Raw genomic sequence first — 56427 nt, forward strand, 5'->3', positions numbered from 1 at the left:
AAGGTCGCCGTCTGGCCGGAGACGAGGTCGCCCGCGGTGCTGCCGTCGCCGGCCTCGACGGCCTTGCGGAGCGCGTCGGTGAAGGTCACGGCCGGCTCCCACGGGTACATGCCCAGGGCGGAGGTGCGGCGGACGAGCAGGAGGATCCGCGGGCCGGTGGCGGCCCAGAGCCGGGACAGGGACGAGCTGGCCGACGCCTCGAGGAAGATGTCGTTCATGCGCACGAGGGCGTCGATGTCTTCTTGCTTGTGCGACGCGAAGGCCTTGCTGCGGTTGGCCAGGATCGTGCCGACCTCTTTCTTCTGTGCAGAGGACAGCGCGGGCACGCCGCGGCGGACCACGAGCGACCAGACGTCGTAACCGGTCTGCAGGGTGTCGACGAACTCGTCGTAGGTGGGCTGGATGACCCGGGTGTAGCGGTTGGCCTCGATGTCGACGAGCGCCTGGTCGGCGAGCTTGGCGATGGCCTCGCGCACGGGGGTGCGGGAGACGCCGAGCCAGTTGACGAGCTCGTCGTCGTTCAGACGCTCGCCCAGTTCGAGGGTGCCGTCGATGATCGCGGCGAACATCTTGTCGTAGACGACGTCGCGGAGGAGGCGGCGGGGCGCGGGGGTCTGCGTTGCGGGTACGGGTACTGGCATCGGGGTGCTCCTGGTCGAATCGGGGTGACGGAGTGTCCTGGCGGCCGCCCTGCGCGGCCGGACGTGTTCAGTCGGGGATGGCGCCCGCGGCATGGACAGCCGCGAGGTGGTTCTCGGTCGCGCTCTGGAAGGCCTCGAACGCGGGGATGATGGCTGCGTAGTCGCGGTGCTCGGCGGCACGGCGGAGTCGGGTGATGTACTCGATCGTCTCGTCCCAGCGGAACTCGTCGAGCGCCGCCTGGATCATGAAGATGACGCGGGCGTTGAGAGTCGCTTCGAGCTGGGGGAGCAGGGGGTTGCCCGTCCGCTCCAGCGTGAACGTGGTCATGGCGCCGATGTCGGCGACCGCTCGGGTGTCGTGCGCTTCGAGGTGCTTCAGAGCGGTTGCGCCCAGCGCGAGGTAGCTCTTCACGTCGGCGTCGGTGAACCGGGGAATGCCCAGCGCGCGCTGAGCTCGTGGAACCCTCCGAGCATCTGGACGGCGTGCTGGTACATCTCGAAGGTGGGCTTGACGATACGCGTGTAGCGGTTCGCCTCCATCTCGACGAGCCCGTAGTCGACCAGCTTGGCGATGGCCTCGCGGATCGGCGTGCGCGAGACCCCCAGCCAGGCGACGAGCTCGTCGTCGTTCAGGCGCTCGCCGGCCTGCAACGTGCCGTCTTGGATGGCGGCGATCATCTTCTCGAAGACCATGTCGCGGAGCAGACGACGCGGCGCGGGATTGTCGGGACCGGTGGGGACGGGCATGCCTAACCTTCAATGCAGGTCAATGTATCGAGTATCTCAGACTCTAGGATATGCCGATCCGGTCTGTCGAGGCGTAGGAGGGGCCGTGTCGGCGGGTGATGATCCGGGTGAGTCAGCGCCGGACGTCGACGACCGTGCGTCCGCGGACCTGCCCACCGAGGATCGGCTCGGCGAGTCCGATGACCTCGGCGAGCCCCACCTCGTCGGTCAGCGAGTCGAGCAGGTCGAGGTCGAGATCGGTCGCCAGGCGGCTCCACGCGGTCTCGCGCAGGGATCGCGGCGCGTCGACGGAGTTGATCCCCCGAAGGGAGACCCCGCGCAGGATGAAGGGGAGCACGGTGGTCGGCAGGTCGCTGCCCTGCGCCAGCCCGCACGCGGTCACGCTGCCGCCCCACTGCGTCTGCGCGAGCACGTTGGCGAGCGTGTGGCTGCCGACCGAATCGATCGCACCCGCCCAGCGCGGCCGCTGCACCGGCTTGCCGGCCTCTCCGAGAGTCGCCCGGTCGATGACCTCGGCAGCGCCCAGGCCGCGCAGGAAGTCGGCCTGCTCCGGTCGTCCCGTGGAGGCGACGACCCGGTAGCCGAGGCGGCTGAGGAGGGCGATCGCGATCGATCCGACACCCCCGGCCGAGCCGGTGACCAGGATGTCTCCCGCATCGGGAGCGACGTCGGCCTCGAGCCGGAGGACGCTCAGCATGGCCGTGAACCCGGCGGTGCCGATGGCGGCTGCGCGTCGAGGCGTGATGGCCTCGGGCAGGATCACGAGGGACCCCGGATCCGCAACGGCCCGCTCGGAGAACCCGCCGTGCCGCGTCTCGCCGATTCCGGCGCCGTTGAGCACCACGCTGTCCCCCACGTCGAAGAGCCCGGCGCCGTCGGACGCCCGGACCGTGCCGACGAGGTCGATGCCCGGGATCAGTGGGCTGACGCGCGCGACGCTGCGGTCGCCGGTCAGCGCCATGCCGTCTTTGTAGTTGAGGCTCGACCACTCGACGTCGATCACGGCATCGCCCGTGCCGGCACCCTGCCGGAGGAAGTCGTCGTCGACCTCTCGAAGGCGGGCGGTCTCATCCTGGGCTACGACGACGGCACGAGTCATGCTGCGACGCTACGCCCGGAGCCTTGATGCTTCGTCGAGACGGGCGGGAGGGATCAGCCGAACAGGATCGCGGCCTCGTCGTAGCGGTTCTGAGGCACCACCTTGAGCGTGCCGAGAGCCTCCTCGAACGAGACGTGCACGATGTCCGTGCCGCGTAGCGCGACCATCCGGCCCCACAGCCCCTCCAGGACGGAGTCGCTGGCCGCCATGCCGAGTCGCGTCGCGAGCACGCGGTCGTACGCCGACGGGGTGCCGCCGCGCTGGATGTGCCCGAGTGTCGTGGCGCGGGTCTCGATGCCGGTGAGCTCTTCGATGAGCGGTGCGAGACGCTCGCCGATGCCGCCCAGGCGCGGCCGGCCGAAGGCGTCCAGCCCTCGTTCGGAGTGGGCGTCGTCCTCTTCGTCGGGCACGAATCCCTCGGCGACCACGACGAGCGGCGCCCGGCCGCGGTCGTACGCCGATCGCACCCACTCGGCGAGCTGCTCGACACTCGTCTTCTGCTCGGGGATCAGGATCGCGTGCGCGCCGGCCGCCATCCCGGAGTGCAGGGCGATCCACCCCACGTGGCGGCCCATCACCTCCGCGACCATGCACCGGCTGTGGGACTCACCCGTCGTGCGGAGCCGGTCCATCGCGTCGACGGCGATCTGGACGGCGGTGTCGAAGCCGAACGTGTAGTCGGTGGCGCCGAGATCGTTGTCGACCGTCTTCGGGACGCCGACGATCTTGAGGCCCGCGTCGGTGAGACGCTTGGCCGCCGCGAGCGTGCCCTCGCCTCCGATGGCGATCATGGCGTCGATGCCGCGGCGCTTGAGGTTCTCGGTGATGCGCTCGACTCCGCCGTTTCCCTCGAAGGGGTTCGTCCGGGAGGTTCCCAGGATCGTGCCGCCCTGCTTGGAGATGCCCTGGATGTCTTTTCGGCCGAGCGGGACGACGTCGTTCTCGACCACGCCTCTCCAGCCGTCGCGGAACCCGACGAACTCCTGGCCGTTGATCTGCACGCCCTTGAGGACGGCACCGCGGATGACCGCGTTGAGGCCGGGGCAGTCGCCGCCCGAGGTGAGGATTCCGATTCGCATCTTTGCACTCCGTCGATCGCTTGCGGTGGCTCGATCCATCAGTCGTCGAGGAGCCGCGGTGGATCCATCATGTCGTACCGACGACCTAGGATCGACTTGATGGCGAGCCCTTCCGACAACGACCCGGCGCTTCAGCGGTTCCGCCGCGGCGCCGGCACCCGCGTGGGTCCTCCCGGGCCGCCACCGGTCCCCGGGGGCTACCGCCCACCCGGCGTTCAGCCGCCGGCCGAGACGCAGTCCGTCGCGCCCCGATCGGGCGAGCCGATCGCGCCGGGTACCGTTCCCGGTTGGCCGGCCACCCCCGATCCTGCTCGAGCAGAGCCGCTCTTCGGTGAACTCCTGGGCCCTCCGCCGGCCGTCGAGCCGGGCGAAGCCGAGCCGCTCTACGACGCCCCGTCGCCGTCGTGGCCTCCCGTCGACGACGACCCCGGTCGAGGTTCGGGCATCGCGTCGATCGTGGTGGGTTTCTTCGTCGGGATCGTCGGCCTGTTCATCGGCGTCTACTCGGTCCACCGCTCTCGCGAGGTCGGCCGAGCGGGTGTGCTCGGGTTCGTCGGAGTCCTGGTATCGCTCCTGAGCATCTTCGTCGTCGGTGCGATCGGGCTCTCCTGGGTGCGCTACGAGGTCGACGTCGCGCAGCAGTGCTCCCTGGTGGGGCCCGGGCACTACCTCACCCAGTCGGGCTCCGAGGTCACCTGCCGCTGACCCCGGCGGCTGCTACAGCGAGATCGTCTCGTTGTCGCCGACGTTCTTCGGGTGCCCGCCCGTGGCCGCGGCCTTGGCGTACTTGAGCAGGGTCACGGCCTTCGGCTCGGTGCTGGTCCACGACTCGACGGTGTGGGCGTCCACCTCGAGGAGCGCGACCTGCGGGTCGTCGCGGCCCTGGTCGAACCAGGCCTCGGCGCCGGTGTTCCAGAGCTGGTCGATCTTCGCGGAATCGGTGGTGAGAACCGCCGTCCCCGAGATGGACAGCCAGCCCTTCGACGTCTCGACGCCCACGTTCACCTGCGGGTTCGCATCGATGTCGTGGACCTTGGGGCTGTCTTTCGCGACGAAGAAGTACACCGAGCCGTCGAAGTCGCGGTCGACCAGGGCCAGGGGCCGGCTGACGAGGTGCCCTTCGGCGTCGAGCGTGGTGAGGAGTCCGATGCGGGCCTTGTCGAGGACATCGGCGACTGTCTTGATCTCTTCTGCTGTAGCGGTCATGCCGCGGACGCTACGCTGCGGCGGCGTGCGCGGCGCACAGGATGCGCTCACCGTCGTGTACCCCCGCCACACGGCAGACGACGAGCTGTTCGCGGCACTGCGGATCCGCGCAGTTCTGCAGGTGCGAGCTCGGAGCCCCGCAGACGACGCAGGATGCCAGGACCGCCGCGTGGTCGCTGAACTCCACTTCGCCGCGCTTGTCGAAGACATACAGCGAGCCCTCCCACAGTCCGTCGTCGCCGAAGCGCTCGCCGTAGCGGACGATGCCGCCGTCGAGCTGATAGACCTCGCGGAACCCTCGGTCGATCATGAGCGACGTGAGCACCTCGCAGCGCACGCCGCCGGTGCAGTAGGTGACGACCGGACGATCCTTGAGGTGGTCGTAGCGGCCCGAGTCGAGCTCCGCCACGAACTCCCGAGTGTTCTGGACGTCGGGCACGACCGCACCCCGAAAGCGCCCGATCCGGGCCTCGAACTCGTTCCGCCCGTCGAAGAACGTGACGTCTTCGCGCGCGGTCAGCTCGTGGAGCTGCTCCGGGTCGAGACGCGTGCCGCCGCCGACGACGCCGTGCTCGTCGACGCGCAGCTCGCCCGGCGCGCCGAAGCTGACGATCTCGTCGCGGACCTTCACGCTCAGCCGGGGAAGTCGTCGCCGCGCCCCTCGCTCCACTTCGCGTCGAGGTCTTTGAACGGGGCGTACTCCCGAGTCTTCCGGAGATAGCGCTTGACGTTCGGGAGGTCGCCGCCGACGGTGCCGTTGAGGCCGTCCTTCGAGATGACGATGCGGCCGACGAGGCCGAGCGACTCGCAGAGGTCGCGCTGCCAGAGCCGGATCGCCTCGGGATCAGCGAGTGGCGTGAACACGTAGTAGAGCAGGATCTTCGGGGTCGCCACACCCGGAAGTCTAACTTCCCGAGAGGAGACCGGGCCCCTATAGTGTATGAAATGTAAATGTCGCACGACGGGCGACGGCTAGGGGGAGGCCCATGATCAGCGTGTGCAGGTCGCGTACCAGCCCGAACGGGAGCGCTCGATGAGCCCCGTGCCTTCTGTCGCAGCGCGCTCGAAATCGCGCGAGTTGCTCAGCGACAGTGTTCGGCGGCGACTCCTCGGGTCCATCCTCGACGGAACCCTCGTCGCCGGCGAACGCCTTCACGACGAGCAGCTCGTGGCCTGGCTCGGTGTCTCACGCACCCCGATCCGCACGGCGCTCGAACGACTGGCCGAGATCGGGCTCATCGAGATGGAGCCCAATCGCTTCACTCGCGTAGCCGTGCCGTCGCTCGCCGGTCTCGTCCAGGCGCTCGAAGTCCACGCGGCACTGACCGTCTCCGCCGTCGAAGGCGTCGTGTCCCGCCTCGACGACGCTGCCGTCGTCGAGTTTCGCCGACGACTGGCGCCCGTCGTCGAGCTGGGCCGGGAGCACGGCCCGGCCTGCTGGCAACCCGACGACCTCGCCTCGGTCGACCGGGTCCTGTGCTTCTTCTCGCAGCGCGCGGGCAACCCTCTCCTCCTCGACCTCCTCCACGAGGTGCGCGTGCGGCTGGCCTTCTGCTTCGTCAACACCCCGGTGCCCGTCGATCGTTCCCTGGTGACCGGCTTCGCGGTCGAGATCCTGCGGGGTGTCGAGCGACGCGACGAGTCCGCCGTGGTCCGAGCCGTCGTCTCCCATCTCGGGGCCGCGGCGGTGGCCGGCGCACCCGGCGGCGCCGGCCTCGTCGATGCGAAGGGTGTCGGTCCCGACGGTTAGCCTGTCCGCATGTCCTCGATGGTCGTCGCCCCAGCCTCCGGTGGTCCGACGGCCGAGTTCCGCACGCGCTACGCCCCGCCCGAGCCCGTGCACCTGCACCAGACGCTCCGCGGGCTGTCGCGCGGGTCCGGTGATCCTGCGTACCGCGTCGTCGGGTCGACGATCTGGCGTGCCGTCCGCACACCCGTTGGGCCGGGCAGCCTCCGGCTCGTGCCGTCGTCGTCCGGCATCGAGGCGACGGCCTGGGGCGACGGCGCCGAGTGGCTCATCGACGGGGTGCCCGAGCTCCTCGGCGACGGCGACGACTGGTCGGGTCTCGACGTCTCCCGCAACGACTTCCTCGCCGACGCGCGTCGTCGGCTGCCCGGGCTGCGGCTCACGCGCACCAATCAGGTCGTGCAGATGCTCGTCCCCGCAGTGCTCGAACAGAAGGTGACGAGCACCGAGGCCTGGCGCGCGTGGCGGCAGCTGGTCCGGGCCCACGGAACACCCGCGCCCGGGCCGGCCCCCGAAGGGCTCGTCGTCCCACCCGACGCCGCCGGCTGGTCACGGATCCCGAGCTGGGAGTGGCACCGTGCCGGCGTCGGCCCCCAGCGCTCGGCGACCGTGATGCGCGTCTGCGCGGTCGCCGCCGGGCTCGAGCGCACGCTGAGCCTCGGGCGCGGAGGCGACGAGATCCAGAAGCGGCTGCGCTCCGTCGTCGGCGTCGGCGTGTGGACGGCGGCCGAGACCAGCCAGCGGGCGCACGGCGACGCCGACTCACCCAGTGTCGGCGACTACCACCTCCCGGCCCTCGTCGGCTGGGCGCTGATCGGCCGCCCCGTCGACGACGACGGCATGCTCGAACTGCTCGAGCCGTGGCGCGGCAACCGGGAGCGCGTGATGCGGCTCATCGGGGCGAGTGGGTTTCGTAAACCCCGCTTCGGGCCACGCCTCACAATCCAAGACCACCGACACCACTAGGCGTGGCAGGGTGCGTGAACTGCTCTGCCAGATGAGGCGTGGCAGATCGCGTGCCCTGCCACGCCTCAGTCGGAAGCGTCGTCTCCTATGGCGTCGAGGACGCGTTGTGAGAAAGCACGCAGCGACTCGCCCTCCTCGCCCAGCACGTCGACGAAGTAGCGCTTGATCGCCTCGTTGTGGCCGCGGCTCGACTCGAGCATCGCGCGGCGGCCGTCGGGAGTGAGCTCGACCCAGGTGCCGCGCGCATCGGAGTCGCACTCGCTGCGGCGCACCAGCCCGCGCTTCTCCATGCGCGTCACCTGGTGGCTGACGCGGCTCTTCTCCCAGCCGATCTGCTCGGCGATGTCCCGAACGCGAAGCCGACGATCGGCGCTCCGGCCGAGGCCGGCGAGGATCTCGTACTCCGGCGCCGACACGCCCGAGCCCTCGTAGAGGCGCACTTCGAGGGCGCGATCGAGGCGACGCCGCATCGCGTAGAAGGTGTCCCAGACGCTCCACTCGTCTTCGGTGAGCTGCTCGGCCATTCGCCCAGTGTAGAGACGGTGGCGCGGCATATCCTCGAAGCATGTCCGACGTGCGCTCCGCTGACCTCGCCACCGAGACCATCGAGACCGTTCGACGCTGGCTCGCTGCTTCCGAAGGGGCGAAGGTCGATCCGTCGGCCGCCCGACTGGCCGGGGTCCTTCGCGATCCTGCCGGCCTCGATTTCACGCTCGGGTTCGTCGACCGGGTCGTGCGGCCCGAAGATCTGCACGTCGCGGGCCGCAGTCTCGAAGAGCTGAGCCACTCCATCCCCTCGTTCCTGCCCTGGTTCCTCCGGGCGGCCATCTCGGCCGGCGGCAGCATGGCATCGGGGGCACCGTGGCCGACCGTTCCGATGGCGCGCCGGGCACTGCGGCGGATGGTCGAGCACCTCATCGTCGACGCCACGCCGTCCCGCCTCGGCGCCAGCCTCGCCAAGCTCCGCGCCGACGGGTCGCGGCTCAACCTCAACCTGCTGGGCGAGGCCGTCCTGGGTGACGACGAGTCCGACCGGCGGCTCCGAGGCACTCGCGATCTGCTGGCGCGCGACGACGTCGACTACGTGTCGATCAAGGTCAGCGCCGTCGCCAGCCAGCTCTCGCTCTGGGCGTTCGAAGAGACCAGCGACCGCCTGGTCGCGCGGCTGCTCCCCTCTTCGAGCTGGCCAGCGCCGCCGAGACGACCAAGTTCATCAACCTCGACATGGAGGAGTACCACGACCTCGATCTCACGATCGACGTCTTCACGCGCATCCTCGACACGCCCTCGATGCTGAAGCTCGAAGCCGGTATCGTCCTCCAGGCCTACCTGCCCGATGCGCTCGGGGCGCTGCAGCTCCTCACCGAGTGGTCGAGGGCGCGCGTCGCCCGCGGCGGGGCGCCGATCAAGGTGCGGGTCGTCAAGGGCGCCAATCTGGCGATGGAACGCGTCGACGCCTCGCTGCACGGCTGGCCGCTGGCCACCTGGTCGAGCAAGGTCGAGACCGACACCAACTACAAGCGCATGCTCAACTGGGCGCTCACCCTCGACAACGCGGCCGTCGTCAAGATCGGCATCGCGGGGCACAACCTCTTCGACGTCGCCTACGCGTGGAACCTCGCCAAGCGCCGCATGGTCACGGGCCGCGTCGACTTCGAGATGCTGCTCGGCATGGCGACCGCCCAGGCGGCTGCCGTCCGTGCCGACGTCGGGCAGCTGCTGCTCTACACGCCGGTCGTCCACCCGCACGAGTTCGACTCCGCCATCAGCTATCTCGTCCGCCGCCTCGAAGAGAACGCCTCGTCCGAGAACTTCCTCTCCGGCGCCTTCGACCTCGCCACCGACCCCGAGGTCTTCGACCGGGAGAAGTCGCGGTTCCTGGCTTCCCTGGCGGCTCTCGACGACCGCGTCCCTCGTCCGAACCGCCGACAGGATCGCTCTCGGCGACTCGACCTGGGAGCGCCGACCGCCGGATTCGTCAACGCGTCCGACACCGATCCCTCGCTCGAGGCGAACCGCACGTGGGGGCGCAAGATCCTGCGGCGCTCCGCCACCTCCGAGCTCGGCATCGAGACGATCGACGAAGCCTGGGTCGACGATCCCGGCCGCCTCGAAGAGGTCGTCGCAGGCGTCGCCGCGGCCGGCGTCGCCTGGGGGCGCGAAGACGGCGCCACCCGGGCCGAGCTCCTCGACCTCGTCGGACAGGGGCTCGCGGCGCACCGCGCCGAGCTCATCGAGGTGATGGCGTCCGAGACGGGCAAGACCATCGCCGAGGGCGATCCTGAGGTCAGCGAGGCGATCGACTTCGCCTTCTACTACGCCGAGCAGGCCCGGGCCCTCGACCGCGTCGAGGGAGCAGTCGCTGTTCCTCCGCGCCTCACGGTGGTCGCCCCGCCGTGGAACTTCCCGGTTTCGATCCCCGTCGGCGGCGTCCTCGCGGCACTCGCGGTCGGGAGCGGCGTGATCCTGAAGCCCGCCCCTCAGGCGCACCGGTCGGCCGCCGTCATCGCCGAGATCCTCTGGAAGTCGGGCGTGCCCAAGTCGCTCCTGGCCCTCGTCGACCTCGACGAGGGGTCGCTCGGCCGCGACCTCATCGCGCACCCGGCCGTCGACCGCGTCATCCTCACCGGCTCCTACGACACCGCGGCGCTCTTCCGCTCGTGGCGGCCCGACCTTCCGCTTCACGCCGAGACGAGTGGAAAGAACGCGATCGTCGTCACACCGTCCGCCGACCTCGACCTGGCGGTGGCCGACATCGTCCAGAGCGCTTTCGGCCACGCCGGCCAGAAGTGCTCGGCTGCGTCCCTCGTGATCCTGGTCGGCTCCGTCGCCGAGAGCGCGCGCTTCCGGCGCCAGCTCGTCGACGCGGTCTCGAGCCTGCGCGTCGGCTATCCCGACGTCCCCACGACCCGCATGGGGCCGCTGATCGATCCTCCGACCGGCAAACTCGAGCGGGGTCTCCGCACCCTGGCCGACGGCGAGTCCTGGCTGCTCAAGCCCGCGGCGCTCGACGACACCGACGTGCTCTGGAGCCCGGGCATTCGCGACGGCGTCACGCCGGGCAGCGAGTTCCACCTCACCGAGTACTTCGGGCCGGTTCTCGGCATCATGCACGCCTCGTCGCTGAGCGAGGCCATCGAGTGGCAGAACGCCGTCGACTACGGGCTCACCGCCGGCCTGCACGCCCTCGACGTCGACGAGATCGCGACCTGGTCGGACGCGGTCCAGGCCGGCAACCTCTACGTCAACCGCACCACGACGGGTGCCATCGTGCAGCGCCAGCCCTTCGGCGGCTGGAAGCGCTCGACGGTGGGCACCGGCGCGAAGGCCGGCGGCCCCAACCAGCTCGTCGGCCTCACGACCTGGCGGCGCAACAATCACGAGCCCACCTCGTCGCTCAGCCTGCACGGCGTGCCCGACGTCGGCGTCCGCGTCATCGAGGCGACCCGCTCGGTGCTCTCCTTCGGCGAGTTCGATTTCGTGCGATCGGGCAGCGCGAGCGATCTGCGCGCCTGGCAGGACGACTACGCAGGATCGCGTGATCCGTCGGCCCTCGAAAGCGAGCGCAACGTGTTCCGCTACCGCCCTCACCCCGTGATCCTGCGCCTCTCGACCGACGGTCGCATGGCCGATCTGGTGCGCCTCGTGGCTGCGGCTGCCGTAGCGGGCGCGCCTCTCTCGATCAGCAGCGCCCTTCCGCTCCCGGCCACCCTGGTGCAGTTGCTCCGCGGGGCGGACTCGCCCGTGCGCGTCGACGAGATCACGATCGAGAACGAGGGGCTCTGGCTGGCGCGCGCGTCGGCGGGCCTCCTGCAGGGGCAGGTCTCGGCTCCGGTCGAAGACGACCTCGCCCTGATCGAGCGAGCCACGCGAGACTCCGGCCTGCTTCAACTCGGTCTGCAGAACACGGTGGCGCTCGACCGCGCCGCCCTGCTGGAGGCCGACCCGACGACTCGTCTCGACGGCCCGGGGCCCGGCGTCTACCGCGGGCTGCGCGTGCGGCTGATCGGCGGCGATCCTGCAGCACTCGCCCGCGCGGTCGCGGGCAGCCCCGACGTCGCGATCTACGCCGACGAGGTCACCGAATCGGGGCGGATCGAACTGCTGCCGTTCCTGCACGAGCAGGCCGTGTCGCTCACCGCGCACCGGTTCGGCAACCCGGTCGCCGAGCTGGCGGCGTTGCGGCTGTAGCCGCCGCGCAGGCGGTCTCCGGCGAGGCGCGGGCGGGTTACGCGGGCTGGCGGTTGATGAGTTTGGAGAGCACGATCGCGCTGCGGGTGTGGTCGACGTTGGGGGCGTTGCGCACCCGCTCGAGGGCGCCCTCCAGGCTCGGGATGTCACGAGAGCGCATGTGGACGATGGCATCCGCGCTCCCGGTGACCGTGCCGGCGTCGACGACCTCGGGGACGGTGCTCAAGATCCGCTGCAACTCGGCGGGCGAAACGGTTCCGCGGCAGAACAGCTCGACGTACGCTTCCGTTGCGAGTCCGTCGACGGCGGGGTCGACCTGCACGGTGAACCCGCGGATCACGCCGTCGGAGACCATCCGGTCGACGCGGCGCTTGACGGCGGAGGCGCTGAGGCCCACCACGGCGCCGATGTCGCCGTAGCCCGCGCGGGCGTTCTGGCGCAGAAGGTCGATGATGCTGAAGTCGAGATTGTCCACGAGCAGACTGTACGGGATTTTGTTGCGCCGTTTTCTCGATTCTGCATGAATACTGCGTTCGACGCTGCCGAAATGCGCGTATTCCGTGTGAAACTGGCTGACGTGAGCATCGCTACCGAACCCCAGTCGACCGCCGTCCCGACCCGTGAGGCCTCCCACCGCACGATCCTGATGTGCCGCCCGGAGCACTTCACGGTCAGCTATCGGATCAATCCGTGGATGCACCCCGAAGACCCCACCGACACGTCGAGGGCCGTCGCCCAGTGGCAGACGCTCTACGACACGTACGTCTCCCTCGGCTTCGACGTGAAGCTCATCGAGCCGATCGACGGCCTGCCCGACATGGTCTACTCGGCCAACGGCGGGTTCGTGCTCGACGGGAAGGCGTACGGCGCCAGCTTCACCTACCCCGAGCGCCAGCCGGAGGGCCCCGCGTACATGGAGTGGTTCGCCGCCAACGGCTACGAGGTCTCGGTGCCCGAGCAGATCAACGAGGGCGAGGGCGACTTCCTCCTCGTCGGCGACGTGATCCTGGCGGGCACGGGCTTCCGCAGCGACTCGACGTCGCACGAAGAGTTGGCCCGCATCTTCGGTCGCGAGGTCATCACGCTCAAGCTGATCAATCCGAGCTTCTACCACCTCGACACCGCGATCGCCGTGCTCGACCCGGTGCCGGTCGACGGCCACAGCAACATCGCGTACCTCGAGAGCGCCTTCGACGAGCCGTCGCTCGCGATCCTGCGCGAACGCTATCCCGACGCCATCCTCGTGAGCGAGGAGGACGCCGCCATCCTCGGCCTCAACTCGTACTCCGACGGCTACAACGTCGTCATCGCCTCCCGCGCCACGGGCTTCGAGAAGCAGCTGCGCGAGCGCGGCTACAACCCCATCGGCGTCGACCTGTCCGAGCTGCTGCTCGGCGGTGGCGGCGTGAAGTGCTGCACCCTCGAGCTGCGGCGATGAGCACCGCCACCGGTTCCCGGTCGGCTTCGGCGATCGAGGTCGAAGACGGGGCGCTCGCGCACAACTACCATCCGCTGCCCGTCGTCGTGGCCACGGCCGAGGGTGCCTGGGTCACCGACGTCGAGGGCAAGCGCTACCTCGACTGCCTGGCCGCCTACTCGGCCGTCAACTTCGGGCACGGAAACCCTCGCCTCATCGACGCGGCCAAGGCGCAGCTCGATCGGGTCACGCTGACCAGTCGCGCCTTCCACAACGACCAGCTCGGCCCGTTCGCGGCGGAGCTCGCAGCACTTCTCCACAAAGAGATGGTGCTTCCGATGAACACGGGCGCGGAGGCCGTCGAGTCGGCGATCAAGGTGGCCCGTGCCTGGGGCTACCGGGTCAAGGGCGTGGCGCAGGATCACGCGAAGATCGTCGTGATGGACGGCAACTTCCACGGACGCACCACCACCATCATCAGCTTCTCGAACGATCCGGAGGCGCGAGCCGACTTCGGCCCGTACACGCCCGGCTTCGTCTCGGTGCCCTACGGCGACATCGACGCCCTCGCTGCCGCGATCGACGACGACACGGTCGCGGTGCTGCTGGAGCCGATCCAGGGAGAAGCGGGGGTCGTCGTCCCGCCGCCGGCATTCCTGCCCGCTGTCCGCTCTCTGGCCTCCGCCCGCAACGTGCTGATGATCGCCGACGAGATCCAGGCCGGGCTCGGTCGCACCGGTGCCACGGTCAGCTGCGACCTCGTCGACGTCGTGCCCGACCTCTATCTGCTGGGGAAGGCCCTGGGCGGCGGCATCGTGCCGGTGAGCGCGGTCGTGGGCGATCGCGATGTGCTCGGAGTGCTGCGGCCCGGCGAACACGGCTCGACGTTCGGCGGAAACCCGCTGGCCGCCGCAGTCGGCCTCGAGGTGGTCAGGATGCTCGGAACGGGAGAATGGCAGGATCGTGCCCGTGAACTGGGTGCCCGGCTCCGGTCCGGCCTCGACGCTCTCGCCGCGTCGGGCGCGGGTGTCGCCGAGGTTCGAGGCGCCGGCCTCTGGGTCGGCATCGACATCGACCCCGCCATCGGCAGCGGACGCGACGTCTGCGAGGGGCTCATGCGGCGCGGCGTCCTGGCGAAGGACACCCACGGCTCCACCATCCGGCTCGCGCCTCCGCTCGTGGTGACGAGCGACGAGCTCGACTGGGCCGTGGCGCAGCTGGCCGACACGCTGGAGGAACTCGGTCGCTAGGGTGTGCCTCAATTCGCCGCGGGTCGTAGGTGCCCTGGATCGCGCGAGCCGCGGCCGCGGGTTCCGTGAAGGCCGCGGGCGGCCTCCTGGGTCACCCGCCGTGCAGCTCACGAGACCGGACCGAACACGACCTCCGGCGAATTGAGAGACGCGCCCTCGTCGCGGCCCCGAGACGGCGCCGTCTGAGCAGACCACCGGATCACGTCCGCTCAGGCGGCGTCCTGCTGTCCCGGCGTGTCTTCGAGGCATGAATCACCAAGGCATATATACCGTATGTAGCGCATAGGATGCGCGGCCCGGCCGCTCTCCGGCCGGGTTTCGCGGGAGGTCGGGTACGGCCGGCCTCCCGCGCCGTCGTCAGGTCGGGTGTGTGGCGACGGGTGTGGCCCGGTGTCCGCGCTCTGCGCCGCCGACACGGGGTGGCCGGCCGAATTCTAAATAGGCACGGAGTCCAGCAACCGTCGTGGGAAGCACGACACGGGGGTGACTGGCCGGATGTCAAACCAGCACCGAGTCCAGCCGATTCCGTGCGAAGCACGGACATGCAAGTGGCTGGCCGGATGTTAAACCAGCACAGAGTCCAGCAACCGTCGTGCGAAGCACGACACGGGGGTGGCTGGCCGGATGTCAAACCAGCACCGAGCCCAGCCGATTCCGTGCGAAGCACGGACATGCAAGTGGCTGGCCGGATGTTAAACCAGCACCGAGTCCAGCAACCGTCGTGCGAAGCACGACACGGGGTGGCTGGACGCGGCATCGATCCGCGGACCTTTCGATTTTCAGTCGAACGCTCTACCAACTGAGCTACCCAGCCATGGCGACCCTGACCGGACTTGAACCGGCGACCTCCGCCGTGACAGGGCGGCGCGCTAACCAACTGCGCTACAGGGCCAAACTTGTGTTGCTGTTGTTCCTTCACTCATCGTACCGTGACCCCAACGGGATTCGAACCCGTGCTGCCGCCGTGAAAGGGCGGTGTCCTAGGCCACTAAACGATGGGGCCGTGAAAAGCGTGAAGGCGTTCCAGCAACCGAGGGACAAGCATACGGATCCCACCCGGAATTGCAAAATCCGCAGGATCCCCGGATTGCCGGGCCTCGAATCGAGCATTCCTCTCCTCCCCAATTGTGGGTACAACGGAGTTATCCACAGATGCGCCACACCGGCGGGGCAGAGGCTCCACATGCCCTGTCAGAGTTAGTTTCAAGCTGTTCTTGAGACTTTCAGACGAAGGTCTCCGGCCGGATGACGCCGACAGCCCAGGGAAAAGACCCCTTGGGCCGCTCGGCCTGCGTTGCTACTGTTGCTCGTGTTAACAGTGTGACGAGCCATCCGGTCACACCGTGACGACGATTCGGGATCCGATGACACTCTTCCTCCGCTCCGGCAAGCAAGCGCCCGCGACGACGGCCTCCGCCGCTCCTTCGGCGCGCTCTCGCCGGGTCCGTCGGCCGCGCGCGGGCACGGCCCTGCTGATGGCCGGTGCCGTCCTGATCTCGGGCGTCGTCCTCGGCACGCCCCTCGAGGCCAACGCCGCCGCGGTCACGTACCCGTCCTGGGCGGATGTCGCCGCGGCGGCCAAGAGCCAGTCGAAGAAGGCCGCCGAGATCGACAACATCAACAAGCTCCTGGTGCGACTCGCCGGCGACGTCAAGGCGAAGCAGGCGGTCGCCGTCCAGAAGGGCAAGGACCTCCAGCAGGCGCAACTGAATTACGACCAGCAGGAGAACACCAAGGCCAAACTGCAGGCGCAGGCCGACCAAGCGGGCAAGGTGGCCAAGGCGAGCGAGACGCGGGCCGGTCAGCTGGCCGCCCAGCTCGGGCGGTCGGGCAACAACAACATCAGCACCGACCTCATCGCCAACCCCGGCAAGGCGGGCAACCTGCTCTACAAGCTCGGCGCGATGAGCAAGCTCACCGAGCAGGCCAACGGCATCTACGCCCAGGCCGTGCAAGACCGCAACACGGCGCAGTCTCTGACCGACCAGGCCGAAGTCGCAGCCAAGGCCCTCGCCGCTCTCGCCGACAAGGCGCAGGCCGCCCTGGTCGACGCGCAGGCCGCCGCTGAGGCGGCCCAGACGGCCGTCGACGCCCAGAAGGCGAATGAGACCCGTCTGCAGGCTCAGCTCACCGCCATCAAGCACCAGCGCGCCCTCACCGAGCACCAGTACAACCTGGGCGTCGTCGCTCGGCAGAAGGCCGCCGCTGCGGCAGCCGCCCGCGCCGCGGCACTCGCCGCCAAGCAGGGCGGCGCCAACGGCATCGCCAACTCCCAGGGCTGGACCCGCCCTGCAGGCGGTTACATCACCAGCAGCTTCGGCATGCGCGTCGATCCCGTGACCGGCTCCTACACGCTGCATGCGGGCACCGACCTCGGCGCCTCCTGCGGTTCGAACATCTACGCGGCCCACTCCGGCACCGTGATCTACGCGGGTCCTTACGGCGGCTACGGCAACTTCGTGCTCCTCGACAACGGCGGCGGCATCGACACCGGCTACGGCCACATCGTCGACGGCGGCATCCACGTGGCCGTCGGCCAGAGCGTCAAAGTCGGACAGGTCATCGCCCAGGTCGGTTCCACCGGCTGGTCGACGGGCTGCCACCTCCATTTCGAGACCCGCCCCGGCGGCGTCGCAACCAATGCCGTGCCCTTCATGGCCGCCCGAGGAGTGACCCTGTAGTGAACATCCGCACACCCGAAACGTTCGTTCTGTGACGCCCCGGCGTCGCACACTGGGTGTGCTCATCGTTCTCTCCGTGTCGGCGGGCCTCGTGGCGACGTCGGCTGTCGGCCTCGTTGCGCCGGCGCAGGCCTCGCCTTACCCGTCCTGGTCCGACGTCCAGGCTGCAAAGGGCGACGAGGCCGCGGCGAAGAAGCAGATCGCGTCGATCGACGACGCCATCACGAGCCTCCAGCAGCGCGCTCAGTCGACCAGCGACTCCGTCTCCGGCGCGGGCGAGCGGTACCAGGTCGCGGTCCTGGCCGAGCAGAAGGCGAAGGCCGAGCTCGACGGCGTCGCCGCCGAGAAGAAGAAGGCGGCCGCGGCCGCGAAGGTGTCGCAAGAGCGCGTCGGTCAGCTCGTCGCAGAGCTCTCGCACGAGGGCGGCGGCCAGCTCACGGTGACGATGCTCACCGAGTCGAGCCACGCCTCCGACCTGCTCTACCAGCTCGGCACGATGACCAACCTCACGTCACGCACCACGAGCCTCCTGCAGCAGGCCCGCCAAGACCAGAACCTCGCCACGGCTCTCAGCGACCAGGCCGCCGCCGCCCAGAAGGCGCTGTCCAAGCGCACGCAGGCCGCCGCCGCCGCTCTCAAGCAGGCCAACTCTCTGGCCGACACGGCCGCGGCAGCGCTCGCGAACCAGCAGAAGAACCAGTCGCAGCTGATCGCGCAGGTCGCGTACCTCCGGGGCACGACGGCCCAGGTCGAGGAGAAGTACTACGCGGGCGTGGCCGCTGGGTCGGCGGGCGACACGACTCCCGTCGTCCCCGGCAAGACCTCCTCCGGTTCCGGTGCGGGCAGCGCGACGAACTCGGGCACGGGCACCGCTCCGAGCAAGGGCGCCTCGCCCAGCAAGGCCGCGAGCCCGCCCAAGGCTCCGGCGCCGAGCCACTCGTCGAACCCGGCACCGTCCAAGCCGAGCGCGCCCGCACCGCCCACACCGACGCCGCCGAAGCCCACGCCGCCGTCCTCCGGTTCCTCCGCGGCGATCAACACGGCGGTGGCGTTCGCCAGGGCTCAGCTCGGCAAGACCTACGTGTTCGGCGGCGCCGGTCCGAACGTCTGGGACTGCTCGGGGCTGATGATGGGCTCCTACTCGGCGGCCGGCGTCTACATCGGCGGTCACTCGGTGCGCTACCAGTACGACTACCTCCAGGGCGAAGGCCGACTCGTGCCGATCTCGAGCATGAGGGTCGGCGACATCATCTTCTATCACAACGCGACCGACGGCATGTACCACGACGCCATGTACGTGGGAGGCGGCAGCATGCTCGAGGCCCCGAACCCCAACGCCAAGGTGCGCATCGTCGCCGTCCGCTACTTCGAGCTCTACGCGGTCGGGCGCCCGGTGGGCTGACGCCCGGTGGGCTGACATCGGCTTGGCCTGACGCCGGCGTGGCCTGCCGTCGGCGTGGCCTGCCGCCCGATGGCCCGCCGCCCGTCCGCGCGGCTCAACGACGAATGCACCCGATCCCTCGGGTGCATTCGCCGTGTCGCAGAGGAAGGGTCAGTGACCGCCTTCCTCCTCCAGCTTCTTGAAACCGGCCTCGACGATGGCCTCGGCCTCAGCCGCGTCGCCCCACCCTTCGGTCTTGACCCACTTGCCGGGCTCGAGGTCTTTGTAGCGCTCGAAGAAGTGCGCGATCTCGGCCTTGGTCTGCTCCGGGACGTCGTCGATGTCCTGGATGTGCTGCCAGCGGGGGTCCTTCGCCGGGACGACGAGCACCTTGGCGTCGGAGCCGGCCTCGTCGGTCATGTTGAAGACGCCGACCGGGCGCACCGAGACGCCGACGCCCGGGAACACCGGGTACTCGAGCAGGACCAGCGCGTCGACGGGGTCGCCGTCGAGGCCCAGGGTGTTCTCGAAGTAGCCGTAGTCGGTCGGGTAGACGAACGAGGTGAAGAGCACGCGGTCGAGGTACACGCGGCCTGTCTCGTGGTCGACCTCGTACTTGTTGCGGGACCCCTTGGGGATTTCGACGACGACGTCGTACGCGGTCATGACTGCTCCTTGGTGCGTGAGAGGTGTGTGAGAAGTGTGAAGGGCGCGTGATGCGCCGCAGGTAACGTTACAAGATGCCCAGCCGCCCTCGCCTGACCCCCGCCATCGCCGACGTGCGCCGAGCCGCGCGCGAGCCGCTGGTCGCGATCGCAGCCGAGAGGGCGCAGGATCCTGCCCTCGCTGCAGAAGCGGACGTCCTGGTCGCGCTCAGCGGAGGCCCCGATTCGCTGGCGCTCGCCGCGGCGGTGGCGTTCGAAGCACCGCGTGCGGGCGTGCGGGCCGGGGCCGTCGTCGTCGACCACGGCCTTCAGGAGGGGTCCGCCGACGTCGCGGCCCGGGCGGCAGAGCAGGCCGCCCTCCTCGGCCTGGCGCCGGTGCTCGTGAAACGGGTGGCCGTGGGGCGCCGAGGCGGCCCGGAGGCCGCGGCCCGCACGGCCAGGTACGCCGCGCTCGAGGAGGCCGCCCGCGAGTCGGGAGCGCTCTCGATCCTGCTCGCCCACACGCTCGACGACCAGGCCGAGACCGTGCTGCTCGGGCTGGCTCGCGGCAGCGGTCCCACCAGCCTGCAGGGCATGGAGCCGCGGTCCGGCCGGTTCGCGCGTCCGCTGCTCGGCGTGCGGCGCGAGACCACGCACGCCTTCTGCGCCGACTCGGGGCTCGAGGCCTGGCAGGATCCCCAGAACCACGACACCGCGTTCCGTCGAGTCCGTCTGCGCGCGACCGTTCTGCCAATGCTCGAGCGCGAGCTCGGCCCGGGCATCGCCGAGGCGCTCGCGCGGACGGCCGACCAGCTGCGCGAAGACTCCGCGGCGCTCGACCACTTCGCCGAGGAGCAGGCGGAGGAGCTCGCGGACCACGCCGAGGCCGGGATCTCGCTCAGCGTCTCGGGGCTGGCGGCGAATCCCGCGGCGCTGCGTCAGCGACTCATCCGGCTGGCCGTCGAGAGCGAGTTCGCCGTCTCGCTGTCGAGGGCCCAGACCCTCGAGGTCGCTCGGCTGGTGACCGACTGGCACGGGCAGGGGCCCGTGTCGCTGCCGGGCGTTACAGTGGTCAGACGCGGCGGGATCCTGCATTTCGAGGCCGTCGCCACGCCCACCGCCGACTGACACCCCACCACGAGAAGCAGGCAATGGAAACCAGCGACATCGAGGGCGACCTCTCTTCGATCCTCTACACCGAGGAGCAGATCCACGCGAAGATCGCCGAGGTCGCGCGCCTCGTCGAGCGCGACTACGCCGGGCGCGATCCCCTGCTCGTCGGTGTGCTGAAGGGCGCCGTCATGGTGATGGCCGACTTCGCTCGCGAGCTGCGCATCCCCGCCACGATGGACTGGATGGCGGTGTCGTCGTACGGCTCCGGCACGAAGTCGTCCGGGGTGGTCCGCATCCTGAAAGACCTCGACTCCGATCTCCACGGTCGCGACGTCATCATCGTCGAAGACATCATCGACTCCGGCCTGACGCTCTCCTGGTTGCTCGGCAACCTGCGCGGCCGCGGTGCCGCGTCGGTCGAGATCTTCGCTCTCCTGCGCAAGCCGGAGGCCGCGACCGTCGAGGTCGACGTGAAGTACGCCGGCTTCGAGATCCCCAACGAGTTCGTCGTCGGCTACGGTCTCGACTTCGACGAGCGGTACCGCAACCTCCGCGCCATCGGCATCCTCGCTCCGCACGTCTACTCCTGAGCGAAGACGGGCGAAAAGACCGGTTCAGGCAAACCCGGTTATTCCTACGGCGAACACCCACTTGCCTGCAAGGCGCGGGGAGGTAACCTTCAACTCACGTTCTTCCTGCAGAAAGGTATCGGGCCGCCGCCCGGATCTCTATGGACTTCAAGCGCTTATTCCGCGGCCCGTACCTCTACGTGCTCATCGCTCTGATCGGCATCGGCATCGGCTGGAGCCTCATCAGCGCCGGCGGCACGACCAAGATCACCACGCAGCAGGGTCTCGAAGACCTCTCCAGTGGCAAGGTCTCGTCGGCCCAGATCTACAGCAACGAGCAGCGCGTCGACCTCAAGCTCGACGACAACACGACCGCGCAGTTCTACTACGCGACGCCGCGCGGTGACGAGGTGGTCAAGGCCGTCAGCGACGCCAAGCTCTCGACCGGCAAGACGGGCGGCTACGACGACGTCGTCACCCAGTCGAACTTCTTCGTGTCGCTGCTCCAGGTGCTCCTGCCCTTCCTGATCATCGGTGCGCTGTTCTGGTTCCTGCTCTCGAGCATGCAGGGCGGCGGCAGCAAGGTCATGCAGTTCGGCAAGTCGCGCGCCAAGCTCAACAACAAGGAGACCCCGCAGGTGTCGTTCCACGACGTCGCGGGCGCTGACGAGGCGATCGAAGAGCTCGAAGAGATCAAAGACTTCCTGAAAGAGCCGGCCAAGTTCCAGGCCGTCGGCGCTCGGATCCCGAAGGGCGTGCTGCTGTACGGCCCTCCCGGCACGGGTAAGACCCTGCTCGCCCGCGCCGTCGCCGGCGAGGCCGGGGTGCCGTTCTTCTCGATCTCCGGTTCGGACTTCGTCGAGATGTTCGTCGGTGTCGGCGCGAGCCGCGTCCGCGACCTCTTCGAACAGGCCAAGCAGAACAGCCCCGCCATCATCTTCATCGACGAGATCGACGCCGTCGGCCGGCACCGCGGTGCGGGCATCGGCGGCGGCAACGACGAGCGCGAGCAGACCCTGAACCAGCTCCTGGTCGAGATGGACGGCTTCGACGTCAAGACGAACGTCATCCTGATCGCCGCGACCAACCGTCCCGACGTCCTCGATCCCGCCCTCCTCCGCCCCGGTCGCTTCGACCGCCAGATCGGTGTCGACGCACCCGGTCTCGAAGGTCGCAAGCAGATCCTCGAGGTCCACGGCAAGGGCAAGCCCCTCTCCGCCAACGTCAACCTCGAGGTCCTGGCCCGCAAGACTCCCGGTTTCACCGGTGCCGATCTGGCCAACGTCCTCAACGAGGCTGCCCTCCTCACGGCGCGCAGCAATGCTCAGCTCATCGACAACCGCGCTCTCGACGAGGCGGTGGACCGCGTCATGGCCGGCCCGCAGCGTCGCAGCCGCGTGATGAAAGACAGCGAGAAGCTGATCACGGCCTACCACGAGGGTGGTCACGCTCTGGCCGCCGCCGCGATGCGCCACACCGACCCGGTCACCAAGATCACGATTTTGCCTCGCGGTCGCGCACTCGGCTACACGATGGTGCTGCCGCTCGAAGACAAGTACTCCGTCACCCGCAACGAGCTCCTCGATCAGTTGAGCTACGCCATGGGAGGCCGCGTCGCGGAAGAGATCGTCTTCCACGACCCGACCACCGGCGCCTCGAACGACATCGAGAAGGCCACCTCCACGGCCCGCAAGATGGTCACCGAGTACGGCATGAGCACCAAGGTCGGCTCCGTGAAGCTCGGGCAGGGTTCCGGCGAGCAGTTCATGGGCCGTGACATGGGCGAGCGCGACTATTCGGAGAAGATCGCCGAAACGGTCGACGCCGAGGTGCGCGTCCTCCTCGAGCAGGCTCACGACGAGGCGTGGCAGGTCATCAACGACAACCGCGACATCCTCGACAGGCTGGCTGCGCTGCTCCTCGAGAAAGAGACCCTCGACCACGACGAGTTGGCCGACATCTTCAAAGACGTCAAGAAGCTTCCCGAGCGTCCCGAGTGGCTGTCCAGCTCGAAGCGCCCGTCGTCGAACCTTCCCGCGATCCAGATCCCGTCTCGCATCCCGGTCGACGCCGGGGCCGTCGACGGCGGCATCGATTCCGAGCCGACCGCCAAGCCTGCCCGCAAGCGTCCTCCGCGCACCACCCCCGGCATCGCTCCCGCCTAGGCCGTGAGCGACCAGACTCGCAGAGAGGCGATTCGCGGGGCGCACCGAGCCCCCGCGGAGCCCGAGCCCGGCCCCGCGTCGGACTCGGGCGCGCCGCGCGTCTCACACGCAGCCACGTCCGTCGACCTCGATCCCGAGGTCGAGAAGACGTGGCTTCGTCCGCGCGGACGCAACCGCTATCCCGGGTCGACCTGGCCGAGCGAGCCGTCGCCACGCGAAGCGTCGCCGTCGCCCGATCCGGCCGACGCGACCGACACCGCCACCCGGGTGGAGCCGGTCGGTCAGCCGCGTCCGGCGGCGTCCGCCGTCTCGCGCTCCGCGACGGCGGGGGCCGAGGTGCCCGGTCTCAGCGAGACGTCCGCCGCGCCAGCCGGCGGCCCGGCACCTGAGCCGGCCTCCCAGCAGCCCCCACCGCACCCGAGCGCCGCACCTCGGGGCGTCGCGCGAGCGCGGCTCTCGACCCTGCCGCCGAGGCCGCTGAGCGTCTCGCGGCCGACCGCGCCGCCGTCGCCGCGCAGGGGCAGGCCATCCGGCGTGCTGCCGAACACCGCCGCGCCGCCGACGCCGTTCGTCTCCGCGAGGCCGACGCCGTGCGCCCGCGCCCGTCCGTCGAGGGTGCCGAGCAGCAGCTCGTCCCCTCGCAGACCGAGGCCCCGGGCCGAAGGCTGATCGCCGGCGGAGTGTTCGACAAGCCGCTCGCCGCGGGCACGTCGGTCGAGACCGCGAGCCGATCCGATCCGACGGTCGCGCGGCACGATCCTGCGCCGCCCGTCGGCGAGCTCGACGACGTCGCCACCCGGGCCATCGCCGTGGTCCGTCAGGCTGGTCCGGGCCCCGAGGGCACCGAGCCCGCGACCCCCTTCGTTCCCGCACGCACCCTCGTGATGGGGATCCTCAACGTCACGCTCGACTCGTTCAGCGACGGCGGTCGGTACGCGCAGTTCGACGACGCGATCGCGCACGCGCGGCTGCTGGCATCCGACGGCGCCGACATCATCGACGTCGGCGGCGAGTCGACTCGCCCCGGGGCCCCGCGAGTCGACGTGCACGAAGAGCAGCGTCGCGTGATCCCGGTCATCCGCGAGCTCGTCGACCTCGGACTCCGGGTCAGCGTCGACACCATGAACGCCGCCACGGCGTACGCGGCGCGCGAGGCCGGAGCCGACGTGATCAACGACGTCTCCGGAGGCCTCGCCGACCACAACATGGCGCAGGTCGTCGCCGACACCGACGCCACCTACATCGCGATGCACTGGCGGGGCCACAGCGACGTCATGACCCAGCGCGCCACCTACGGCGACGCCGTCGCCGAGGTGAAGGCCGAGCTCTTCCGGCGCGTGGCCGAACTCGTGGTCCAGGAGTGCACCCCGACCGCATCGTCATCGATCCGGGACTCGGATTCGCGAAGCTTGCCGACCACAACTGGCAGCTCCTCGGGCACCTCGACGAACTGGCCGAGCTCGGGCTGCCGATTCTCGTCGCCGCCTCGCGCAAGCGCTTCCTGGGCGGACTCCTGCCCGAAGAGGCGGGCGTGCGCGAGCGCGATCCCGCCACCGCCGTCATCTCGGCCCTGAGCGCCCAGGCCGGGGCGTGGGGGTCCGCGTGCACGACGTCGCATCCACCCGCGCCGCCCTCGACGTCTGGGAAGCGTGGCAGAAAGGTTCCCGTGGTTGATCAACTGAAGCTCACCGGAGTGCGGGCGAAGGGGCACCACGGCGTGTTCGACTTCGAGCGCGCTCACGGCCAGGAGTTCGTCGTCGACGTGACCGTCGACATCGACGCCGCCGCTCCGTCACGAGACGACGACCTCGACGCCACCGTGCACTACGGCGTCCTGGCGGAGCAGATCGTGCGCGACATCGAGAACGAACCGGTCGACCTCATCGAGACGCTCGCCGAACGCATCGCGTCGACCGTGCTCTCGTTCCCGGCTGCGCTCCGCACCAGCGTCACGGTGCACAAGCCGGGTGCTCCGATCACGGTGCCGTTCTCCGACGTCTCCATCACGATCGAACGGGGTCGCTCATGAGCGAGGCGGTTCCCGTTCGCGCCGTGATCGCCCTGGGGGCGAACCTCGGCGATCGCGACGCCACCCTCCGCGAGGCGGTGACCGACCTCGGCGCCATCGACGGCGTGACGGTCGTCGGCGCGTCCGTGCCCATCGAGTCGGTGGCCGTGACGCTGCAGGGCCTCGACGCGTCCAAGCCGCCGTACCTCAACGGCGTCGTGGTCGTGTCGACGACGCTCGCTCCAGAACCCCTCCTCGGCGAGCTGAACCGGATCGAGGCGGAGCACGGCCGGGTCCGTCTCGAGCGCTGGGGCGATCGCACGCTCGATCTCGACCTGATCGTGCACGGTGAGACCGTCCACAGCACGGATCGACTGACGCTGCCGCACCCGCGCGCCGCCGAGCGGTCGTTCGTGCTGGAGCCCTGGCTGCAGGTCGACGCCGACGCCGAGCTGCCGGGTGTCGGCCGGGTCGACGTGATCCTGCGCGCCCTCGGCGACCCGGTGGCGCACGTCGTCGGTGCTCCATCGCTCGACGTGCCGCTCGTCGCCCGTGACTCGGGAGGGGTCGCGTGAAGCGCACCCGGATCTCGACCATCATCAGCATCGTGGTCGTCGCCGCGGTGGCCGGTTTCGCCTTCGACGCCGCCCTGGCCGCCACGCTGCACCCGGTGTTCGTGCCGGCGATGACCCTCGGGCTCGTGCTCCTGGCCATCGCCGCGATCGTCATCTCGCTGGCCGTGCCCGTGTTCCGCGTCGCCCGGGGGCGCACCCGCGAGCCGATCGACGCCTACTACGCGACCCGGGTGGTGCTCATCGCGAAGGCGTCCAGCCTGGCCGGAGCGATCTTCGGCGGTCTCGTGGGCGGCATGCTCGTGTACGTGCTGACGCGCGGTGTCTCGGTGGGAGCAGGATCCCTGGTGCCCACCGTCACCTCCGTCGTCGGGGGGATCGTGCTGCTCGTGGCCGGGCTCATCGCCGAGTACATGTGCACCGTGCCGCCCCCGAAGACGACAAACCCGACGACGGGCACCCCCAGCGCATCTAGGGCGGGTCTCCGCGCAGCTCGACAGGGCATCCCACCGCCGAGCGGGGCATACTGCGAGACTGGGGTGCAGAGCCGCACCCGCTACGACCACTGGAGCACCACGTGACCACCCGACTCGATCTCGACGGCGCGACCTGGACCAGGATCAGCCCGAAGTACAAGTGGCCCGAGATGGGCAGCTACGCCCTGTCCGGGCTCGTCGTCGCCGCCCTGTCGGCGTTCACCTGGTTCTCCGGCCAGTGGTGGTCCTACGCCCTCACCGCCGCGATCCTGGTCGTCACGATCCTGGTGGTCGCGTTCGTCCCCCGGCGTGTGCGGGCCATCGGCTACCAGCTCCGCGAAGACGATCTGCTGGTGCGCCACGGCATCCTGTTCCTTCGCTTCGTCGCGGTGCCCTACGGCCGCATGCAGCTGATCGACGTCAACCGCGGGCCGATCGTCCGCGCGCTCGGCCTGAGCGATCTCAAGTTCGTCACGGCTGCGGCGTCGTCGGCCGTGACCATCCCCGGTGTGCCGGCGGCCGAGGCGGAGAAACTCCGTGACCGCCTCGTCGAACTGGCCGAATCGCGGCGGGCCGGCCTGTGAGCGGCTGGCAGCCCGGGCCGGTCCAGCCGCCCGACCCCGCGGGCAGACGACGGCTCGACCAGCAGCCGAGCCCGCGGCGGGCAGCGGCGTCGACGGCGGCCCTCGACCTGACCGACGGCGAGTGGCACCGGCTGCACCCCGCGACCCCGCTGCTCAAGGGCGGCATCGTGTTCGTCGTGATCCTGGGCATCTTCGTCAACAACGCGCGCGAGCAGCTGCTCCAGTTCTTCATCCCCGGGCCGGACGGACATCGCGGGGGCGGGGGAGGAGACGACGGAGACCCGGTCGACTACGTGCTCAACCACGGTCTGATCGGTCTCGTGCTGCTCGGGATCGCGGCGCTGCTCGTCGTCATCATCGGCATCTTCTACCTGTCGTGGCGGATGAACACGTTCCGTGTCACGGCCGAGACCGTCGAGGTGCGCAGCGGCATCGTCTTCCGCACCAACCGGAGGGCGCGTCTCGACCGCATCCAGGGCATCAACATCCAACGTCCGATCCTCGCGCGGGTGTTCGGTGCCGCCAAGCTCGAGATCAACCAGGCGGGTCACGACGCGAACGTGCCACTGGCCTACCTGCGTTCCGCGTCCGCGGACGAGGTGCGGAGCGAGATCCTGCGCCGCGCGAGCGGGACCCGCGAAGCAGCGAACCCGCAGACCGGCTCCGTCGGACAGCCGGGCACCGGAGTGATCGAGCAGCGGCTCAACGAGTTCCTGGCCGAGCCGCTCGGCGAGGACGGCCAGCCTCCGCAGTCGGTCGTGCACATGCACCTCGGGCGCCTGATCGGCTCCGCCGTGCTCAGCGGTTTCACCCTGTTCATGGTCGCGATCGTCGTGGCCGTCGTGGTCAGCATCGTGACCACCGGCCAGTACTTCCTGCTCTTCGTCTTCCTTCCCACGATCCTGGGATCGTTCAGTTACTACTCGCGGCGCATCGTGAAATCCCTCCGCTACTCGATCACGTCGACGCGCGACGGCATCCGGATCGGCTGGGGCCTCCTCTCGACCAGCAACGAGACGCTGCCGCCCGGCCGGATCCACTCGATCCGACTCAGCCAGCCGCTGATGTGGCGGCCGTTCGGCTGGTGGGAGGTCAAGATCAACCGGGCCTCGCACTCCTCCACGAAGGGCGCCGACAACCAGGCCAACACCACGATCCTGCCGGTCGGCAGCAAAGACGACGTGGTGCGCGTGCTGGGGCTGATCCTGCCCGAACTGGTCGGGCTCACCGCTGCCGACGTGCAGATCGAAGACGGTCTGGCGCGCGGCGAGTTCTCCGCACCCGAAGTGGTCGCGGCGCAGCCGCAGCGAGCCGTCGAGGAGTCCACGCGGACGCTCTCGCTGATCGAGGCCGGCATGACGAGCGCAGGATCCGAGGGCGGGTTCACCACGTCCCCGCGCCGCGGTCAGGTCCTTCGCTGGTTCTCCTGGCGGCGGAACGGCTTCCGGACCGCGCCCGGGGCCCTGCTGCTCCGGAAGGGCGCGATCTGGCGTCAGCTGGTCGTCGTGCCCCTGCCTCGCCTGCAGAGCGTCGGCGTGCGGCAGGGCCCCTCCTGCGGAGACTGCGGTTGGCCTCCTCGAGCTGCACACCGTCCAGGGGCCGATCGTCGCCAACATCGGAGCGATCGATCAGCAGGACGCCACAGACTTCTTCGAGACCGCGGCTCACGATGCGGTCGCCGCGGCGCGGGCCGACCGGACGCATCGCTGGCTCGACGGCGCCGTGCGTGGCGGCGGCGACGGTCGTCCGAGCCCGCTGCCGGTGGCGTCTCCGGCCGACGCGCAGGGCACCGGCGCACACTGGTCCTCCCCGTCGATCCCTCCGGCCGACGAGCAGGGCACCGGCGGCGCGCACTGGCCCTCCCCGCGACCGGATGACCGGGTTCGGGAGGAGCCGTCGTGAGCCCCCAGCGCCCCTCCGGCCGCCTCGGCGTCGGCATCGTCGGGGCCGGCCACGTCGGCCCCGTCCTCGGAGCCGCCCTGGCGGCCGCAGGGCACGCGATCGTCGGGATCTCGGCGGTGTCGGAGCGGAGCCGCGACCGGGCCGACGCGATCCTCCCCGGTGCTCCGATCCTGCCCGTCCACGAAATCGTCGAGCGCTCCGAGCTCGTCCTGCTGGCGGTGCCCGACGATCAGCTCGAAGCCCTCGTTTCGGGCCTGGCGGCGACCGGCGCCTGGCAGGCCGGCCAGCTCGTCGTGCACACGTCGCCGGTGCACGGCCTCTCGGTGCTCGACCCGGCCCGCAACGCCGGCGCGATCCCGCTCGCGATCCACCCCGCGCTGCAGTTCACCGGCACCACGATCGACCTGGTGCGTCTTCGCGACTCGTACTGCGCCGTCACGGCACCCGGGCCGGTGCTGCCGATCGGGCAGGCGCTGGTCGTCGAGATGGGAGCCGAACCGGTGATCGTCGACGACGCCGACCGCCCGCGCTACGCCGAGGCGGTCGAAACCGCGACGACGTTCTCCGCCGCGATCGTCTCGCAGTCCGTGGGGATCCTGCGCGATCTCGGCATGCCCGAGCCGGGCCGGGTCATCGCCCCGCTCGTGCGCTCGGCGATGGACCGCGCTCTGGGCGTCGCCGACACCTCGGTCGGCCCCGGTACCATCGAGTTGGCCTCGTTCGACGACGACGGCCCTCTCTAGTTCTGGAGTCACCCCTATGACCGACGCGCCCGCTGACCTTACTGACGAAGAAGTCTTCGAGCAGAAGGCCGTGCGCCTGGCGAAGCGCGAGCGCCTCATCGAGTCGGGCGTGGGCGCCTACCCCGTCGGTGTGCCGATCACGACGACCATCCCCGCGGTCCGCGCGGCGTACGAGTCTCTCGAGACCGACACCGCCTCGGGCGACGTCGTCGGGCTCGCCGGCCGGGTCGTGCACTTCCGCATCGGCGGCAAGCTCTGTTTCGCCGTGCTCCAGTCGGGCGACGGCGCGCGCATCCAGGTCATGGTCTCCCTCGCCGAGGTCGGCGCCGAATCGCTGCAGGAGTGGAAAGAGCTGGTCGACCTGGGCGACCACGTCTTCGTCTCGGGCGAGGTCATCTCGTCGCGCCGAGGCGAGCTCTCCGTGCTGGTGAGGGAGTGGGCGATCGCGGCGAAGGCGATCCTGCCCCTGCCCAACCTGCACTCCGAGCTCAGCGAAGAGACGCGCGTGCGCAGCCGCTACCTCGACCTGATCGTGCGCGAGCAGGCCCGTACCACCGTGCGCGCCCGCGCCGCCGTGATGAAGTCGCTGCGCGCGACCTTCGACTCGCACGACTTCCTCGAGGTCGAGACCCCGATGCTGCAGACGATCCACGGCGGTGCCTCGGCGCGGCCGTTCTCGACGCACTCGAACGCCTTCGACACCGAGCTGTTCCTGCGCATCGCCCCCGAGCTCTACCTCAAGCGCGCGGCCGTGGGCGGTATCGAGCGCGTCTTCGAGATCAACCGCAACTTCCGCAACGAGGGCGCCGACTCGACGCACTCGCCCGAATTCTCGATGATCGAGGCCTACCAGGCCTACGGCGACTACAACCAGATCGCCGACCTGACCCAGCAGCTCGTCCAAGACGCCGCCGTCGCCGTCTCAGGATCCCACGTGGTCACCTGGGCCGACGGAACCGAGTACGACCTCGGCGGGTCCTGGGACCGCATCTCGATGTACGAGTCGCTCTCGGCGGCCGCGTCGATGCGCATCACTCCCGACACCCCGCTCGGTGAGCTCCAGGCGGTCGCTTCCGACGTCGGCATCTCGGTGCCGCAAGAGACGCACGGCAAATTCGTCGAGGAGCTCTGGGAGCACTTCGTCAAGGGATCGCTCGTGCGACCCACGTTCGTGATGGACTTCCCGGTCGACACCTCGCCGCTCGTCCGGGCTCACCGCTCGAAGCCCGGCGTCGTCGAGAAGTGGGACCTCTACATTCGCGGCTTCGAGCTCGCCACCGGCTACTCCGAGCTCGTCGACCCGGTCGTGCAGCGCGAGCGCTTCGTCGAGCAGGCGCGGCTCGCCGCACGCGGCGACGTCGAAGCCATGCGCCTCGACGAAGACTTCCTGCGGGCTCTCGAGCACGGCATGCCGCCGACCGGAGGCATGGGCATGGGTGTCGACCGGTTGCTCATGGCCGTCACCGGCCTCGGTATCCGCGAGACGATCCTGTTCCCGCTGGTGAAGTGATCCTGCCCGGCCTTTGGGCATTCAGGCTGCGCGACGTACCCTTGAGGCGTGCCTCATAACGTCATCGGCGGAATCTTCTACGCCATCGGCCCGACCATTCTGGTCGGCCTGCTCTTCTGGTTCGCCATGCGCGCGATCTTCCGCGCCGACAAGACCGAGCGCGCCGCGTACAACGCCATCGAGCTCGAAGAGCGAGCGCGAGCCGAGGCCGAAGAGAGCACCGTGCGGCCAGCCGCCGAGCTCTGACGCTTCGCCCTTCCAACGCCCCCGATTCTCGTCGGGGGCGTTTCTGCTTTCTGGGCGGGGGTGTGTGCGTCTCTTGCCGGGCGGTCGCCGTTCTTGTCGGGGGCGTCACTTGTCGGGCGTGTGCACCACCCCTCGAGAGTGCCCCCGTTTGTACCCCGTATCCACCCGGCGGTCGACTGCCGGAAATGTCCGGTTAACGTTCGGCGTCCCCCGAATGTGTGCCCTTCTTCTGATCCTGCTCAGAAAAGCCGGTGAAGAGCGTACCCCGTTCCGGATAGATGCGCCTACACCCGAATCGCCCTCGATGTCAAAGAGGACAGCTCGTCGTACCCCAATACGACGACTTTCCTGTGAGCGCACCCTGAGATTACTTGAGAAAACCCTGAATGATTTTGTCGGGCTCTGTAACCACGGCTTGACTCGTAGTGCGGCGAAAGACCCCCGGACGGGTGGCTTCGCTGTCGCACCGACTCTCACAAGAGTCGTGCTCGCTTGAAGACGGAGAGAACATTATGACGACTGCAGTTGATCACCACGTCCGCGAGAACACCACTGGCGCCACGAGCGCCTCACAGTCCAGCGCCGCCGACGAAGAGGTCGAGGTCGAAGTCCTCGGGCAGGTCCGCGGCGCCTCGACCGATCAGGTCGGCGACTACCTGCGTCACATCGGCCGCATGCCTCTCCTCGACGCTCAGGAGGAGACCGAGATCGCGCGCCGGATCGAAGTGGGCCTGTTCGCCGAAGAGAAGCTGCGCCTCCTCGAAGAGGCGGGCGGGCTCACCCTCCGACCGCAACGACTACCGCTGGCTCATCCACGACGGTGAGCGCGCGAAAGACAGGATGATCACGGCGAACCTCCGCCTGGTCGTGTCGATCGCGAAACGCTACACGCAGCGCGGACTTCCTTTCATGGACGTCATCCAGGAGGGCAACCTCGGCCTCGTCCGTGCCGTCGAGAAGTTCGACTACACGCAGGGCTACAAGTTCTCGACGTACGCCACGTGGTGGATCCGCCAGGCGATCGCCCGAGGCCTCGCCGACAAGGCGCGCGCCATCCGCATCCCGGTGCACACCGTCGAGCGCATCAACCGCATCTCTCGCGCCGAGCGCGACCTGACCGTCGACCTGGGCCGCACGCCCACCGTCGACGAGGTCGCAGCCGAGGTGGCGATGGAGGTGGCCGACCTGGTCGACCTGAAGTCGCGATCCCACGAGCCCGTGTCGATCCACACCGTGGTCGGCGACGCCGAAGACAGCGAACTCGGCGACTTCATCGAAGACGAAGAGACCCCTTCGCCCGGCGAGGCGACCGAGTCGTCGATGCTCAGCCGCGACATCCACTCGCTCGTCGAAGCGCTGCCCGAAGACGAGGCGCGCGTGATCCGCATGCGCTTCGGCCTCGACGACGACCAGCCGATGACCCTCGACGAGATCTCGAAGCGCGTCCATTCGTCGCGCCAGGCGGTGTCGCGAGTCGAGTCGCGGGCCCGCCTGCGCATGTTCGCCAAGGCCGTTTCGCAGGATCTGCAGCTGTACCTGCAGTAGGGCTTCTGGTTCTGCGTCGTCGTCGTCGTCCTCCTCCTGGAGTGACGGCGAGTGGGCCGAAATGTACGCTTTCCCTTCGGTTAGCGTGCATTTCGGCCCACTCGCCGTTCGTACCTGTTCTCCACAGGGGCTACCTGCCTGCGACTTGTCCACAGATCGCAGGATCCCGCCCACCCGAGACCGCCGCCACGTCACGCTGGTCCTGTGCCAGCTCCCCTCCCCGCCGTCCTTCAGTCGCATCCGTTCGCGGTGCACGATGCCCGCGAACTCGGCGTCCGCCGGCGCCGTCTTCAGCATCCCGATCTCTCCGCTCCTCACCACGGGCTTCGAACCCACTCCGAGGCGAGCGGGGCGCGTGCAAGGTGCCTCGAGTTCGCGCCCCTTCTGGCCGACAGCGCAGCGTTCAGCCACGTGACCGCGGCGGCACTCTGGGGCCTTCCTCTCCCGCTCGCCTTCGTCGATGCGCCGCTGCACGTCGTCTGCTCAGGGGCAGGCCGCCCCAAGCGGCCGGGTCTTGTCGGGCATCGGGCGCGCGTGGTGCGCGGGACGTTCTTGGGTGGGCTGCCGGTGGTCGAGCCCCTCGCTGCCTGGTCGCAGTGCGCGGCGCTCCTCGACGTCGACGACCTGGTCGCCATGGGCGACGCTCTGGCGGGCAGGTGGTCCCCGCACGAGGCTGCGCGCGAGCAGAGCCTCGACCAGCTCGAAGCCGCCGTCGACGGGTGGAGGAGTCGGCGCGGTGCGCGGCGACTGCGTGAGGCATTCGGCCTCGTGCGGGCCGACGTGTGGTCGCCGAAAGAGACCGAGTTGCGTCTGATCATCGTGCGCGCCGGCCTCCCCGAGCCACCCGGGCTGAACGCCGCGATCACCGACGGCCACGGCGCGACGATCGGGCACGGCGACCTCGTGTGGCCCCGGCAACGGCTCGTCGTCGAGTACGAGGGCGATCAGCACCGCACCGATCGGAGGCAGTGGCGGCGTGACGTCGCGAAGTACGAGCGGTACAGCGACGAGAGGTGGCGGGTGGTGAGGGTGACCGACGACGACCTGGTGAGTCCTGGCATCCTGCTCGACCGGATCTCTCGCCTTCTCGACGAGCGGACGCTACAGTGTTGACGCACGCCAGGCGACCAGGAAGAGGTGATGAGCATGATTGCGACACGCGAGAAGACCCCGCACACCTCATCCCTCGAGGTCGCCGCACACTAAACCGACTTCGGGTTCACCTCCCGTCGAGCGCCGTCCGGTGGCCTCCCTCTCTGGAGACTTCCGTTGACTTTTTCCGACGATTTCGTCGTACCCACCTTTTCCGCCGTCGATCCCGACGACGACCAGCGCTGGTCCACATGGCCGGCGACCACCCCGACGGAGCGCGGCCCGCGGCCGTTCCCCTCGTGGATCGTGACCTCCGCAGCAGCGATCGACACCGAACTCGGCATCGTCAAGTCGGGCAAGGAGGCCGACGTGTTCCTGATCGAGCGGGCAGTGCCCGCCGACGTCGTCCTGAACGACGGGAGTGCAGCGGCTTGTGTGCTCGCGGCCAAGCGCTACCGCAGCGCCGAGACGAGCGACTTCCACCGCGGCGCCCAGTATCGCGAGGGACGGCGCACCCGCAACACCCGCGACGGTCGCGCCATGGCCCGGGGCTCGTCGCACGGGCGAGCGGTCCAGGCCGGGCTGTGGGCCTGGGCCGAGTTCGAGGCGCTGGGTCAGATGTTCGCGCGGGGCGTGGCAGTGCCGTATCCGGTGCAGATCAGTGGCACCGAGATCCTGATGGAGTTCATCGGCGACGGGGTGACGGCGGCACCCCGCCTCGCCCAGGTGACGGAGGACGGCGCGGCGCTCTGGCCACTGTTCGAGCAGGTGAGCGAGATCCTGCTGGGCTTCGCCCGGGCCGGCTACGCCCACGGCGACCTCTCGCCGTACAACCTGCTCGTGCACGACGGCCGGGTCGTCGCGATCGACGTTCCGCAGCTGGTCGACGTCGTGAGCAACCCGAACGGCGTCGCGCTGCTGGAGCGCGACTGCCGCAACATCGCCGACTGGTTCGCGCGGCGCGGCTTCGTGCGCGACGTCGAGCAGATCTTCGCGGAGTGCCTGGGGGAGGTGTTCGGCGGTTAGGCGGGGGTACGGGTCGCCGAGGCGCGATGCGGGCCGGCCGAGCGGGAGCGGCGCCGCCGGGCGGCGGGGCGGCATCGCCGGGCGAGCGGGGCGGCATCGCCGGGCGAGCGGGGCGGCACCGCCGGGCCAGGGGCGGCACCGCCGCGCGCGGGAGAGCGCCGCTCAGTGCTGCCGGGCGAACCGGGCGCGGACGTCGGGAGGGACGAGTTCGAGCAGCTGGTCGTTGCGGAGCGGGAGGTCCATGAGGCTGAGTTTGAGGCGGCCCTTGCGGCCGTGGCGGCCGGCGTCGAGCCGTGCCACGACGCCGGCGTCTTTGCGCAGCTTGACCTTGATGACGGTGCCTTCGCTGACGTCGAAGACCACTCGGCCGTCGAGCTCCAGCGCCGCCGAGCGGGTGCCCTCGCCGATGGTGAACTTGAGGCGCTCCTTCGGGCCGAGCACCACCGAGCGGTCGATGCCGGCCATCGGCGCCACGGGGGTCACGACGACGGCGGCGACGGCAGGGCTCACGATGGGGCCGCCGGCGGCGTAGTTGTAGGCGGTCGAACCGGCCGGGGTGGAGGCCACGACCGAGTCGGCCTTGAAGTAGCCGTACGGGGTCCCGTCGACCTCGAGGTCGGCGGTGACCACGCCCTGACCCGGGCGGCGGGTGACCGAGAGGTCGTTGAACGCGAGGAAGGAGCTCTCGAAACCGGTGGAGGCAACGCTGACCTCGATGGCGTGGTGCGGCTCGAGGGAGAAGTCGGTGCTGGGCAGCGCGTCGAGGGTGTCGGCGAGTTCGGACGGCTCGATCTCGACCAGGAATCCGACGTTGCCGTAGTTGACCCCGAGCACGGGGACGGGTCGCGGCGCCACGAGGCGCATCGCTCCGAGCATCGTGCCGTCGCCGCCGAGCGACACGACGACATCGACCCTCTGCACGAAAGCGGCCTCGTCGACCAGCTCCACTCCGTCGCCGACCCGAGCGGCGTCGTCCTGCAGGGCGATCAGCTGAGCGTCCGCGCCCTTCTTCCAGCCGCGCAGCACGTCGATCGACTCGAGGACCGGTTTGGTGGGGTGAGGTACGAGGCCGACCGTGAATTTCGCCATGGGCCCGAGGTTACCGACCCCCTTGGGAGGAGGTGGGGCCCGCTCCGGGCACGGCTCCGTCACGCCTACGGCGAACAGGGGCAGACGTCCTGCCGGGCCGTGGTTAGTCTCGACGTACGTGACCCCACCCCCTGCGGGTGTTGCAGCCATATCGGTGACGTTCCAGCCCGTCACCTAGGGAGTTAGAAGATGTTCGAGAGATTCACCGACCGTGCCCGTCGCGTTGTCGTCCTCGCCCAAGAAGAGGCGAAGATGCTCAACCACAACTACATCGGCACCGAGCACATCCTGCTCGGCCTCATTCACGAGGGCGAGGGCGTCGCCGCCAAGGCGCTCGAGTCCCTGGGAATCTCGCTCGACGCCGTGCGCGAGCAGGTCCAGGACATCATCGGCCAGGGTCAGCAGCAGCCGACCGGCCACATTCCCTTCACGCCCCGCGCGAAGAAGGTCCTCGAGCTGTCCCTGCGCGAAGCGCTCCAGCTCGGACACAACTACATCGGTACCGAGCACATCCTGCTGGGCCTCATTCGCGAAGGCGAAGGTGTGGCCGCCCAGGTCCTCGTCAAGCTCGGCGCAGACCTCAACCGAGTTCGCCAGCAGGTCATCCAGCTGCTCTCGGGTTACCAGGGCAAGGAGGCGGTTGCAGTGGGCGGTGAACAGCAGGCTGGCCCGCAGGGTGGCTCTCAGGTGCTCGACCAGTTCGGTCGTAACCTGACCCAGGCTGCGCGCGACAACAAGCTCGACCCGGTGATCGGGCGCGAGAAGGAGATGGAGCGGGTCATGCAGATCCTCTCCCGTCGCTCCAAGAACAACCCGGTTCTGATCGGTGAGCCGGGCGTCGGAAAGACCGCGGTCGTCGAGGGCCTCGCCCAGGCGATCGTCAAGGGCGACGTGCCCGAGACGCTGAAAGACAAGCAGCTCTACTCCTCGACCTCGGCTCGCTCATCGCCGGAAGCCGCTACCGCGGTGACTTCGAGGAGCGCCTGAAGAAGGTCACCAAGGAGATCCGCACCCGCGGCGACATCATCGTCTTCATCGACGAGATCCACACGCTGGTGGGTGCCGGTGCCGCCGAGGGCGCAATCGACGCCGCGTCGATCCTGAAGCCTCTCCTCGCCCGTGGCGAGCTCCAGACCATCGGTGCCACGACGCTCGACGAATACCGCAAGCACTTCGAGAAAGACGCCGCTCTCGAGCGCCGCTTCCAGCCCGTCCAGGTGCACGAGCCCTCGCTGCCCCACGCGATCAACATCCTCAAGGGTCTCCGCGACAAGTACGAGGCCTTCCACAAGGTGTCCATCACCGACGGCGCGATCGTCGCGGCGGCGAACCTGGCCGACCGCTACGTGGCCGACCGGTTCCTCCCCGACAAGGCCATCGACCTGATCGACGAGGCCGGTGCCCGTCTCCGCCTCTCGATCCTGTCCGCGCCCCCGGAGCTCCGCGAGTTCGACGAGAAGATCGCCGTCGTGCGTGGCCAGAAAGAGGCCGCGATCGAAGACCAAGACTTCGAGAAGGCCGCTTCGCTCCGCGACGAGGAGAAGAAGCTGCTCGGCGAGCGTCTCCGTCTCGAGAAGCAGTGGCGCTCGGGCGACGTCGGGGCCAGCGGCACTGTCGACGAGGGCGTCATCGCCGAGGTCCTGGCTCAGGCCACGGGCATCCCGGTCTTCAAGCTCACCGAAGAGGAGACCTCGCGTCTCGTCTTCATGGAGAAGGCGCTGCACCAGCGCGTCATCGGTCAGGAGCAGGCCATCGCGGCCCTCTCCAAGACGATCCGCCGCACGCGTGCCGGTCTGAAAGACCCGAAGCGCCCCTCGGGATCGTTCATCTTCGCCGGCCCCACGGGCGTCGGGAAGACCGAGCTCGCGAAGGCGCTCGCCGAGTTCCTCTTCGACGACGAGAACGCTCTCATCAGCCTCGACATGTCGGAGTACGGCGAGAAGCACACCGTCTCGCGTCTGTTCGGTGCCCCTCCCGGGTTCGTCGGATTCGAAGAGGGTGGCCAGCTGACCGAGAAGGTCCGCCGCAAGCCGTTCTCCGTGGTGCTGTTCGACGAGATCGAGAAGGCTCACCCCGACATCTTCAACTCGCTGCTCCAGGTTCTGGAGGAGGGGCGTCTGACGGACGGTCAGGGTCGCGTGGTCGACTTCAAGAACACGGTCATCATCATGACGACCAACCTCGGGACGAAGGACATCACCGGCGGCCCCGTCGGCTTCCAGATCGAGGGCGACACGGCCACGTCGTACGACCGCATGCGCTCCAAGGTGACCGAAGAGCTCAAGAAGCACTTCAAGCCCGAGTTCCTCAACCGCGTCGACGAGACGATCGTCTTCCCGCAGCTCACGCAGCCCGAGCTGCTGCAGATCGTCGATCTCTTCATCAAGCGCCTGTCGGACCGCCTACTCGACCGCGACATGACCGCCGAGCTCTCGCTCGCGGCCAAGGAGCAGCTCATCAAGATCGGCTTCGACCCGTCGCTCGGTGCTCGGCCGCTGCGTCGCGCGATCCAGCACGAGGTCGAAGACCAGCTGTCCGAGCACATCCTCCAGGGTGAGCTCAACGCGGGTGACCACGTGAAGGTCGACTACGTCGACGGAAAGTTCACCTTCTCGACCGGACGCCAGCCCGGCCGCGAAGAGGTCCTGGTCGGCGAGCCCGGCGAGATCGAGGCCTAGCCTCCTTCGCTCCACAGTTCCACCGCCAAGGGCGGCCCTCCACAGGAGGGCCGCCCTTCGGCGTATTCGCGAACGCGCCTCGCTAGGGTTGGCAGCATGACTTCGGGGCATTCCACATCGCTGGCGGGCGAGATCACGGTTCGCAAGGCTCTGGCCTCCGACGTGCCGCACATTCAGCGACTCATCTCGCCCTACGTCGAGCGGCGCATCCTGCTCGGCAAAGACAACGTCACCCTCTACGGCAGCATCCAGCAGTTCCAGATCGCGCTCGACCCCGAGGGCACCCCGATCGGGTGCGGGGCGCTCAACGTCTTCTGGGACGACCTGGCAGAGGTGCGCACCCTCGCGCTCGACGCCGACTGGATCCACCACGGTGTCGGCCACAAGCTCCTCGACGGGCTCGAGCGCGACGCACTCGACCTCGGCGTGGGCCGCATCTTCTGCCTCACCTTCGAGGTCGACTTCTTCACCAAGCACGGCTACCTCGAGATCGGCGAATCGGTCGTCTCTCCCGAGGTCTACGCCGAGCTGGTGCGGTCGTCCGACGAGGGCGTCGCCGAGTTCCTCGACCTCGCTCGCGTCAAACCCAACACGCTCGGCAACACGCGCATGTTGAAGGTGCTGAGCCGGGGGTAGGGAGAGGGGCTCCTGGGCGTGCGGGAGCACCTGGTCGGTGCGACGAACCTGCGCTCTCGCTTCGCATTGACCGAAGGTCGCCTGACTCGCCGTCTACATGCCTGCGATGGCACTGATCGCCGTTTACCCTAAGCGCATGTCGTCGTTCAAGCACCCGGTCGGCTCGCAGTCGAGCACGGTGTACTGGCGCCGTCGGGCCGTCGTGATCGTCGTCCTGCTTCTGGTGATCGTCGTCATCGTGCTGATCGCGACGAAGCCGGGCGCAGGATCCGGGGCCACCCCGCCCCCACCGCGTCGACCCCCGTGGCCGCCGCGACGCCCTCCACCACCACTCCCGCGAAGCCGACGCCGCGTGACACCAGCGCCGCCACCGACGCCCCCACCGCGTCGGCCGCGAACGGCACCTGCGCACCGTCCGACATCACCCTCAAGCCCATCGCCGACAAGAACGCCTACACCTCGCTCCAGCAGCCGCAGATCTCGATGTCGATCACCAACACGTCGACCTCGGCCTGCTCCATCGACCTCGGTTCGAGCCAGCAGACGCTGACCATCACGAGCGGGGCAGAAACGTACTGGTCGTCGAAAGACTGCCAGGTGAACGGAACCCACCAGAACGTGAAGATCACCGCGGGTCAGACCCTGACCACTCCCGCAATCGCCTGGGACCGCACGCGCTCGACGACCGCGACCTGCAACAAGACCCGCAGCTCGGTTCCGGCCGGCGGGGCCAGCTACCACCTGTCGGTGTCGGTCGGCTCGATCAAGTCGGCGACCTCGGCCCTGATGATCCTGAACTGATGGCCGACTCCAAACCCGTCTTCCGTTCGGAGCAGCTCGAACAGGCCCTCGCGGCGCAGGATGTCGCGGCGGTCGCGTTCGCGCTCCGCAACGACGTCGTCGTGGTGCCCCGGCTCGTGCTGCCGAACCGGCGCGACGAGCAGGTGCGCGTGTTCGGGCGCGAGAACACCGACAAGCGGATCCTGCTGCTGTTCTCGTCGGCCGACGCGTACAAGGCGATGGTTCCGGGCGAGAAGGTCACGCTCGTGATGCTCTACGACGCGCCGAAGCTGCGCGACTTCATCGAGGCCCACCTCGACGTGCTCGAGCAGGTGTTCTTCGACATCGCTGGGCCGCACACCATGGCCGCGAACCCGGAGGATCTGCTGAAGGCGTTGCGGGCTTAGAGGGTGGGCTGCTGGCAAGGCCGATGCAGGCGGCGTGTGCTGGTTTGCCGGCGGCGCTAACTCAGGAAGAACCCGTGATTGTGGGCCGTGGTGGGGGTGGAATCACGGGTTTGGCCTGAGTTGTGGACAGGCGCGGTGCGGAGCGACAGGCAGCGCCCGCGGGCGTGGTGCGGAGCGACAGGCAGCGGCCGTGGCGGTGGCCGTGGCCGCGAGGGCAGCGCGCCGCGCCAGCCCGGGCACGCCCGTGCTAGAAGGCCGCGTCGAGCTCGCGATCGCGCTCGGTGGACGCCGCCGAGAAGGCGCGCCGGAGGGCTTCGCGCAGGTGGCCGGACTCGGCGTCGACGAGCTGGGTGAAGCCGAGGCGGCGAGCCTCGGAGGCTCGCTGTTTGGCGGAGGCCACCGGGCGGATCTCGCCGGCCAGGCTGATCTCGCCGACGGCCGCCATCGTGTGCGGGTAGGACACCTCGCGCGAGGCGGAGGCCAGGGCCAGGGCGATGGCGAGGTCGGCGCCCGGCTCGGTGATCTTGATGCCGCCGACGGTGGAGACGTAGACGTCGGCGTCGCCGAGGCGGATGCCGGCGCGGCGCTCGAGGACGGCGAGGAGCATCGCGACGCGAGAGGAGTCGACGCCGTTGACGACGCGGCGCGGCTGCGGGGCGGTGCTGCCGACGATGAGGGCCTGGATCTCGACGGGCAGCGCCCGGCGGCCCTCCATGGCGACGGTGATGCACGTGCCGCTCACCGGTGCCCCGGATCGCGACATGAACAGCCCGGAGGGGTCGGCCACCTCGGCGATGCCGTCGCCGGTCATCTCGAAGCAGCCCACCTCGTCGGTGGGGCCGAAGCGGTTCTTGTGAGCGCGGACGAAGCGCAGCGCGGTCTGCCGGTCGCCCTCGAACTGCAGGACCACGTCGACCAGGTGCTCGAGAAGCCGCGGGCCGGCGATGCTGCCGTCTTTCGTGACGTGGCCGACGAGCAGGATCGGCAGGTTGCGGTCTTTCGACACCCGAGTCAGCGTCGACGCGACTTCGCGCACCTGCGAGGGACCGCCGGCGATCCCGTCGCTGGCCGACGACGAGACGGTCTGCACGGAGTCGACGATCAGCAGGGTGGGTGAGGTCTGCTCGATCTGGCCGAGGATGACACCGAGATCGACCTCGGCCGCGAGGAACAGGTTGGGATGCATCGCGCCCGTGCGCTGGGCGCGCAGACGCACCTGAGACGCGGACTCTTCTGCGGTCACGTAGAGAACGCGCGCCCCCGACGCAGCTGCGCGAGAGGCCACCTCGAGGAGGAGGGTGGACTTGCCGACACCGGGCTCACCCGAGAGCAGGATCGCGGCCCCCGGAACCACGCCCCCACCGAGCACCCTGTCGAACTCGGCGATGCCGCTCGGCCAGTGGGCGACGCTGTCGGCCTCGATCTCGGTGATCGGCCGAGCCGCGCGATCCTGCGACACGGCGACGGCGGAGATGCCCCGCACGGACGCGGTCGCTGCGGCAGCATCGACGACCGTGCCCCACTGCTGGCATTCCGCGCAGCGGCCGACCCACTTGATGCTGGTCCAGCCGCACTCGGTGCAGCGGAACGTGGAGGTGACTCGAGCCATGCGGCAACTCTAGGTCGAGCCTCCGACAACGGGGCGGCGACTGGGCGCCCTGGGGAGAAACCGGTCAGTTCGTCGAACTGGGGAGGGGAATCGAGTCGGTGTCTTGTGCACTGTGTGCGGCAGCAGCATCCTGCGCCCTCTCGGCGACCGTCGCCGCGACCGAGGTGACACGCCTCGTCGCCGTCACGTCGGAGGCGGCGCGCTCGGCGGCGATGCGCGCGAGTCGGGCGTCGATCGCCGAGTAGAAGGCCGACGCCCACACCTTGTAGCCGGCATCGTTCGGGTGGAACAGGTCTTTGGCCGTGTTGCGGTACGTGCCGAGGTAGCCCTGGCGACGGGTCGTCGCGTAGAGCGGAGCGACGACGAGCCCCAACTCGCCCGCGACGCGGCGCACGATCTCGTTGGCGACTGCGACCTTCTTCTCGGACTCGGGCAGCAGCATGAACGGCAGGTCAGCCACAATCGCGTGTTTGGGGAGGGCTCCGTAGATCGTGCGGATGTTCTTCTCGAACTTCTTCGGGTTGAAGTCGCCGATGTCGTTGGCTCCGATCGACACCGTCACGATGTCGGCCTCGTAGTCCACAAGGCGCGGCACCTGGTCGATCTTGCACAGGTGCGTCGTCGCTCCCGAGACGCTCAGGTTCTTGACGCCGAGTGTGCCGTGGGTCGTGCGGCGGATGTGTGCGCCGATCCTGCCCACGTAGCTGTGCCACGGGGTGGACGCGCCGATTCCCTGAGCCGCGGAGTCACCGAGCGCGACGTACGAGAGCGCCCCGTCGGCGCCGAATCGATCGCGCCACCACTTCGAGTGCACCGGCAGCAGACTGTTCAGGACGTCGGCGGCCGCATTGCGCTTGGCCATGAAACGCTTGTAGTACGCGTAGCCGGCGCCCGCCGCGGCGGCCGTTCCGCCGATGCCTGCCAGGATGCCGATCGCGGCTCGGGGGTTGCTCATACCCGCACGATACGCCGGTCGTTTTCGGGAGTCATGAGTGAATCCGAAGGGCCGGGTGTGAGCAGGATCAGCCCGGCTGGGGAGAGCGTTCGGCACACGCTCCGAGATGTACTAAACTCTCTCCCGGTACCGTGTCCGAGCGGCCGAAGGATCATGTCTCGAAAACATGTGTGGGGGTTAACTCCACCGTGGGTTCAAATCCCACCGGTACCGCGGAAGCAACTGCCTGAGCCCTGCCTGGTTTCCCCTCGGAAACCGGTGGGGCTCTTGCATTTTCCGAGCGCTGGTCAAGCCTCCTTGTGGCGAGCGCGTCCCGCGAGAGCGTTGACACCCGGAACCCCCCCAAAAAAACCCGCACCACCCACCCTTGACGAGGTTTTCGTACGGCAGTACAGTTTCCGTACGGCAGTACAGATAGGTGGAAAATGGTCAAGACGGACGGGCGCCTCGAGCGGGGCGTCTTGACGCGCGAGCGCATTCTCGACGCAGCGATCGAGATGATCGCGAAGGGCGGCCAGGCCGCGGCGACGCAGCGGAACGTCGCCGAAGAGGCAGGTGTGTCGCTCGCCAGCGTCACGTACCACTTCTCGACGGCCAAAGAGCTGCTGATCGCCGCCATGCGTCGCGCGGCAGGCATCGCCATCACACGGATTCAGGCCAACGAGAGCCGGATCCTCGCCGGAGAGCTCTCGCTCGAAGACGCGACGGTCGAGTACATCGCGATCCACCGCAGTGGCGAGTTCGCAGCCGGCATCGTGGCCATGGAGCTGTCGATGGCGGCCGTGCGCGACCCCGAGCTCAGAGACAGCGGTGAGGCGAACATCGAGGCCCTGCGCTCCAGCTACGAACAGTTCCTCCCGGTCTCCGGGCTGGACGACGCGGCAGCGGCCGCCTTCACCGGCCTGCTCTTCCTCGAGCTCGGGTCGAACCGCAGCGCGGACAGCGACGAGACCCGACGTCGGGTGCGAACCATGATCGACGTCTTCGGCCTCGCCGACGGCGTCGAACGGCATCGCCGCTCGATGAACGAGAGTCCAGCAGAGGGAGCCCCGGCACCCTGATGACTTCCACTCGCGGGTAACGATCCAGACGCGGCACCGCGGCCGCTCACTCATAGACGGTCACGTCGTCCAAGGCGTCGACCGACCCCATTCGGCGCCGCCTGGCAGCGCCTGAAGCAACCGGGCAGTCGCGTGCGCCCAAGCACCGGCGCGCCCGGAACAAGAGAAGGAACCTCCAATGAAGGTGGGATTCGGAATTCACGGTCCGCGGCTGACGGACACGACTCTGGCGTTCGCGCGGCAGATCGGTGCGACGCATGTCGTTGCGCACATCGTCGGCGGTCGACCGACCGACTCGTTCGAGAAGCTGACCTCGGCACCCGGATTCACGACGTACGGCGACGACCCCCGCTACACGCTCGACGGGCTCCTCGAGATCAAGGAGCGCGTCGAGGCCCACGACCTGCACCTGTTCTCGGTCGAGAACTTCGAGCCTGCGGATTGGTACGACGTTCTCCTGGACGGGCCTCAACGGGACCGGCAGATGGCGAAGGTCTCCGAGATCGTGCGCAACGTGGGTGCGGCCGGGATCCCGTCCCTGGGCTACAACTTCTCGATCGCCGGCGTCTGGGGCCGCCCGGACACGCCGTCGGCTCGAGGCGGCGCCCTGTCGGCCACCTACGCCGACACTCCTCAGACACCCATCCCCAAGGGCATGGTCTGGAACGCCGTGTACGACCAGGAGCTCTACGATCGGAGCCTCGCCTCCGGCGACTTTCTCGACCCGATCTCGTCCGACCAACTGTGGGATCGCTACTCCCGTTTCCTCCGCGAGATCCTGCCGGTCGCCGAGGCGGCCGGGGTGACCATGGCCCTCCACCCGGACGACCCGCCGCTCGAGACCCTTCGCGGGACCCCGCGGCTCGTCTGGCGAGGCGAGATGTACGAGCGAGTGCTCTCGCTGTCGGACTCTCCTCGCAACGCCATGGAGTTCTGCGTCGGCACCCTCAGCGAGATGCCCGATCAGGACATCTACGAGATCGTCGAGCGATTCGTCGCCACCGGTCGGATCCAGTACGTGCACCTGCGGAACGTGTCCGGTCGTGTGCCGAACTACCGGGAGACGTTCATCGACGACGGTGACACCGATCTGCAGCGGGTGCTCGCGATCCTGCGGGACGGCGGCTACGACGGTGTCGTCATCCCCGACCACACCCCGCACCCCGGCACGTCGTCGCCCTGGGAGACGGGCATGGCCTACGCCGTCGGCTGGATCCGAGCGAGCCTCCGCGCGCTCGGCGCCCTCGACGACTGACGGGAACCCACCCACCGGCGAGAACCCACCCACCGGCGAGAACCGACGGACGAGAACCCACCCCCGAGACCATCGGGCGACCCGCTTCACAACCCCAGAACACCATCACGAAGGAGTGAACACATGACGAAGGTCACCGGCCTCGCGTTCACAGGCGACCGAGTCGCCGAACTGCGAGAGTTCGAGATCGGCGAACCCGGTCCCACCGAGGTTCGCCTGCGAGTGCAGGCGTCCGGCATCTGCGGCAGCGACCTGCACACCTACGATTCCGAGCGAGGCTTGCGAGCGCCCGGAACGGACACCCTGCTCGTCGCCGGGCACGAGCCCTCGGGAATCGTCGAGTCCGTCGGGTCCGAGGTCCGAGACTTCGCCGTCGGGGACCGCGTCCTCGCCTATCACATCCTCGGATGCGGCAACTGCTACAACTGCCGGCTCGGGTATCCCGTCGTGTGCACGTCGGTCGACGAGCGCAAGGCCTACGGCGGGGAGCGCAACGGGGGCCACGCGCCGCTCCTCCTGGTGGAGCAGCGCTCCCTGATCAAGCTGCCCGACGAGCTGAGCTTCGCCGACGGGGCGATGATCGCCTGTGGTGTCGGCACCGCCTATTCCGCACTCCGCAAGACGGGTGCCAAGACCGGCGACCGGCTGCTCGTGACCGGACTCGGTCCTGTCGGACTCGCCGTGACCCTTCTCGCGAGCACCTTCGGCATCGAGGTGATCGGAGCGGACATCAACCCCGTGCGAGCCCAGGAGGCGACGCATCACGGGGCCTCCCACGTCATCCTCAAGACGGGGGAGGAGGCCCTCGCCGAGATCATGGCGATCACGGGCGGCCTCGGGGTGAACGCCGCGATCGACTGCACCGGCGCCGCCGCCGCCCGCGAGCTGTGCATCGAGGCGAGCGCCACGTGGGGGCAGGTCGTCTTCGTCGGCGTGGGGCGAAGCACCATCACGTTCGACCCGACCGTGCAGGTGATCGTCAAGATGCTGACCATCCGCGGTTCGTGGGTGTCGAGCCAGGCCGAGATGCAGGAGCTGACCGGAATCCTCGCGCGCCGAGGCGTCCACCCCGACTCTCTCGTGACGCACACCTTCGAACTCGCGGACGGGGTCGAGGCATACGAGCTCTTCGCCGGCGGGGCGAGCGGCAAGATGGCGTTCACCTTCTGATGCGCGCTTTCGGCGAGGTGGTCGCGCCATGGCGGTGACGGAGTCCGTCGTCCTGCTCGAGAGCGACCGGATTCGGGTCGAGGTCGACCTTGGCCGAGGCGCCGAGATCGCCGGCATCCATGATCTCGGCACCGGTGTGGACATCCTGATGACCACGCCCTGGGCGTCCGCGGCACGTGAAATGCGTCCCGTGAAGCTTGCGGCCGATCCTCGCGCGAGCGAGGCCGAGTGGACGGCGAGCTACGGAGGCGGGTGGCAGACACTGGTCCCGCACGCCGGAGAGCCGGAGGAGGTCGACGGCGTGGTCCGGCACTACCACGGTGAGGGCTCGGCCGTCGCCTGGGAACTCGATGGTGCGACCGAGGACGAGGTCAGGGGCCACCTGGAGCTGGAGACCGTGCCTCTTCGCATCGACCGCACCGTCTCTCTCGCCGGTGCCGCCGTGACCGTCACCGACGTGCTCACCAACGTGGCGAACCAGCCCCTCGCGTACGACTACCAGTCGCACCCCGCGTTCGGCGCGCCCTTCCTCGACGCCGATTGTCGCATCGAGCTGGACGCCGAGCGCTACCTTCCCGATCCGCGATTCGACCTCGGCGAACTCGCGCCCGGCGTGGCGGTCGACTGGCCCAGGGCGGCGTCCCACGGTGTCGCCGTGGACCTCGCTGCCGTGCCCGCGCCCGATTCGGGCGTCTTCCGCTTCGGCTGGCTCGAGGATTTCGCGACTCGTTCGGTCAGGATCGCCAATCCACGGCTCGGACTCGCCGCGACCCTGGAATGGGACGAGGACGATCGGGATCGCGCCTGGTTCTGGCTCGATGCAGGATCCCGTGCGAGCCCGCCCTGGGACGGCCGCGGCTACGTCCTCGCCATCGAGCCGTCGACCCGCGCCACGGTCAGAGACCGGGCAGCACCGCGCCTGGCGGCGGGGTCGACACGAACGTTCACCACTCGAATGACCATCAGCACTACCCACCCGTGACAGAGAAGTTCCAGGTTAGGAGTAAGGCAATGACATCTGTAGACGACGCCCCCGTGCGTCAGGAGGGGGCCACCGAAAGCCTCCCGAGGCAGACCGTTCTCGAGAAGATCGGTCTGCCGAAGGGCATGAGCTTCGGCGTGCTCGGCATGATCATCTTCGTGGTCGGCGACGCCCTCGAGGTGACGTGGATCACCAACTTCTTCTCCACCGGCATCGGGATTCCCCTGGCGTCAGCCGCGTGGATCGTCACCGCTTTCGGCATCTGCGGCGCCGTGGGCGCGTACGTCGTCGGCCCGCTGACGAACGTCCTCGGACCGCGCCGGGTGATGCTGATCGGCCTGTTCCTGTGGGCGGCCGTCGACGCCGTCTTCATCTCCGTCGCTCTGCCCAGCGAGAACTACTGGCTGATCCTGGCTGTCTACGCCCTCCGGGGCCTCGGCCAGCCGTTGTTCGGCTTCGCCTTCCTCATCTGGCTCACCAAGCGGGCCCGCGCCGGCCACGAAGCCCGCACGCAGGCGTGGTTCTGGTTCTGTCTGAGTGGCGGTCAGCAGATCCTCGGAGTCGCCGTCGCCGGGCTCGTCCTCCCGGTCCTCGGTCCTCTCGGCACCCTGTGGATCGGGCTGGGCATCGCGCTCGCCGGTGGCCTCGTGGCCGTCCTGCTGATCCGCGACCCCACCGGCATCGGGTCGACGAAGGTCGGAGGTTCGGTCTCGCAGCACTTCCTCGCCGGTCTCTCGATCATCTGGCGCCAGCCGAAGGTCGGGGTCGGTGGACTCGTCAAGATCATCAACATCGGCGGGATCCTGGCCGTCACCGTGTACTACGTCCCGTACCTGACGACGGAGATCAAGGTTCCCCTGTCGCAGGCGGTGCTCGCGTTCACGATCCTCGGCATCACCGGCGTTCCGGGGAACCTCGTCTGGGGGTGGCTGAGCGACCGGCTCGGGTGGGCGAACACCGTTCAGTGGGTGGCGAGCCCCATCAACGCGATCTGCATCGCCCTGCTCTTCTGGGTGCCGCAGTGGGCCGGAGCGAACTTCGTCCTGATCGCCGTGGTCATGCTCGTCTGGGGCGTCGGCACGTCGGCCTACGTGCCGATCTCGGCGCTCGTGCCGGCGCTCGCGCCGAAGGAGAAGCCGGCGGCCCTCGGCGTCATCAACCTGTCGACGGGTGTGGCCTCGTTGCTCGGCCCGGCCATCGTCGCCATCGTGCTCCCGGGCCTCGGCTTCCAGGGCGTCACGTGGGCGGTGGTCGCTCTCTACGTCCTCTCCTTCCTGCTGATGTTCTACGTGCAGCTGCCCGGTCGCGCGCGGACGACGGCGGACCTCCCCGTCGACGAGGCGGACGTTCCTCTCGTCTCGGTGCCCGCCTCGCCGCCGGTGACCCTGTGAAGGTCGCCGTGACGGGGGTCTCGGGATCGTGGGATCGGCGGTCACGGCCGGCCTGCGATCCCGGGGCCACACCGTGGTCGCGATCGATCGACGGCCTCCGTCCGACGCGGCCCGCGCGCTCCGCGACTACGCCGATGCCCTCGAGACTCCGGCCACGCCGGACCCCTTCGAGTTCATCGAGGAAGTCAGGACGGTGGACCTCGCCTCGTATGCGGAGACGCGCGAAGCGCTCGCGGACGCCGAGGCGGTCGTGCACCTCGCGGGGATCAACAACCCTCTCTCGGCTCCCGGGTGGGAGGTCCACGACAACAACGTCGTCGCGTCGTACCACGTGCTCAGCGCCGCCGCCGAGCTCGGGATCTCTCGCGTCGTCCAGTCGTCGAGCGTCAATGCGATCGGTCTCTCCTGGAGTCGCGCCCCGCGCTTCGACTACTTCCCGGTCGACCTGGCCCACGCGACCAGGAACGAGGACGCCTACAGCCTGTCGAAGCTGGTTCAGGAGGTTCAGGCGGATTCTCTCACGCGTCGATTCGAGTCGACGAGCGTCGTGAGCCTCCGGCTGCACGCGGTCCTGAACGACGCCTCCGACGCCCAGGCCTATGTCGATCGTTTCGGTGTCGACTGGGCGGTGAACGGGCTGTTCGGATACTGCACCATCTCGTCGACGGTCGACGCCGTCGTCCTCGCCTGCGAGGCGGAGGTCACGGGTCATGAACGGTTGTGGGTCGTCGAACCCGAGACCTTCGTCTCGGCCCCGTCGGGCGAGCTGGCTGCACGGTACTACCCGGACGTGACCGTGCGGGGCCCGCTCGACGGACGGTCGGCGTTCTTCGATGCCAGCCGCACCGTGGAGGTGCTCGGGTGGACGCCGTCCACGGTCGTCGACCCGCCCGCAGCCCTCGTCGACCTCGGCCTCGGCCGCGACGCCGCCGCCGAAGCCACGACGGAGGGCTCCCGATGACGCTCACCGTGGACGAGTTCGCAGCGAGCGTCGGCCACTACCAGCGGGAGGGAGTCGATGCCGTTCAACGGGGGCACATCCGGCACATCGACAACCTGTCGCGGCGCCTTCCGAACGACTGGTCGGGGATGGGATCGCGATCCAACGGCCAGGACGACTTCGCGTCGCTCCGGTATCAGCTCGCGTACGCGGCCATTGCGCTCGCCCTGGCGCACCGGTATCGGCTGCCCGCGGCCCCCGGCGTCTTCAAGGGGACCTTCGACCGGCTCATCCAGAAGATGATCCTGCCCGAGGTGTGGATGTACTGGCGGAACACGAGCACGGGTCAGGCCGTGTTCAACGCCCACATCCCGATGGAGTCCGAGTGGGACCCTGTCCGGCGCGACAACATCATGTACAGCGCGTACGTGCAGGTCATGACCCTGCTCTTCGCCTACCTCTTCGACGACGACCGGTACTCCGTCCCCGGGTCCATCAGTTTCCGGCACTGGGCGTTCAGCTGGGGCGGCGAAGAGAAGCGATTCGACTACGACCAGAACAGCTTGAACGAGCTCATCTACTGGAAGATGGTGGAGAGCGGCTACGTGGGCGTCGCGTGCGAGCCGAACTGCGTCTTCCAGATCTGCAACCAGCTCCCGCTGCTCGGCTTCCGCCTGCACGACTTCCTCTCGGGTGGTCAGCGGGCAGCCGAGGTCGAGCGCGGCTATCGGAAGGCCTGGGATGACTTCGGCCGGCTCGACACCGAGGGGCGTTACAACCTGCTCCTCCTCGAGGACTCGCAGCAGATGCTGACCAACGACGCCACCGAGGTGTGGGGCGACGCGTGGGCCGGAACCGTGCTCAACATGCTCAATCGCGACCTCGTGCGGGAGCACTACCCGGAGCAGATCCGCCGGCTGCTCGTCGACGGCCCGGACGGGACGCTGAGCATCCGCCCGCTCACGTCCACGCCGCTTCTCGGCCACGACCTGTTCGAGGATCACGGGGACTTCGGGTGGGCGGCCGCCTGGGCTGCGGAGGTGGGGGACACGTCTACCCGGGATCGGCTGCTCCGCTTCGCCGACGCGCGGCTGGCACCGACCTGGGTCGACGGGGGACTGTTCTACCCGCGCAGCGACGATTCGACGGACGAGGACGGATACCACCGGCTCGTCGACCCCCTCACTGGCAACTCTCTGCTCGCACTGGCGCGTCTCGACGTCCCCGATGGCCTCTGGGGGCTCTACCATCTGCCGCGCGAACCTCACTCCGCGACCGCTCCGGCCGTCGTCGAGGTCGACCGCAGCATCGACGTCGCCCGAGCATTCGTCGACGACGAAGGCGACCTGCAGACGACGATCGGTACCGCGGCCGCAAAACCGGCCGCGTCCGCGCGGATCGGGCGGCTTCCCGCGGAGGGGCGCTGGTCGCTCGAGCGAGACGGGCTCGTCGTCGCCCGCGGACGATCCGAACGGGCGGACAGCAGCGATCCGGACGTCGCGTACGTCGGCGGCGAGCTGATCGTCACGCCGCGATCCCCGGAAGAAAGGTATGTGCTCCATGTCGACTGACGACACGATCACCTTCACGCTCGACGATCATCTGGGTCGGCCCACCGCGCAGTCGAGCTTCCCCGGCCGCCGCTCCCTGGTGTTCTTCGGTTTCACGCACTGCCGCACCGTGTGCCCGAGGGCGCTCGATCGACTCGACCGGGCGCTCGACCTTCTCGGCGAGGATGCCGCAGCGTTCCAGCCGCTGTACGTCACGGTCGATCCGGATCGGGACGACCCCGAACGCATGCGCTGGTTCCTCAGGGACCGTCCCCGCTTCCTCGGCCTGTCCGGAACGCCCCGGCAGCTCGAGGACACCCGGCGCGCGTTCCGGGCGTTCGCGAAGCGGAAGGACGATCCGCAGGATCCGGACGGGTACGCCGTACCGCACACCGCGCTCACCTATGTGCTCGACGACGCGGGCCGGCTCCTCACCCATCTCGCCGACGCCATGACGGCGGACGAGGTGGCGACCGCACTCCGCGGGGTCCTTCGCGACGACCCCGCGACGGACTCGATCCCGAGTGACGACGGGTGCTGCTCGGCGGGCGACGGCCCCTGCGACTGCTGCGGGGGCGAGTGACGATGTCCGCACGTTTCGAGATCCCCGCGTACGACCCGGACCTGATAGCCGACGTCGGGAGGATGCCGTCCGCGGTCACGAACGAGCAGCAGTTCCGCGAGTGGCGAGCCGAACCCCTCCCCGGGCTGGACGAGTTGCGACCGGCGCTGGACGAGTTGGGGCTCGTCCACGAGGAGCACGTGGTCGCCGTGCCCGGAGGGAAGATGGTTCTCTCCGTGGTCCGCCCTCGCACGGTCGCGGGCCGGCTCCCGGCCCTGTACCTCATTCACGGCGGAGGGATGATCGCCGGCAATCGCTTCGGCAGCTTCCTTCCCGACGTCCTGACCTGGATCGTCGACCACGGGATCGTCGTGGTCTCGCCGGAGTACACGCTCGCTCCGGAACAGCGAGCCCCGCAGGCGGCCATGGAGTGCTACGCAGGACTCCGTTGGGTCGCCGAGCACGCGATCGACCTGAGCATCGACGATGACCGTCTCGTCCTGGCCGGCGGTTCGGGCGGAGGCGGCCTGGCTGCGAGCGTGTCGCTTCTCGCTCGAGACAACGGCGGCCCGGGCCTTCTCGCCCAGATGCTCCTGTGTCCGCAGCTCGGCGATCGGCACGACACCGTCTCCTCCGAGCAGTTCACGCTCGCCAACGGAGCCATCGACCCGTGGCCGAGCGAAACGAACCGCTACGCCTGGAACGCGCTCCTCGGCGAGGGCCACGAAGACGCGGACGTCAGCATCTACGCCTCCCCTGCGCGTGCCGACGACCTGAGCGGACTCCCCCAGGCATTCATCGACGTCGGAGGCAACGAGGTCTTCCGCGACGCGGACCTGGCGTATGCGTCTCGCCTGTGGCAGGGCGGTGTGAACGTCGAGGTGCACGTGTGGCCGGGTGGCTACCACTCGTTCGATTTCATGGTCCCGGACGCACCCGTGTCGATCGCGGCGAAGGCGGCCCGCACCAGCTGGCTCGAGCGGATCTTCGCCGCCGCCGCGGGCTGAGCTCTTCCACCCGACTCCCGCGCCACCTGCGACCAACTGTGCCAGATGTCCATGACCATTCATGCGACGAATCCTGTTGTTGCAAGCCAGACGCTGAAACATGCCCACAGGAATGATCGAAAAATCCATGGATTGATCGCTCAGCACATTCGTGTTGACGATGCCGCGAGGTTAGCTTTCATCACGCAATCGCCAAAGGAGGCGCCATGAGAATCGAAGTCGATCACGACGCGTGCGTCGGCGCTGGGCAGTGTGCCCTCGTCGCCGGGGAGGTCTTCGACCAGGACGACGAGGGGTTCGTCGTGGTCCTCGACGACACCCCGCCCACCGGATCGCACCAGGCGGCTCGTCGTGCTGCCTCGCTGTGCCCCGCACGAGCGATTCGCGTCCGCGAATGACTCGGCCGTCCGGGGAGCGACACGCACGACACTCACCGACCGAACAACGAAGAGGAGTCTGAACGGTGGAAAACCCGACAGTCGACAAAGTTCCAACCGCAGGTTGCCCGTTCCACGGTCTCGAGGCGCTGCCGGCCGACGGCACGCTTCTTCATCCCTCACCGGCCCTGGCCGAGCTGAGGAGCAGCGCGCGGGCGACCCCGCTCAAGTACACCGGTGACCACGTCGGCTGGTTCGTCACGGACTACGAGCTCGCAAAGCGAGTGCTGGAAGACTCGCGTCTCGGCATCCATTCGGAGCGAGTCCCCGCATCGTCCGGAGAGAGCACGAACGCGGAGCTCGACGACGACGTGGTCGCGTCCCTCCTGGACGCCGACGCCATCGAGTCGCTCGCGGTCTCGAACGTCCTCAATCTCAACTCGCCCCAGCACGAGAAGATGCGGCGGGCCATGACCGGCCGTTTCATGGTCAAGGCGGTCCGCGGCCGAGAACCTGCCATCCGCGAGATCGTCCAGCGCCAGTTGCAGCGCCTCCAGGGGCACGACCGGCCCGTCGACATCACGACGGAATACGCGCTTCCCATCTCGGCCCACGTGCACTGCCTCGCGCTCGGCGTACCGGACGGGTTGATCGACTCCTACGTCAGGATCTACAACGACGAGCCCGAAGCCGCGGATCAGACCGATTTCGTCAGAGCCGTCCAGGAGCAGTTCGACCTGGTGAGGACGGTCCTGGAAGAGAAGAGGCGCGACCTCTCGGGGGATGCGCTCAGCGATCTCCTCCGCGCCGGCCTCACGGATCGTGAGACCGAGGGCGCCGCGTGGATCCTCATGAGCGTGGGGCGAGACAACGTCGCCCGCATGATCTCGACCATGACGGTGGCGCTGCTCGAGAATCCTGAGCAACTGGCGATCCTCCGAGACGACCCGACACTCGTCCCCGGGGCGGTCGAGGAGATCGTCCGCTACGGATCCCCGTTCGTCGGTCTGTTCGTGCGCACGGCGATCGAGGACGCCGACATCGACGATCTGCACATCGACGCCGGCCAGTCGGTCACGGTCTCGGCGGTTGCGGCGAACCGCGACCCGAAGCGCTTCGAGCACCCCGACGACTTCGACGTCACCCGCGACGCGTTCGGCCATCTCGGGTTCGGCTTCGGCGCCCACTCGTGCGTCGGCCAGCAACTCGCCCGCGTCGAGATCCGTCTGGCGATCGAAGCCCTCATCCTCGGAATCCCGTCGCTGCGCCTGGTGAGCGCCGCGCAACTCGAGCCGATGCCGTTCGCGCATCCCGTCGGAATGCATGACACCGGCTCCGTGGTCGTCGAATGGTGACCGCGTGGCCGTCCGACGTGGAATGGGCCGTGGTGCAGGACAACGAATCCCACAGTGCCGAGTGGCTCCACTCCGGGATCGCCCTCCTTGATGACGGTCGCTTCGTGACGGGTGCCGTGGGAGGTGGCGCGATCGTGATCCATGACGAGCGGACCCACACTGCGACGGTCGTTCCGCTCCGTCTTTCCGCAGCTCACGGCGTCACCGTCGCGCGGTCGGCGCAGGGAGAACGGCTGTGGATCGCCGATCCGGGGCCGGAGGAGGGAACCGGACAGGTGTTCGAGGTCTCGCTCTCGGGGCGGATCCTCTCGCGCGTCCCGGCACCGCTCGCCGCGGAAGGCGAGTGGCGTCCGACCTCCGTCGTCGCGGTCGCGGACGGTTCCGAACGCGGTGTGCTGTGGATCGCCGACGGGTACGGCCGGAATCGGGTCTATCGGCTCACACCGGATAGTGGCGCGGACGTGATCGATGCGGCGGACGGGATTCCGTTCGATTGCCCGCACGGGCTCGCCGTCGACACCCGATCCGACCCGCCTCGTCTCGTCGTGGCCGATCGCGGGAATCGCAGGATCGTCTTCCTTCACCTCGACGGATCTCTCGATCGTGTCGTCGCCGATCAGAAGCTGACGTCTCCGAGCTGTATCGCCGTGCGCGGAGATCACCTCGTGGTGACCGATCTCTACGGTGCCGTCGTGACCGTCGATCCGAATGATCGGGTCGAGATCCGCGCTGGATACACGCCGGAAGTCGGTCGTGCGGGGTGGCCGAATCGCGTGGTCGACGGCGAGGTCGTGCCGCCTGTGCTGAACGATCGCGAACTGAACAGCCCCCACGGCGTTGCAGTGGCCGAGAGCGGTGCCGTCTACGTGACCGAGTGGCTCCTCGGCGGTCGCGTCGTGCGACTCGACTGGCGACGGTAGGTCTCGCGAGTGGAGATCACCGCAGCCATCAGCCGAGGACCGGCCTCGGGATTCCGCCTCGAACGCGTGCACCTGGACGATCCGGCACCTCGCGAAGTCGTCGTGCGCATGGTCGCGGTCGGCGTCTGCCACACCGATCTCGCGGCCAAGGCTCTCCTCTACGGCGACCTGCCGGTCGTGCTGGGGCACGAAGGCGCCGGCGTCGTGGAGTCCGTCGGCAGAGACGTGACCAACGTCGCACCCGGTGACCATGTCATCGTGTCCTTCCACAGCTGCGGTCGGTGCCCCGAGTGCCGCTCCGGGCATCGCGCCTACTGCCGCGACTTCGTCGCGCTGAACACGTCGGGTCACCGTGATGACGGCCGTCTCTCGATGAGCACCGCGGAGGGGCCGATCCTGGGGTCCTTCTTCGGACAGTCCAGTTTCGCGACGCACGTCCTCGCGAGCGAGGACAACGTGGTGGCCGTGGATTCCGACGTCGACCTGACGGTGGCCGCCCCCTTCGGATGCGGATTCCAGACGGGCGCCGGGGTGGTCGCCAACGTCCTGAGGCCCCAGCACGATTCGAAGCTCGTCGTGTACGGCGCCGGAGGCGTCGGGATGGCCGCGATCATGGCGGCCAGGGCCCTCGGGGTGACTGTGATCGTGGCCGTCGACCTCAGTGAGAACCGACGCTCGGTCGCCCGTGACATCGGCGCGACGCACACCGTCGACGGCGGCGGCGAAACGGCGGTCGACGAGATTCGCGAAGCGACCGGCGGCGGCGCGACCCACGCTCTGGACACGACCTCCGTACCCGCCGTCGTCTCCGGCGCCGTCGCGGGCCTGGCCCCGCGCGGAACACTCGTCATCGTCGGGTCCGGCGCGGCCGCCTTCAGCCTCGTCGGCAACGACCTCATCGCCGAGGGCAAGACGATCCGCGGGTCGATCGAAGGCGACTCCGAACCGCAGGAGTTCATTCCGCGCCTCGTCGAATGGCACCGCGCAGGAGAGTTCCCCGTCGAGCGGCTCATCAAGAAGTACCCCTTCGCGGAGATCAACGCGGCGGCCGAGGACGCACGGTCCGGCGCCGTCATCAAGCCCGTGCTCGTCTTCTGACGCCC

At 69.0% G+C, this 56427-nt stretch carries 53 protein-coding genes, 4 tRNA genes and 3 pseudogenes (1 of these 60 cut by a window edge); 43 read left to right on the forward strand and 17 right to left on the reverse strand.

Going from position 1 to position 56427, the window contains the following annotated elements:
* The 5 genes from QUE79_RS05025 to QUE79_RS05045 form a co-directional block, all read right to left on the reverse strand.
* Positions 1 to 641 carry the 5' portion of a GntR family transcriptional regulator gene (locus tag QUE79_RS05025; protein ID WP_286345711.1) on the reverse strand. The gene continues 64 nt to the left of window position 1, outside the view, so 641 of the gene's 705 nt are visible here — the first part of the coding sequence; the start codon lies at positions 639 to 641; its stop codon lies off the left edge, out of view.
* Between the two features lie 67 nt (positions 642 to 708).
* The gene (locus QUE79_RS05030; RefSeq protein ID WP_286345712.1) at positions 709 to 1053 is read right to left on the reverse strand and encodes a hypothetical protein; all 345 of its coding nucleotides are present in this window, start codon (positions 1051 to 1053) and stop codon (positions 709 to 711) included.
* Positions 1050 to 1388, reverse strand: coding sequence for a GntR family transcriptional regulator (locus QUE79_RS05035; protein WP_286345713.1), 339 nt, complete (start codon positions 1386 to 1388; stop codon positions 1050 to 1052). Before QUE79_RS05035 ends, QUE79_RS05030 begins: the two co-directional genes overlap by 4 nt.
* 112 nt (positions 1389 to 1500) lie before the next feature.
* Positions 1501 to 2487, reverse strand: a complete 987-nt coding sequence (locus QUE79_RS05040) for an MDR family oxidoreductase (RefSeq protein WP_286345714.1) — start codon at positions 2485 to 2487, stop codon at positions 1501 to 1503.
* Between the two features lie 53 nt (positions 2488 to 2540).
* Positions 2541 to 3566, reverse strand: coding sequence for a 6-phosphofructokinase (locus tag QUE79_RS05045; protein WP_286345715.1), 1026 nt, complete (start codon positions 3564 to 3566; stop codon positions 2541 to 2543).
* A 99-nt stretch (positions 3567 to 3665) separates the two neighbouring features.
* On the opposite strand from QUE79_RS05045, the gene QUE79_RS05050 reads away from it, so the two are divergent.
* Positions 3666 to 4271, forward strand: a complete 606-nt coding sequence (locus tag QUE79_RS05050; protein WP_286345716.1) for a hypothetical protein — start codon at positions 3666 to 3668, stop codon at positions 4269 to 4271.
* Between the two features lie 12 nt (positions 4272 to 4283).
* Here the strand turns inward: QUE79_RS05050 and QUE79_RS05055 are convergent, their stop codons facing one another.
* Both QUE79_RS05055 and trhO read right to left on the reverse strand, forming a co-directional pair.
* Entirely contained in the window at positions 4284 to 4772 is a 489-nt protein-coding gene (locus QUE79_RS05055; RefSeq protein WP_286345717.1) for a pyridoxamine 5'-phosphate oxidase family protein, read from the reverse strand.
* A 10-nt stretch (positions 4773 to 4782) separates the two neighbouring features.
* Positions 4783 to 5666, reverse strand: a pseudogene (gene trhO, locus QUE79_RS05060) (oxygen-dependent tRNA uridine(34) hydroxylase TrhO).
* Positions 5667 to 5814: 148 nt separating this feature from the next.
* Between trhO and QUE79_RS05065 the strand changes: the two are divergent.
* On the forward strand, positions 5815 to 6522 hold the full coding sequence (locus QUE79_RS05065) for a GntR family transcriptional regulator (protein WP_286345718.1): 708 nt from the start codon (positions 5815 to 5817) through the stop codon (positions 6520 to 6522).
* A gap of 9 nt (positions 6523 to 6531) precedes the next feature.
* Positions 6532 to 7485, forward strand: coding sequence for a DNA-3-methyladenine glycosylase family protein (locus QUE79_RS05070; RefSeq protein WP_286345719.1), 954 nt, complete (start codon positions 6532 to 6534; stop codon positions 7483 to 7485).
* A 65-nt stretch (positions 7486 to 7550) separates the two neighbouring features.
* On the opposite strand, the gene QUE79_RS05075 is transcribed toward QUE79_RS05070, so the two are convergent.
* Positions 7551 to 8009 carry a MarR family winged helix-turn-helix transcriptional regulator gene (locus QUE79_RS05075; protein WP_286345720.1) on the reverse strand — a complete coding sequence of 153 codons (459 nt, stop codon included), beginning with the start codon at positions 8007 to 8009 and terminating at the stop codon, positions 7551 to 7553.
* Between the two features lie 41 nt (positions 8010 to 8050).
* Here QUE79_RS05075 and QUE79_RS26105 point away from each other — a divergent pair, with 41 nt between their 5' ends.
* Both QUE79_RS26105 and QUE79_RS05080 read left to right on the forward strand, forming a co-directional pair.
* Positions 8051 to 8782: a proline dehydrogenase family protein gene (locus tag QUE79_RS26105; protein WP_434011033.1), complete on the forward strand. Its 732-nt coding sequence runs from the start codon at positions 8051 to 8053 to the stop codon at positions 8780 to 8782.
* Positions 8710 to 11676: a bifunctional proline dehydrogenase/L-glutamate gamma-semialdehyde dehydrogenase gene (locus tag QUE79_RS05080; protein ID WP_434011034.1), complete on the forward strand. Its 2967-nt coding sequence runs from the start codon at positions 8710 to 8712 to the stop codon at positions 11674 to 11676. Before QUE79_RS26105 ends, QUE79_RS05080 begins: the two co-directional genes overlap by 73 nt.
* Positions 11677 to 11713: 37 nt before the next feature.
* On the opposite strand, the gene QUE79_RS05085 is transcribed toward QUE79_RS05080, so the two are convergent.
* On the reverse strand, positions 11714 to 12151 hold the full coding sequence (locus QUE79_RS05085; protein WP_286345721.1) for an Lrp/AsnC family transcriptional regulator: 438 nt from the start codon (positions 12149 to 12151) through the stop codon (positions 11714 to 11716).
* Positions 12152 to 12223: 72 nt separating this feature from the next.
* Here QUE79_RS05085 and ddaH point away from each other — a divergent pair, with 72 nt between their 5' ends.
* Together ddaH and rocD are read left to right on the forward strand one after the other, a co-directional pair.
* Positions 12224 to 13114 (forward strand): dimethylargininase, encoded by an 891-nt coding sequence (gene ddaH, locus QUE79_RS05090; RefSeq protein ID WP_350271640.1) that lies wholly within the window; start codon positions 12224 to 12226, stop codon positions 13112 to 13114.
* Positions 13111 to 14343 (forward strand): ornithine--oxo-acid transaminase, encoded by a 1233-nt coding sequence (gene rocD / locus QUE79_RS05095; RefSeq protein ID WP_286345722.1) that lies wholly within the window; start codon positions 13111 to 13113, stop codon positions 14341 to 14343. Before ddaH ends, rocD begins: the two co-directional genes overlap by 4 nt.
* Before the next feature lie 741 nt (positions 14344 to 15084).
* Here rocD and QUE79_RS05100 read toward each other — a convergent pair.
* The 3 genes from QUE79_RS05100 to QUE79_RS05110 form a co-directional block, all read right to left on the reverse strand.
* A tRNA-Phe gene (locus tag QUE79_RS05100) sits at positions 15085 to 15157 on the reverse strand.
* A gap of 1 nt (position 15158) precedes the next feature.
* Positions 15159 to 15235 (reverse strand) — tRNA-Asp (locus tag QUE79_RS05105).
* 38 nt (positions 15236 to 15273) lie between these two features.
* A tRNA-Glu gene (locus tag QUE79_RS05110) sits at positions 15274 to 15346 on the reverse strand.
* Positions 15347 to 15707: 361 nt separating this feature from the next.
* Here QUE79_RS05110 and QUE79_RS05115 point away from each other — a divergent pair.
* Together QUE79_RS05115 and QUE79_RS05120 are read left to right on the forward strand one after the other, a co-directional pair.
* On the forward strand, positions 15708 to 17024 hold the full coding sequence (locus tag QUE79_RS05115) for a M23 family metallopeptidase (protein ID WP_286345723.1): 1317 nt from the start codon (positions 15708 to 15710) through the stop codon (positions 17022 to 17024).
* Positions 17025 to 17082: 58 nt separating this feature from the next.
* Positions 17083 to 18426 (forward strand): C40 family peptidase, encoded by a 1344-nt coding sequence (locus QUE79_RS05120; protein ID WP_286345724.1) that lies wholly within the window; start codon positions 17083 to 17085, stop codon positions 18424 to 18426.
* A gap of 150 nt (positions 18427 to 18576) precedes the next feature.
* On the opposite strand, the gene QUE79_RS05125 is transcribed toward QUE79_RS05120, so the two are convergent.
* Positions 18577 to 19071 (reverse strand): inorganic diphosphatase, encoded by a 495-nt coding sequence (locus QUE79_RS05125; RefSeq protein ID WP_286345725.1) that lies wholly within the window; start codon positions 19069 to 19071, stop codon positions 18577 to 18579.
* Between the two features lie 74 nt (positions 19072 to 19145).
* On the opposite strand from QUE79_RS05125, the gene tilS reads away from it, so the two are divergent.
* From tilS to ftsH, 3 genes are all read left to right on the forward strand, one after another.
* Positions 19146 to 20177, forward strand: coding sequence for a tRNA lysidine(34) synthetase TilS (gene tilS, locus QUE79_RS05130; protein WP_286345726.1), 1032 nt, complete (start codon positions 19146 to 19148; stop codon positions 20175 to 20177).
* 23 nt (positions 20178 to 20200) lie between these two features.
* Complete coding sequence (gene hpt / locus QUE79_RS05135) at positions 20201 to 20752, forward strand: hypoxanthine phosphoribosyltransferase (protein ID WP_286345727.1); 552 nt, start codon at positions 20201 to 20203, stop codon at positions 20750 to 20752.
* Positions 20753 to 20892: 140 nt separating this feature from the next.
* Entirely contained in the window at positions 20893 to 22896 is a 2004-nt protein-coding gene (ftsH, locus tag QUE79_RS05140) for an ATP-dependent zinc metalloprotease FtsH (RefSeq protein WP_286345728.1), read from the forward strand.
* 281 nt (positions 22897 to 23177) lie between these two features.
* Here ftsH and QUE79_RS05145 read toward each other — a convergent pair whose 3' ends face one another.
* On the reverse strand, positions 23178 to 23444 hold the full coding sequence (locus QUE79_RS05145) for a hypothetical protein (protein ID WP_286345729.1): 267 nt from the start codon (positions 23442 to 23444) through the stop codon (positions 23178 to 23180).
* A 336-nt stretch (positions 23445 to 23780) separates the two neighbouring features.
* Between QUE79_RS05145 and folP the strand changes: the two are divergent.
* The 13 genes and pseudogenes from folP (at position 23781) to QUE79_RS05210 (ending at position 34600) form a co-directional block, all read left to right on the forward strand.
* A pseudogene (gene folP, locus QUE79_RS05150) lies at positions 23781 to 24570 on the forward strand (dihydropteroate synthase).
* Positions 24563 to 24925 (forward strand): dihydroneopterin aldolase, encoded by a 363-nt coding sequence (folB, locus tag QUE79_RS05155; protein WP_286345730.1) that lies wholly within the window; start codon positions 24563 to 24565, stop codon positions 24923 to 24925. Before folP ends, folB begins: the two are co-directional and overlap by 8 nt.
* Positions 24922 to 25479 (forward strand): 2-amino-4-hydroxy-6-hydroxymethyldihydropteridine diphosphokinase, encoded by a 558-nt coding sequence (gene folK, locus QUE79_RS05160; RefSeq protein ID WP_286345731.1) that lies wholly within the window; start codon positions 24922 to 24924, stop codon positions 25477 to 25479. Before folB ends, folK begins: the two co-directional genes overlap by 4 nt.
* Positions 25476 to 26057: a DUF3180 domain-containing protein gene (locus tag QUE79_RS05165; protein WP_286345732.1), complete on the forward strand. Its 582-nt coding sequence runs from the start codon at positions 25476 to 25478 to the stop codon at positions 26055 to 26057. Before folK ends, QUE79_RS05165 begins: the two co-directional genes overlap by 4 nt.
* Positions 26054 to 26536 carry a PH domain-containing protein gene (locus QUE79_RS05170; protein WP_286345733.1) on the forward strand — a complete coding sequence of 161 codons (483 nt, stop codon included), beginning with the start codon at positions 26054 to 26056 and terminating at the stop codon, positions 26534 to 26536. Before QUE79_RS05165 ends, QUE79_RS05170 begins: the two co-directional genes overlap by 4 nt.
* Positions 26533 to 28413, forward strand: a complete 1881-nt coding sequence (locus QUE79_RS05175) for a PH domain-containing protein (RefSeq protein ID WP_286345734.1) — start codon at positions 26533 to 26535, stop codon at positions 28411 to 28413. Before QUE79_RS05170 ends, QUE79_RS05175 begins: the two co-directional genes overlap by 4 nt.
* Before the next feature lie 21 nt (positions 28414 to 28434).
* Entirely contained in the window at positions 28435 to 29181 is a 747-nt protein-coding gene (locus tag QUE79_RS05180; protein ID WP_286345735.1) for a Rossmann-like and DUF2520 domain-containing protein, read from the forward strand.
* A gap of 16 nt (positions 29182 to 29197) precedes the next feature.
* Entirely contained in the window at positions 29198 to 30691 is a 1494-nt protein-coding gene (gene lysS / locus QUE79_RS05185) for a lysine--tRNA ligase (RefSeq protein ID WP_286345736.1), read from the forward strand.
* 48 nt (positions 30692 to 30739) lie between these two features.
* Positions 30740 to 30937 (forward strand): hypothetical protein, encoded by a 198-nt coding sequence (locus tag QUE79_RS05190; RefSeq protein ID WP_286345737.1) that lies wholly within the window; start codon positions 30740 to 30742, stop codon positions 30935 to 30937.
* A gap of 512 nt (positions 30938 to 31449) precedes the next feature.
* Complete coding sequence (locus QUE79_RS05195; RefSeq protein ID WP_286345738.1) at positions 31450 to 31761, forward strand: sigma-70 factor domain-containing protein; 312 nt, start codon at positions 31450 to 31452, stop codon at positions 31759 to 31761.
* Between the two features lie 16 nt (positions 31762 to 31777).
* Positions 31778 to 32482: a sigma-70 family RNA polymerase sigma factor gene (locus QUE79_RS05200; protein ID WP_286345739.1), complete on the forward strand. Its 705-nt coding sequence runs from the start codon at positions 31778 to 31780 to the stop codon at positions 32480 to 32482.
* A 204-nt stretch (positions 32483 to 32686) separates the two neighbouring features.
* On the forward strand, positions 32687 to 33595 hold the full coding sequence (locus tag QUE79_RS05205) for a hypothetical protein (protein WP_286345740.1): 909 nt from the start codon (positions 32687 to 32689) through the stop codon (positions 33593 to 33595).
* A 156-nt stretch (positions 33596 to 33751) separates the two neighbouring features.
* Complete coding sequence (locus QUE79_RS05210) at positions 33752 to 34600, forward strand: serine protein kinase RIO (protein ID WP_286345741.1); 849 nt, start codon at positions 33752 to 33754, stop codon at positions 34598 to 34600.
* A gap of 162 nt (positions 34601 to 34762) precedes the next feature.
* On the opposite strand, the gene QUE79_RS05215 is transcribed toward QUE79_RS05210, so the two are convergent.
* Positions 34763 to 35689 (reverse strand): NAD(+)/NADH kinase, encoded by a 927-nt coding sequence (locus QUE79_RS05215; protein WP_286345742.1) that lies wholly within the window; start codon positions 35687 to 35689, stop codon positions 34763 to 34765.
* A 189-nt stretch (positions 35690 to 35878) separates the two neighbouring features.
* Here QUE79_RS05215 and QUE79_RS05220 point away from each other — a divergent pair.
* The 4 genes and pseudogenes from QUE79_RS05220 to QUE79_RS05235 all read left to right on the forward strand — a co-directional run bounded on the left by QUE79_RS05220 (position 35879) and on the right by QUE79_RS05235 (position 40190).
* Positions 35879 to 38367: pseudogene (locus tag QUE79_RS05220) on the forward strand (ATP-dependent Clp protease ATP-binding subunit).
* Between the two features lie 96 nt (positions 38368 to 38463).
* On the forward strand, positions 38464 to 39003 hold the full coding sequence (locus QUE79_RS05225) for an amino-acid N-acetyltransferase (RefSeq protein WP_286345743.1): 540 nt from the start codon (positions 38464 to 38466) through the stop codon (positions 39001 to 39003).
* A gap of 303 nt (positions 39004 to 39306) precedes the next feature.
* Positions 39307 to 39804: a hypothetical protein gene (locus QUE79_RS05230; protein ID WP_286345744.1), complete on the forward strand. Its 498-nt coding sequence runs from the start codon at positions 39307 to 39309 to the stop codon at positions 39802 to 39804.
* Positions 39804 to 40190 (forward strand): dehydrogenase, encoded by a 387-nt coding sequence (locus tag QUE79_RS05235; RefSeq protein ID WP_286345745.1) that lies wholly within the window; start codon positions 39804 to 39806, stop codon positions 40188 to 40190. Before QUE79_RS05230 ends, QUE79_RS05235 begins: the two co-directional genes overlap by 1 nt.
* A 247-nt stretch (positions 40191 to 40437) precedes the next feature.
* On the opposite strand, the gene radA is transcribed toward QUE79_RS05235, so the two are convergent.
* Both radA and QUE79_RS05245 read right to left on the reverse strand, forming a co-directional pair.
* The gene (radA, locus tag QUE79_RS05240) at positions 40438 to 41799 is read right to left on the reverse strand and encodes a DNA repair protein RadA (protein WP_286345746.1); all 1362 of its coding nucleotides are present in this window, start codon (positions 41797 to 41799) and stop codon (positions 40438 to 40440) included.
* Between the two features lie 64 nt (positions 41800 to 41863).
* Entirely contained in the window at positions 41864 to 42754 is an 891-nt protein-coding gene (locus QUE79_RS05245; RefSeq protein ID WP_286345747.1) for an SGNH/GDSL hydrolase family protein, read from the reverse strand.
* 125 nt (positions 42755 to 42879) lie between these two features.
* Between QUE79_RS05245 and QUE79_RS05250 the strand changes: the two genes are divergently transcribed.
* From QUE79_RS05250 to QUE79_RS05315, 14 genes are all read left to right on the forward strand, one after another.
* Positions 42880 to 42967 (forward strand) — tRNA-Ser (locus QUE79_RS05250).
* Positions 42968 to 43179: 212 nt separating this feature from the next.
* The gene (locus tag QUE79_RS05255) at positions 43180 to 43815 is read left to right on the forward strand and encodes a TetR/AcrR family transcriptional regulator (RefSeq protein WP_286345748.1); all 636 of its coding nucleotides are present in this window, start codon (positions 43180 to 43182) and stop codon (positions 43813 to 43815) included.
* Positions 43816 to 43993: 178 nt separating this feature from the next.
* Positions 43994 to 45070 carry a mannonate dehydratase gene (locus tag QUE79_RS05260; protein WP_286345749.1) on the forward strand — a complete coding sequence of 359 codons (1077 nt, stop codon included), beginning with the start codon at positions 43994 to 43996 and terminating at the stop codon, positions 45068 to 45070.
* A 123-nt stretch (positions 45071 to 45193) separates the two neighbouring features.
* The gene (locus QUE79_RS05265) at positions 45194 to 46240 is read left to right on the forward strand and encodes an alcohol dehydrogenase catalytic domain-containing protein (protein ID WP_286345750.1); all 1047 of its coding nucleotides are present in this window, start codon (positions 45194 to 45196) and stop codon (positions 46238 to 46240) included.
* A gap of 28 nt (positions 46241 to 46268) precedes the next feature.
* The gene (locus tag QUE79_RS05270; protein WP_286345751.1) at positions 46269 to 47222 is read left to right on the forward strand and encodes a DUF4432 family protein; all 954 of its coding nucleotides are present in this window, start codon (positions 46269 to 46271) and stop codon (positions 47220 to 47222) included.
* Between the two features lie 29 nt (positions 47223 to 47251).
* Complete coding sequence (locus tag QUE79_RS05275) at positions 47252 to 48613, forward strand: MFS transporter (protein WP_286345752.1); 1362 nt, start codon at positions 47252 to 47254, stop codon at positions 48611 to 48613.
* A 25-nt stretch (positions 48614 to 48638) separates the two neighbouring features.
* Positions 48639 to 49574 carry an NAD-dependent epimerase/dehydratase family protein gene (locus QUE79_RS05280; protein ID WP_286346845.1) on the forward strand — a complete coding sequence of 312 codons (936 nt, stop codon included), beginning with the start codon at positions 48639 to 48641 and terminating at the stop codon, positions 49572 to 49574.
* Positions 49571 to 51124 carry a linalool dehydratase/isomerase domain-containing protein gene (locus QUE79_RS05285; protein ID WP_286345753.1) on the forward strand — a complete coding sequence of 518 codons (1554 nt, stop codon included), beginning with the start codon at positions 49571 to 49573 and terminating at the stop codon, positions 51122 to 51124. Before QUE79_RS05280 ends, QUE79_RS05285 begins: the two co-directional genes overlap by 4 nt.
* Positions 51114 to 51686: an SCO family protein gene (locus QUE79_RS05290; RefSeq protein WP_286345754.1), complete on the forward strand. Its 573-nt coding sequence runs from the start codon at positions 51114 to 51116 to the stop codon at positions 51684 to 51686. Before QUE79_RS05285 ends, QUE79_RS05290 begins: the two co-directional genes overlap by 11 nt.
* A gap of 2 nt (positions 51687 to 51688) precedes the next feature.
* A complete protein-coding gene (locus QUE79_RS05295) occupies positions 51689 to 52672 on the forward strand; it encodes an alpha/beta hydrolase fold domain-containing protein (protein ID WP_286345755.1) in 984 nt (327 codons plus the stop codon).
* A gap of 206 nt (positions 52673 to 52878) precedes the next feature.
* Positions 52879 to 53070 carry a ferredoxin gene (locus QUE79_RS05300; RefSeq protein WP_286345756.1) on the forward strand — a complete coding sequence of 64 codons (192 nt, stop codon included), beginning with the start codon at positions 52879 to 52881 and terminating at the stop codon, positions 53068 to 53070.
* A 65-nt stretch (positions 53071 to 53135) separates the two neighbouring features.
* Positions 53136 to 54404, forward strand: coding sequence for a cytochrome P450 (locus tag QUE79_RS05305; protein WP_286345757.1), 1269 nt, complete (start codon positions 53136 to 53138; stop codon positions 54402 to 54404).
* Between the two features lie 29 nt (positions 54405 to 54433).
* Positions 54434 to 55324: an NHL repeat-containing protein gene (locus QUE79_RS05310; RefSeq protein WP_286345758.1), complete on the forward strand. Its 891-nt coding sequence runs from the start codon at positions 54434 to 54436 to the stop codon at positions 55322 to 55324.
* Positions 55325 to 55333: 9 nt separating this feature from the next.
* Positions 55334 to 56422, forward strand: coding sequence for an NAD(P)-dependent alcohol dehydrogenase (locus QUE79_RS05315; RefSeq protein ID WP_286345759.1), 1089 nt, complete (start codon positions 55334 to 55336; stop codon positions 56420 to 56422).
* Positions 56423 to 56427 lie beyond the last annotated feature (5 nt).

Origin of the sequence: Frondihabitans sucicola (assembly GCF_030296615.1) — a bacterium.
Classification (GTDB): Bacteria; Actinomycetota; Actinomycetes; order Actinomycetales; family Microbacteriaceae; genus Frondihabitans; species Frondihabitans sucicola.

Bases quoted from the DNA above. Each gene is read 5' to 3' on its own strand.
- QUE79_RS05035 (WP_286345713.1), bottom strand. From the start codon at position 1,388: ATGCCCGTCCCCACCGGTCCCGACAATCCCGCGCCGCGTCGTCTGCTC.
- QUE79_RS05040 (WP_286345714.1), bottom strand. From the start codon at position 2,487: ATGACTCGTGCCGTCGTCGTAGCCCAGGATGAGACCGCCCGCCTTCGA.
- QUE79_RS05045 (WP_286345715.1), bottom strand. From the start codon at position 3,566: ATGCGAATCGGAATCCTCACCTCGGGCGGCGACTGCCCCGGCCTCAAC.
- QUE79_RS05050 (WP_286345716.1), top strand. From the start codon at position 3,666: ATGGCGAGCCCTTCCGACAACGACCCGGCGCTTCAGCGGTTCCGCCGC.
- QUE79_RS05055 (WP_286345717.1), bottom strand. From the start codon at position 4,772: ATGACCGCTACAGCAGAAGAGATCAAGACAGTCGCCGATGTCCTCGAC.
- QUE79_RS05070 (WP_286345719.1), top strand. From the start codon at position 6,532: ATGTCCTCGATGGTCGTCGCCCCAGCCTCCGGTGGTCCGACGGCCGAG.
- QUE79_RS05075 (WP_286345720.1), bottom strand. From the start codon at position 8,009: ATGGCCGAGCAGCTCACCGAAGACGAGTGGAGCGTCTGGGACACCTTC.
- QUE79_RS26105 (WP_434011033.1), top strand. From the start codon at position 8,051: ATGTCCGACGTGCGCTCCGCTGACCTCGCCACCGAGACCATCGAGACC.
- QUE79_RS05080 (WP_434011034.1), top strand. From the start codon at position 8,710: ATGGAGGAGTACCACGACCTCGATCTCACGATCGACGTCTTCACGCGC.
- ddaH (WP_350271640.1), top strand. From the start codon at position 12,224: ATGCGCGTATTCCGTGTGAAACTGGCTGACGTGAGCATCGCTACCGAA.
- rocD (WP_286345722.1), top strand. From the start codon at position 13,111: ATGAGCACCGCCACCGGTTCCCGGTCGGCTTCGGCGATCGAGGTCGAA.
- QUE79_RS05115 (WP_286345723.1), top strand. From the start codon at position 15,708: ATGACACTCTTCCTCCGCTCCGGCAAGCAAGCGCCCGCGACGACGGCC.
- QUE79_RS05125 (WP_286345725.1), bottom strand. From the start codon at position 19,071: ATGACCGCGTACGACGTCGTCGTCGAAATCCCCAAGGGGTCCCGCAAC.
- tilS (WP_286345726.1), top strand. From the start codon at position 19,146: ATGCCCAGCCGCCCTCGCCTGACCCCCGCCATCGCCGACGTGCGCCGA.
- hpt (WP_286345727.1), top strand. From the start codon at position 20,201: ATGGAAACCAGCGACATCGAGGGCGACCTCTCTTCGATCCTCTACACC.
- ftsH (WP_286345728.1), top strand. From the start codon at position 20,893: ATGGACTTCAAGCGCTTATTCCGCGGCCCGTACCTCTACGTGCTCATC.
- folK (WP_286345731.1), top strand. From the start codon at position 24,922: ATGAGCGAGGCGGTTCCCGTTCGCGCCGTGATCGCCCTGGGGGCGAAC.
- lysS (WP_286345736.1), top strand. From the start codon at position 29,198: ATGACCGACGCGCCCGCTGACCTTACTGACGAAGAAGTCTTCGAGCAG.
- QUE79_RS05195 (WP_286345738.1), top strand. From the start codon at position 31,450: ATGACGACTGCAGTTGATCACCACGTCCGCGAGAACACCACTGGCGCC.
- QUE79_RS05200 (WP_286345739.1), top strand. From the start codon at position 31,778: ATGATCACGGCGAACCTCCGCCTGGTCGTGTCGATCGCGAAACGCTAC.
- QUE79_RS05215 (WP_286345742.1), bottom strand. From the start codon at position 35,689: ATGGCGAAATTCACGGTCGGCCTCGTACCTCACCCCACCAAACCGGTC.
- QUE79_RS05225 (WP_286345743.1), top strand. From the start codon at position 38,464: ATGACTTCGGGGCATTCCACATCGCTGGCGGGCGAGATCACGGTTCGC.
- QUE79_RS05235 (WP_286345745.1), top strand. From the start codon at position 39,804: ATGGCCGACTCCAAACCCGTCTTCCGTTCGGAGCAGCTCGAACAGGCC.
- radA (WP_286345746.1), bottom strand. From the start codon at position 41,799: ATGGCTCGAGTCACCTCCACGTTCCGCTGCACCGAGTGCGGCTGGACC.
- QUE79_RS05245 (WP_286345747.1), bottom strand. From the start codon at position 42,754: ATGAGCAACCCCCGAGCCGCGATCGGCATCCTGGCAGGCATCGGCGGA.
- QUE79_RS05255 (WP_286345748.1), top strand. From the start codon at position 43,180: ATGGTCAAGACGGACGGGCGCCTCGAGCGGGGCGTCTTGACGCGCGAG.
- QUE79_RS05260 (WP_286345749.1), top strand. From the start codon at position 43,994: ATGAAGGTGGGATTCGGAATTCACGGTCCGCGGCTGACGGACACGACT.
- QUE79_RS05265 (WP_286345750.1), top strand. From the start codon at position 45,194: ATGACGAAGGTCACCGGCCTCGCGTTCACAGGCGACCGAGTCGCCGAA.
- QUE79_RS05270 (WP_286345751.1), top strand. From the start codon at position 46,269: ATGGCGGTGACGGAGTCCGTCGTCCTGCTCGAGAGCGACCGGATTCGG.
- QUE79_RS05275 (WP_286345752.1), top strand. From the start codon at position 47,252: ATGACATCTGTAGACGACGCCCCCGTGCGTCAGGAGGGGGCCACCGAA.
- QUE79_RS05285 (WP_286345753.1), top strand. From the start codon at position 49,571: ATGACGCTCACCGTGGACGAGTTCGCAGCGAGCGTCGGCCACTACCAG.
- QUE79_RS05290 (WP_286345754.1), top strand. From the start codon at position 51,114: ATGTCGACTGACGACACGATCACCTTCACGCTCGACGATCATCTGGGT.
- QUE79_RS05295 (WP_286345755.1), top strand. From the start codon at position 51,689: ATGTCCGCACGTTTCGAGATCCCCGCGTACGACCCGGACCTGATAGCC.
- QUE79_RS05300 (WP_286345756.1), top strand. From the start codon at position 52,879: ATGAGAATCGAAGTCGATCACGACGCGTGCGTCGGCGCTGGGCAGTGT.